This window comes from Flavobacterium sp. (genome assembly GCF_043722275.1).
Classification (GTDB): domain Bacteria; phylum Bacteroidota; class Bacteroidia; order Flavobacteriales; family Flavobacteriaceae; genus Flavobacterium.
This window is the reverse complement of record NZ_JAYSPC010000013.1, coordinates 57,672-115,342: the sequence shown is the minus strand read 5'-3', so window position 1 is coordinate 115,342 and position 57,671 is coordinate 57,672. Positions and strand designations below refer to the sequence as shown.

The following is a 57,671-nucleotide window of genomic DNA, read 5'->3' as shown; positions in this document are numbered from 1 at the left end:
TGTTGGAAAAGCAATTCGGGATCGCAGTTATTAATGAATATGGAGCTTCAGAACTTGATTTGATTGCTTTTGAAAGCCCAAATGGAGATTGGCAAATAAATGCTGAAACCCTTTTTGTTGAAATTTTAGATGAAAATAATAAAATTCTCCCATACGGGGAAGAAGGTCGAATCGTGATTACTTCTCTATTTAATAAAGCGCATCCGTTTATACGATATGATATTGGCGATATCGGGATTTTAGACGAAAAAAGTACAGCTCAAAAACCGATTCTAAAAAAATTAATTGGAAGAACAAATGACGTTGCGATCTTACCAAGTGGAAAAAAATCGCCAGGTTTGACCTTTTATTATGTTACCAAAAGCATTGTTGAAGATGATGGAAATGTAAAAGAATTTATCATCAAACAAACGCAATTAGATACTTTTGAAATTGAATATGTGAGTGAAAAAGAATTAGATAAAGTTCAAATTCAAAAAATTGACGAAGCAATCGCATTATATCTTGAACCCAATTTAAACTTTACTTTTACTAAAAAATCAGTTTTAGAAAGAAGTAAGAGCGGTAAATTAAAACAATTTACATCTTACATATAATATAAATAAAATCTTACATTTGTGTTTTTTATTTAAAAACCTATGGACGATCAATCATTACTTTCTGAAGAAACAATTTCAAACAAAATATATTTTATCCGTAATCAAAAAGTGATGCTGGATAGTGATTTGGCTTTACTTTATGAAGTTGAAACTAAAAGATTAAATGAACAAGTCAAAAGAAATTTATCTAGATTTCCAGAAGATTTTATGTTTCAACTTACTGAAATTGAGCATAATTCTCTAAGGTCGCAAATTGCGACCTTAGAGAAAGGGAGAGGTAAATATCAAAAATACCTTCCATTTGCTTTTACTGAACATGGAGTTCTAATGTTATCAAGTGTTTTAAAAAGCGATAAAGCAATTCAAACCAATATTCAAATCATGCGTATTTTCATGAAAGTGAGGCAAATGCTTTTGGATACTACAGAAATTAAAGTTGATATCTTACAGATTCAGAAGAAATTGGAAAATCACGATAAAAATATTGAATTGGTTTTCTCTTATTTAGATGAACTAACTGAGAAAAAAGAGGACGAAAGTGAAAGAGTGAAAATTGGTTATAAAAAATAATTCTCTCCTTTTCAAGGTCACAAATTGTGACCTTGAAAACTTGAAGTCGCAAATTGTAACTTCAAGATTTAAGAAAGTAATTTTCAACTTACTGAAAATGAACAACATTCTTTAAGGTCACAAATTGTGACCTCTAATTTTGAAGATCGTTTTAACCATATTCTCTAAAAATTGCTTCTAAATTTTGAAGAAAACATTTCAATTTCTCTACATTCCAATTTAAACTTTACTTTTGCCAAAAGAAAGTTTTTAGAAAGAATCCAATTAACTTATGAAAATCACTATAATCGCTGGTGCAAGACCCAATTTTATAAAAATTGCACCTATTATTAATGCCATTAAAAGCAAACAAAATGAAGGTTTTGATGTTTCATTTCGATTGGTTCATACAGGTCAGCATTATGATAAAAATCTAAGCGATACTTTTTTTGAAGAATTAAATATCCCAAAACCAAATGTCAATTTAGAAGTGAAAAGTGGTTCTCAAGCAGAACAAACCGCTGCTATTATGATTGCTTTTGAAAAAGAACTAATTCAAAATCCTTGTGATTTGGTTTTAGTTGTTGGGGATGTAAATTCAACTATGGCGTGTTCGATTGTAGCTAAAAAATGCAATACTAAAGTAGCGCATGTCGAAGCCGGAATTCGTTCCGGAGATTTGACAATGCCGGAAGAAATCAACAGAATGTTGACAGATAGTATTACTGATTACTTTTTTACAACCTCAACTTCGGCTTCAGAAAATTTACTGAAATTGGGTTCAGATCCTGAAAATGTGCATTTTGTGGGAAATGTTATGATTGATACTTTATATCAGAACATCAACAGAATCTCGGCTCCGGATTTTTGGCAAGAACATCAATTACAAGAAAAAAATTATATTATTCTAACCTTACATCGTCCTGGAAATGTTGACGAAGTTTCTTCGTTAATTGAGCTTCTACACGGAATTGATGTTCTGGTGAATGACAAAAAAATACTTTTCCCTATTCATCCACGTACTCAGGCAATTTTAGGTGAAAGTGAAATTAAATTTAAAAATATCATTTTTGTTGCGCCGCAAGGCTACTTAAATTTCATGTATTTAATCAAAAATAGTTTTGCTGTTATTACCGATAGCGGAGGAATTTCTGAAGAAACAACCGTAATGGGAATTCCGTGTTTTACAATGCGAAATAATACTGAAAGACCTGAAACAGAAACTATTGGATCTAATACTATTGTGGGAACATCATTAAAGAATTTAAAAAATGTCTTTGGACTGTTCTTGAAAAATGGTGCAAGAAAAAGCGGTATTCCTGAATTATGGGACGGAAAAGCATCTGAAAGAATTATTTCAATTTTATTGGATAAAAAATAATGAGTGACATTTTAATTATATCAAATTATTATCCTCCGGAAAAAGGTGCCGCCGCAAATAGAATCGAACAATTGGCTTTGAAATTAAATCAAAACGGATATCAAGTTTCGGTTATTTCGCCATTGCCAAATTATCCAAAAGGCGAATTGTTTCCGGAATATAAAGGTCGTTTTTCGGTTACCGAAAAAATTCAGAATATTACGCTAAAACGTCTTTGGATTTATCCAAGTAATAGTTCGAATATTTTTAAACGAATCGTTTCAACACTTTCATTCTCAACTACTTTATTTTTCTATTTACTTTTTGCTAAAACGCCTAAAAAAGTAATTGTGCAATCACCGCCTTTATTGCTTTCTTTTGTCTCGGTTTTTACACTTTGGCTTAAAAGAAAAACAATAATTTTGAATGTTTCAGATCTTTGGCCAACGGCAGCAATTGAACTTCAGGTATTAAAGAAAAACAGCTTTTCGCATAAAATGTTGCTTTTTATTGAACGTTTTATTTATAAAAAAGCAACTCACATTTTTGGTCAGTCAAATGAAATAATTACACATATTCATTCAATGTTTCCTGAAAAAAAATGCTTTTTATATCGTAATTATCCGGATCATTTTGTGGAAGATTTCCTTGTAGAAAAAGACAATCTTAACGAACCTATTAAATTGTTTTATGCCGGATTATTGGGCGTAGCGCAAGGTGTTTTTGAACTTATTCAGCAATTAGATTTAGAAAATAGCAACATAGAACTGCATATTTTTGGAGATGGTGCCGAGAAAACTCAGATTGTAAATTATCTGAATCAAAATCCGAAGAAAAAAATCTTTTTTCACGGAATGTTAGAACGAAATGTTTTGCATGAAACTTTAAAGGGTTTTGATATTGCTCTTGTTCCGCTTAAAACCAGGATTTACGGTTCTGTTCCTTCTAAAATATTTGAATATAGTGCTTTAGGATTTCCGTCTCTTTATTTTGGAGGAGGCGAAGGCGAAGATATTGTGGAAGAAAATAATTTGGGATGGGTTGTTCCTGTCGAAGATTTTCAGCAATTAAATGCGACTTTAACAGAAATTTCAGCATTAGGAAAAGATGAAATTCAAAAGATGAAAAAAAATATTTTTCTTCATGCAAAAAGTCATTTTAATCTTGATCGACAAATGAAGGAACTGATTGAAAATAATGCTTTTTAAGCAACTTGATATAAATGAAAACGGGCAAATATCTATTGAATATTTGCCCGTTTTTTTATTTTATATAACTCGAAAAATCTTTATGCTCTTCTTTTGAAAGTTCTTCTTTTGATAGTGACCTAAAATAATCATAAGTAATTTTCATTCCTTCGGCGCGATCTACTTTTGCTTCCCAACCTAATAATTCTTTTGCTTTTGTGGTGTCTGGCTGACGCTGTAACGGATCATTTATTGGTAATGGATGATAGACTACTTTTTGATTGGTTCCGGTTAATTTAATAATTTCTTCTGCAAAATCTTTAATGGTGATTTCGTCCGGATTTCCAATGTTTACAGGAAAAACATAATCTGAATGTAATAATCTAAAAATACCTTCGACCTGATCGTCAACATAACAGAAAGAACGGGTTTGCATTCCGTCTCCAAAAATGGTTAAGTCTTCTCCGCGAAGTGCTTGTCCTATAAATGCCGGAATTACACGTCCGTCGTTCAGGCGCATTCTTGGTCCGTATGTATTAAAAATACGCACAATTCTGGTTTCTACGCCGTGAAATGTGTGATATGCCATTGTAATCGATTCCTGAAAACGTTTTGCTTCGTCATAAACGCCACGCGGACCAATTGTATTTACGTTTCCGTAATATTCTTCGGTTTGTGGGTGAACCAATGGATCTCCGTAAACTTCAGAAGTTGATGCAATCAAAATTCTTGCTTTTTTTACTCTGGCTAATCCTAACAAATTATGTGTTCCTAAAGATCCAACTTTCAAAGTTTGAATTGGAATTTTCAAATAATCTATCGGACTTGCCGGTGATGCAAAATGTAAAATATAATCTAAGTCACCGGGAACGTGAACAAATTTGGTGATATCGTGATGATAAAATTCGAAATGTTCTAACTTGAATAAATGCTCTATATTTTTAAGATCTCCCGTAATCAGATTATCCATTCCAATAACATAATAGCCCTCCTTAATGAATCGGTCACATAAATGTGATCCTAAAAATCCTGCAGCTCCGGTAATAAGTATTCTTTTCATAGTATTTATTTATACATCGCAAATGTAACTGATTTAGAAAATTATAGAAACTATTCTAAAAAAACTGTCTGAAATTAATTTCTCATTCTTTAAATATCATCTGTCAAACATTTTGTGAGTAACAAAAAAACAGTCATAAAAAGAGAAAGAATAATATTTTTATTTAATTCGTTTTTTTAGGTAAATGTTATGAGATTCATGTGTAGAGATTATTCTATTGAGAAATAAAGTATCATCTAATATTTCTATAGAGAAAAAACCAAGATCATTACTAATAATTAGTTTAGAACAATCCTCCGCTAGTTTATATGAAGTTGGTTTGTTATTTATTGTCACAATTCCATTTTCAGTAAAAACCCATATATCAAGATTGTTTTTTGGAGTTATTCTATATGGTAATCGTGTATAATATGTTTCCCATTTTCCATAAATTTGTTTGCATAAATCGGTCGTTTCTGTTTGTGCAGAAAGATTAAAAGTGATAAATAGAAAAAATAAACGCGTAGATTTTAAAATAATTCTATTATACGATTTACTCCAATTATTTATCATTTACTTTTAATTCAAGGAGATGATCTCTCTTATTATTTTTAATAATATAAAGTGTTAACTTCTTTTTTTCTAGCATAGCATTAATTATTGACATGATTGTTTTTATATTCTTTTTACAAACTTATTTTACGTTGAAAATTTGTTCCAAAATTTTAATAGTAATCAAATAAGTTGGTTTTACACCTGTCGTTCCTAATCCGCCTGAAGCTAATGTACTTCCGGTTTCTAATGGATTATCTGATGCATAATACGCGTAACGAACTTTGATATCGTGAGGAACACTTTTTCTGATTTTTGATGCTGACTGAATCGCTTTTTGATAATAAGAACCTTCCATTTCCAGACCAATTACTCCCCAGGTTGATTCGTGAAAGAATTTCAATAAATCTCTGTTTTGTAATGAAGTTCCTAAAACAGTAACCATTGCACCTTCAAAAACTGCAATATCATTTCCTTCGAACATTTTGCCTGTTAATTCATTTTCGAAGAAATAATTATCGGCAGTTCCTTCGTTTATATGTGCCGTAGGAATCATAATGTCACCTTTTCCGCCTTCCAGAATTCCGGCTTTACCCATTATTGAAACCGATTTTACATTTAGTAAAGTTTCTTTTTTATATGGTTTTAAAAGTTCGTCAATTGTTTCATAAGCCTGCTCACCAAAAGCGTAATCCATTACAATAATAACAGGTTTAGTTTCGTCAAGCGCAGCTTTTGGAAATGCTGTTTTTGCCCAGTCAATTTTGGCTGTGTCAAAAATCTGAACATCGATATTTGTTCCTGAACTATCAAGTACGGAAATCATACCATTTTTTAAAGCCAATTCTTCAACATGACTTCGTGTTTCTTTAGCGCCTGATTTGCTTAATTCTTCATAAATATAAAAATCAGATTTGTCCTTGAATTTCGTTTTCAACAATGGCGTTGCAAAAATAGAATTCATCACACTGTGCATATTTGCACTTATCACGTGAATTGGACGCTTTAAAAGATCATTCGCCTTTAAAACTTCCTTGATATTTGTTGCCCAGATTTCACCGTGAATATGGTGTCCTAAACGCTCTCTTAAAACAGGACTGAAAGTTATCGTGCGTTTATTATTTTCTATTACTTCTTCAATCGCTAATTTTCCTAACCAATAAATAACATGCAGGAAACGGTCCGGATTATTTTCTGATCCAAAAGCATCATAGATGTCTAAAACTTCTTCAAATGTACGTGCCAAAATATTAGCAACATGCGAAATTGCTTTTTCTTTATCAATTTGAGAAAGCTTTTTTGTTTGTAAAACAGCTTGTTCTAATTTCATCCAATCACGTGAAACTTCACCGCCATCGTCTAATAAAACTCTGTTTTTAATTTTATGGGATTCTATGAAAATAAAAGTCAAATGCGTCAAAATATCATAAATATCTGATCGACCGCGCGTGATTTCAACATTCATTTGTTCTTCATCGATTCTATAACAATTTCTTCTTCTTTTTGGAGGAACAATTGCCTGAAAATGCGATTTAGAATATCCTTCGTCTGATGTTAAATTAATAAATCGACATTGCTCAATTCCTATTGGTAAACGCTCGATAACGTATAAAAGTCCGTTAAGTTCTACTTTTTCCTCGCCTATATTTCCGTAAATTTCCGGACGTAATGCTAATAATGATTCGCGTAAACTATCGCCCGAAACTCCCATTGGTTTATAAAAACCACGGTTGAATAAGTGACGCATTGTAATGTACATTTTTTCGATTGCCGCAGATGATTCCTGCGCTCTTGATCTTGATATATTTTTGGTTTCTTTCATGCTTGTTTATTTAAAAATCTTCTTGTTTCAGAAGATGTAATGTGTATTTTTTATTAAACGAAATTAGGAATTATAAATGGCAATTTAACTGAAATCTCTTGAAGTTCTAATTTAATAACATTTATTTTAAACCCAAATTTACAATTTGAATTATCTCGCATTCCGCAACTTTATGACGTCCTTCTACGAAATAACCTTTAAGTCCAATTTTAATTCGTTCTTTATGTAGCTTTTGTAATGTTCCATTTAGAATCCACATTTTTGCTTTTCCAGAAGTTGGAACCAATATTGATTTATCGAGAATTACATTCTCATCTCCATCTAGAAATTCTGGCCAAATCATCCATAACTGTTTTAGATTTTCATCACCAGAATATAGAAAATCAGAACGATAACCTTGAGTAGGATTTGTCCTTTCGACCGCCTTCTTCTGATGAAAAAAATCGATATTGAACTATAAAATCACATTCTCGATTTCTGATATTTTCATATGGTATATGATTATTCAATTGCTTTATACTTCATTTCTACTTATAATCCTCAAAATTAACTTCTATCTTTTGGAAATTCTCATCTTGCAGTAAAATTGAATTTATTTTATTAATGCATTCCGGATTATTTTCGGACATTATAAATGCTAGATCCCAGATGTCTTTTGAAAGGGAAAAAGAACCAATATCTGAAGTAACATCAAGTAAATAATCATTATTCAACCAAAGATCATTTATTTTATCAACTACTGGATTTATGTCCGAAATAGAATTGAAAAAATCTGTGAAAAAATCTTCATTTTCAGCACCATAAAATATTTCAATTAGTAAATCCTGAGATTTATATCCGGGTCTTAAATGATATTTATACTTCATAAAAATAAAGTTTCTCTATTTCAGATTATCTGCAATCTTCCTGTCATTTGATAATCTCGGAATTTTATTCTGTCCGCCTAACTTTCCTTGCGATTTCATATAATCCTGAAAACCATTTTTTGATACTTTGGTTACAACCACTTTTCGCAGCACATTTCCGGTGATTAAATCGTCGTAATAAATATTTTGTTTTCGCATTGAATCGTCAATTGCTTCGGCGAAAGCTTCGATATTTTCAGGCTCATTTTCAAATTCAACCAGCCATTCATGATACGGTAATCCGCTTGAAGGATTAATTTGTGGCGCAACGGTAAATTCGTTAATTACAATTGTAGTTCCTGCTGTAGCTTTTTTAATGGCGCTTTCAACTTCCTTGGCAATAACATGTTCACCAAAAGCCGAAATATAATGCTTGATTCGGCCGGAAACAATAACCCGATGCGGAAACAACGATGTAAACTGAACGGTATCGCCAATATTATAACGCCAAAGTCCGGCATTTGTAGAAACTATTAAAGCATAATTAACGCCTGTTTCGACTTCGCCAATTGTGTAGCTTTTTGGATTTTCAGTAAAAAATTCGTCGGCTTTAATGAACTCGTACAAAATTCCTGAATTCAATAACAACAACATTCCTTTTGTTTTTTGAGAATCCTGATAAGCAAAAAACCCTTCCGAAGCCGGAAACAATTCAATGCTGTCTACTTTTCGCCCAATCATTTTTTCGAATTTTGCGCGATACGGTTCATAATTGACGCCGCCGTAAATAAACAGATTGAAATTTTTAAATAAATCCCCTATTTTCTTTCCGCCGCTTTTTTCCTGTAATCGCTCAAAATACATTTGTACCCAGGACGGAATTCCGGAAATTATGGTCATATCCTGATCGATGGTTTCCTCTACAATTGCATTTACTTTTGTATCCCAATCTTCGATACAATTGGTTTCCCATGAAGGCATTCGGTTTTTTTGCAGATATTTTGGAACAAAATGCGCTCCAATTCCGGATAATCTTCCAAATTTGATTCCGTATTTTTCAACAAGAACTGGACTTCCTTGCAGGAAAATCATTTTTCCATCTACAAAATCGGCATTTCCGGTTTCATATATATAATGTAAAATCGCATTTCGTGAAGCTTCAATATGATACGGCATTGATTCTTTGGTCAGCGGAATGTATTTTGCTCCGGAAGTTGTTCCTGAAGTTTTAGCAAAATAAAGCGGTTTTCCTTTCCAAAGAATATTTTTTTCGCCCATTCGAACTTTGTCGATATAAGGTTTTAAATCTTCATAATCACGAACCGGAACGCGTTTCTTAAAATCATGAACCGTTTTTATTTTATCAAAATGATGATCTTTTCCAAACTCGGTTTCTTTGGCACTATTTATTAAACTTTTAAATACTGCTTGTTGAGTTTCGACTGGTTTATTAGCCCAAGCCTGTGTTTTATAGTATATTTTGGTGGCAAATAATTTTGCTGCTACTGATTTTATAGACATTTGCTATAGTTATTTTTTGTCACTTTTGTTTTTACTTCGCGTTTTTTCGTCTGACTCTTTCTCTGTTTTCGCTACTTCTTCTCTCAATTTAATTTCTTCTTCAGAAGCTGCCATATCCACATCAGAATGTTCTTCGGTTTCTGTTAAAATAGAATCTTTATTGAATTTTGCATACTCTAATTCACCTCTTAATACTTTTTGAATGCCGTGTATATAAGCTTCATTTTTCTTTAAAGCAGTTTCTAATGAATCTGATTTAATGGCTAATTCAGTTGCATTCTTTTTTAATTCAGAAGATGAATATCCGGGAATAAACTCGCGCAAAGGCGTAAAAGCAATTATGAAAGTAGTAATTAAAATTAAAAATATTCCGCCTAAAGTGAATGTTACAAACACATTCATCAGGGTAAGTTTGAACGAAAAAATTTCTTCAAAAGTGTCTTCATTCAAAATTACCAATCGGTTTTTGATAAATAAATTTTTTCTGAAATTGAATTTTTTCTTAGCCATTATGATTGTTTAATACGAGCAAATATAATAATTAATCATCTTGTTAATGCCTGATAACAATAAAGGAATACAGTTATTTCATCATTTTATAAAATATTTAACGCTATAAGATATGAATATTTTAAACCAAATCCTGTTGTTCTTCGTATATTCTATATACATTTGCGGTTCAATTAGAAAAACAATTTGCTTCGGCATTAAATATACAAACCATGGGAAGATTAGGTCTTACAGAAATCCTCGTAATAGTAGGTATCGTGATATTACTTTTTGGAGGTAAAAAAATTCCGGAATTAATGAAAGGTTTAGGAAGCGGAATAAAGGAATTTAAAAACGCTGCTAAAGACGATCAGACTGCACCTCCTGCACCTACTGTTAAAAAAGAAGAGGAAGAAATTAAATAAGAGTTTTCAACTTATTTGAAATCCCAAACCACAATAAAGATTGTAGTTTGGGATTTTTTTTGTGCCAAATTTTAAATCTTAATTATTTCTTGTATCCGTTTTCTTAAAAAAATTTAAAAACAACGTAATATTGTAAAAATTATTGCACGTTTTAACAAATATTTATGCTTTTTTTAATGGATAATTTATGTTTTAATTACATTTGTTCTAATTCCTTACTAAAAACATGACTATGATCGATTTAACCCGTAGAAATTTTATTAAAAATGTTGGATTCGTAGGTGTTACAACCATTTTTTGCAGTTCTCTCGTTGCTCAAAATACTTTTAATTTTTCTGATCTTGATAAGGAAGAGGAAAACGTTTTATCCAGGTTTTCTAAATTAAATTCTTCGAACACTTTTCTTTTAGATCAATCACTTCTTGATTGTTATAATAGTGCCGCTTCAAATTGGGAGAAAACAGGTTATAAACCTTCCGGTGATTTTTGTTATAGTTCAAAGGATGGTCATCTAAAAATGTTTCCAATGCATCTTGACATAGATGGTGCAGGAAAATTGGATGACGTTTTATTATGTTTTGGAAAAAACACAAATGGCGAATGGAAAACATTAAAATCACTTTCCGGATTTGATTTAGAAGCGATATCCGTAGCCATGAAGGAATTAAAACTAAATAATAGTCATGTTGATTTATCACACTATTTATTTCCTGCTCCTGCACAACAATTAACTCCTTATGGTTTTATAACAAAAAAAGGAAGTGTGTTTTTAAAAACAACTTTGTCTCATAAAAGTACCTCAACAGAAATTCTTATAAAAGAAGGTCATAATATTGTATACCAGGCAGAAGTAATTTCTAAGCATAGTCTTACTGTTAATTCTATTTTGGTCTAACAAAACGATTCAAAAAAATAAACATATAAAATAGTTTCATTATGGCAGAACCATTTTTAGCTGAAACCAGAATCATGTCTTTTAACTTTGCGCCAAAAGGCTGGGCAATGTGCAATGGACAATTATTACCTATCAACCAGAACCAGGCTTTGTTCTCCTTATTGGGAACAAATTTTGGAGGAGACGGAAGGGTAAATTTTGGTCTTCCGGATTTACGCGGAAGAACGCCCATTCATGTAGGAAATACCCATATATTGGGCGAAAAAGGTGGTGAGCAAGCTCATACATTAATTATCAGTGAATTACCAGCACATAAACATGTTTTGAATAGTGCAATCCAGGCAGTAACTACAAATATTCCTGCTACTAATACTGCATTAAGCAATACGGCTCCTAATCAGGTGTATAATAGTTCTAATAAAAACCTTACGGCAATGAATAGCGGATCTATTACAAATATCGGAGGAAGTCAGTCTCACTTAAACATGCAGCCTTTTTTGTCTTTGAATTTTTGTATTGCTCTACAAGGAGTTTTTCCTAGCCCAACTTAATTTACATAATATTAAAAAATTACATATATGGCACAACCTTACATTGGTGAAATCAGAATGTTTGCCGGAAATTTTGCTCCTGCAGGATGGTTTTTTTGTGAAGGACAGTTGATTCCAATTTCTGAATATGAAACATTGTTTAATTTAATCGGAACCACTTATGGCGGTGATGGAGAAAGTACTTTTGCAATGCCTGATTTACGCGGTCGTATTCCGATACATAATGGTAATGGCTTTCAGCTTGCCCAAACAGGTGGTGTTGAAGCAGTAACACTTGATATAAATCAGATTCCGTCGCACACTCATGCTTTAGTGGCAACAACAGATATTGCTGATAGCGGAAACCCTGCGAATGCTTATTTAAGCAGTACGGCAACTGGCAGCAAAGTATATTCTTCTGCAACCCCAAGTGTGGTTTTACAAAATAGTACTATAGTCGCAGATGGTGGTGGTCAGCCACATACTAATCTTCAACCTTATTTGTGTGTTAGCTTTATAATTTCATTATTTGGAATATTTCCATCTCAAACCTAAAATTATAGGTTATTTAATTAAATTTTAATAATAAAATATATGGATCCATTTGTGGCCGAAATACGCATATTCCCTTTTAACTTTGCTCCAAAAGGCTGGACATTTTGCAATGGTCAACTTTTACCAATAAGTCAAAACACAGCTCTTTTTTCATTATTAGGTACCAATTATGGCGGTGACGGAAAATCTAGCTTTGGACTACCGGATTTGCAAGGAAGAGCACCTATGCATCCCGGCCAGGGTCCAGGATTATCCATGCATGATTTAGGAGAAATAGGTGGTGTTGAATCCGTTGCTTTACTGGATTCAGAAATACCTCCTCATACGCATTCGATAAAGGCTGCCAGTCTTAATTCGCAATCAACGATCCCAACAAATAATAGTTTAGGCCGCGGTAATCCTGTTAAGGTTTATTCTGCCGTTGCTCCAACAACTGCAATGGGAAATGATTCAATTTCAACAACAGGTGGAGATCTGCCGCATAATAATATGATGCCATATTTAACCATGAATTTTTGTATCGCGCTTCAGGGTGTTTTCCCGCCAAGAACATAATTAAACTTTTTTTTACATTGAATTTAGAAATAAAAGATATAAGTCTTCGTGACATAAAAGAAAGCGATCTGGCTATTTTGTGCCAAATATATGGCAGCACACGAACAGAAGAATTAGAAAAAGGTACAAATTGGAGCGAAGAAGAAAAAAACATATTTATTGAGCATCAGTTTGCTGCTCAACACGAATATTATCAAAAAAATTATACAGGCGCAAAGTTTTATATAATTGAAAAAGAGAATGTTGTTATTGGACGATTATATATTGATTTCTTTTTTGAAAAAAAGGGTTTTAGGATAATTGATATTACGCTATTGCCTGATTGGCGAAAAAAAAATATTGGCAGTTCTATTCTGGAAGAAATCTTAAAAAAGGCAAAAACAGTTAATCTGAATGTTAGTATTCACGTTGAAACTTTTAATCCTGCGATGAATTTATATAAGAAATTGGGGTTTACAAAAATTAGCGAAACAAATGGAGTTTACCATTTAATGGAGTGGCGTCCTTAATAAAATTGATAACACGAAAATATAATATATGGATATAGCTTTACTCTCTTTTAATGATTTTAACTCCCTCCTGAATACAATATTCAAGATTCAAATTTCTGATGAAATTCAGCTTGACGCAGAATTAACTGAAGTAACTGAGCTAAATAATTATTCTCCTTTGGAAAGAAGTCCATTTTCATTAGTTTTTCGTACTGAACAAAAAAATGAATATTACGAACAGGGTATTTTTACCATTGTACATCCTCTTAAAGGTAATTTAGATTTGTTTCTCACTCCGATAGGTTTTGATAAAGTTGGAATGACATACGAAGCTGTATTTTCTTAATAGTGCTAAATCATTAAAGTAAAAAAAATGAAAAAAAACAAACTCTTAATTGTTATAATATTAATTGGGTTTCTGACATTTGGAATGTCATATAACAACACTATTAAGGAAAATTTTGTTGCTCCGTTTATCAGGCAGGTTACCGAAATTGAGAAAAAAATTGTTACTAAAACAGCATCGCAAAAAAGTAAAACTGTTTCTGCTGAAGAACAAACAAGTGTAAATTCTATGCCTGTTGCAGCAACTTTAAGTATTACAAATGCTGTTGCGGTTAACGGAGGTGGAAATGCTGCTCCGGGATCTCAACTTGATTTTACTATTACAATCAATAATACCGGAACAGATGCAACCGGAACAACTTTTCAGGATATTTTAGACGCTAATTTGACTTTAGTGCCTAATTCTCTTAAAGTAACTCCAATTGCGGTAAATGATGCTTATAATTCTATTGGGAATGTTGGAATTACATTAAGTGCTGTCGAAGGTGTTTTAGCTAATGATGTTAGTCCTGACGGAACTGTGGTTACTGTTGCCGTTTTGGCAAATCCAGCTCATGGAGTTGTTGTTTTAGCTTCTAATGGATCTTTTACTTATAATCCAACAGCTGGTTATTCTGGTGCTGACAGCTTTACTTATACATTAACAAATGCTATTGGAAAAACAAGTACTGCTACAGTAAATATTGTCGTTTCTAGTCCAATATTCTTTATAAACAGTTCGGCTGCTACAAACGGAACCGGTACATTACAAAGCCCATTCAAATTAGTTCAAAATGCTACTTCTGTATTAACAGGCTCAAATCCTATTTTTATTTACACTGGTGCCGCAAGTAGTGGTACTGCATTAAGTTTATCAAATAATCAAAAAGTAATTGGTCAGGGAGCAACAACTAGTTTGGTCACGTTATTGAATCTTACTGTTCCGTCTTACAGTAATGTTTTACCTGCAACCGCTGGTACAAATCCAACTTTTTCTTCTATTTCCCTAAAATCTGGTAATGAAATTCAAGGAGTTATATTATCTTCAGATATGTCTGGGGTAAGCGTTGGAAATTTAAAAGTAAGAAATGTTTCTATAACAGGCGGAAATGCCGTTGCTGTAAAATTAAATGGTGGCGGAGTTTTAGATTGTATCTTTCAATCTGTTTCTGCAAGTGGCGGTACAGGAGGAATAGCTATAAATGATGCCACGGGTAGTTTTCAGGTTACCGGAATTGGTACTACTGCAGGATCTGGAGGAACAATACAAAATATACTCTCAGGATGGGTTGGTGCAAGTTTTATTTCCTGTACTAATATTTCATTAAAAAACATGAATCTTACAAATGCAGGTGTTTTTGGTATCAAAATCGATAATGTAAATAATTTTGCATTAAGTAATAGTATTTTAAGTGGTTGCGGGAATGATATTGAAAGTTCTGAAACCGGTGGTATATATGCTCTTAATTTAAAAGGCACATCTACAATAACAAACACAAATGTTAATGATTCTTGGGGACGTGGTTTTTATGCCTATAATGATAATGGATCTTCTAATATAACTATTACAGGATCTCAGTTTAAAAATGCTTTTAATAAATCTAATGGTGGCAGTAATTTTGTTTTTGAAGGTTATGGAACATCAAATAATACCTTAGTTTTAAAAACAAATGATTTTTCTAATGCTAAAGATTATGGTTTAACACTAAATTTTGGTGGTAATTCAACAAACACTATACAAGTAGGCGGAAATACTTTGGCAGATGGGAACACTATAAATGCGGCGGCTTCAACACCCGGTAGTAATGGTTTCTCACTACAATCAAACGGATCTGCAGTAGTAAATTATAATATTTTTAATAATACTATAAAATCAAGTTTCAACGGTAGTTTTACTTGTAATGTTGGAAGCCAGGATAACGCTGTGATGAATGGCAGAATAAATTTTAATACAATTAATGGCGGCGGAGTATCTTCTGTTTCTAATGGTATTTCTGTTGCTGCGTATGGAAATTCTAAACACATTTCAGAAATTTTAAATAATACGATTACCAATGCCAATAATTATGGTATTGTTTCTGAAGCTAATGATAATAATAGTGCTACTGCAAACGCCAGAATGGATGCAACTATAAAAAATAATAACATTAGTTTAGTACCAAGTTCATATGCGCATGTTGCTGTAATTTCTATTGGAAGTGCAACAAGTAGTCTAATAAGTGCGGCTAACATTGGCGGTAATACAACTAACAATGCTGTTAATCTTGGTACGGCAACTTTTGATGTCGTAGCGTCAGGAACTGGTAATAAAGTACTTTTGCAAGGTGCAACTGCTTTTGTACCTGCTACAGGAAGCCAAACTACAGCCCTTACTACTTTTTGGAATGCCAACAACGTTGCACCGGCTACAACAGCTTTAGACGAACAAGGTGGTGGAACAATACTAGCGGGAACAGTTTTAACTCCTGCTAATGCATCTGCTTCAAAATTTGCAGTTCCTAAGACCACTGAAGAAACAACTCCGGTAGTTGCTGAAAATCAAAATACCCCAACCAGTAACAATCAAACGGCAAAAAATAGTTCGGCAAAAGCCACAGCATCAACAATTACTGTTGGATCATTTACTTTACCTGCAGGAAAAAGTGCTATAATCACTTTTAGCGCAACAATAAATGCAGCAGCCACATTACCCGCTAATACATGTGCTGTAACCAATCAGGTATCTGTAAGCGGAACTAATTTTGCAACTGTAAATTCTAATATTACAACAACATCAATAAAACCTGCAAGCGCAACGTTTACAAATTCTACTGAAAATATTCCTTGCTTAGGTAGTACAGCTGTTACGCTAAATGCTACTTGTCCTCTTGGAACAACTGCAACTTGGTATACAACTCTTGCAGGAGGTGCTAGTTTTGCTACAGGATCATCAGTAAATGCAACGCCTACAGCAAATAATACTACTTATTGTGTTGCTTGTGAAGCCGCTTATTGTGCAAGCGACAGGCTATTGGTAAAAACAGTTACAGGAACTCCATCAACTTCGTCTGCTCCAGAAACTGTTGTTGCATGTGATAATTATAAATGGACTGTAAACGGTACTACTTATGCTGCCTCTGGAACTTATACTGCAGTTGTAGGTTGTGATACTAAAACTTTAAATCTTACCATTACACCATCAACTTCATCTGCTCCTGAAACAATTACAGCATGTGATTCTTATATTTGGCCAGTAAATGGTACAACTTATAACACTTCTGGAACTAAAACAGCAGTAATTGGTTGTGATACCAAAACTTTAAATCTTACCATTACACCATCAACATCATCAACAGAAACTAAAGCTGTTTGTGATACTTATACATGGGCTGTAGATGGTAATACTTATACAACATCCGGAACTTATAATTATACTTTAGGCTGTGATACCAAAACTTTGGTTTTAACCGTGACGCCTTCAACTTCTTCAACAGAAAATAAATCTGTTTGCGATAGTTATACCTGGCCAGTTAATGGAAATACTTATACAACTTCAGGAACTTATGATTATAAAGTAGGCTGTGATACTAAAACTTTAGTATTAACCATTACGCCTTCAACATCATCAACTGAAACAAAATCAGCATGCGGTAGTTATACTTGGCCTGTCGATGGCAATACTTATACAACTTCAGGAACTTATGATTATGAAGTAGGCTGCGATACTAAAACTTTAGTATTAAATATTACTCCTTCAACATCATCAACTGAAACAAAATCAGTATGCGATAGTTATACCTGGCCAATTGATGGCAACACTTATACCACGTCTGGGACTTATGATTATAAAGTAGGATGTGATACTAAAACTTTAGTATTAACTATTACGCCTTCAACTTCTTCAACAGAAACTGTTACAGCTTGCGATAGTTATACCTGGTTAGAAAATAATAATAATTATACCACTTCCGGCACATATTCATATAGTATTGGATGCGACATTAAAACTTTGGTTTTGACAATCACTCCGTCAACATCATCTACAGAAACTAAATCTGTATGTGGCAGTTACACTTGGCCAATTGATGGCAACACTTATACAACATCTGGAACTTATGATTACGAAGTAGGCTGTGATACTAAAACTTTAGTATTAACTATTACTCCTTTAACTTCGTCTACAGAAACTATTACAGCTTGCGATAGTTATACTTGGGCAGAAGATGGAACAACGTATACAGCTTCCGGAAATTACAATTACTCGGTTGGATGTAGTACTAAAACTTTAGTATTAACAATTAACAATCCATCAGCAATTGCAAGATCAGTAAGTTTAAATTCAGGAATATTAACAGCAGATCAATCAGGTGCTGTTTATAAATGGTATCTATGTCCAAATACTTTACTTACTAATGAAACAAGTCAATCTTTTACTCCTGCGAATGTGGGTGATTATAAGGTAGAAATTATAGTGGGTGGTTGTTCAGTAACTTCAAATTGTATTACTATTACAACACTTGGCACTGACCAATTTAATGCCAATGACTTTAAAATTTATCCAAATCCTAGTAAGGGAATAATTAATATTGTTACTCCATATAAAGGAAATTACAACATTGTTGACCAAACCGGAAAAATTGTAAAATCTGTGAATTTAGAAGAAAGTATAATCAATACAATTAATCTGGAAAATGTATCTGATGGAATTTATATCATCAAAAACACAAGCAATAACAAAGTAAAAGCCAAAAAAATAATTATCAAAAAATAAATAGCTTTATACTTGGTATAAGAATACTGAAAGCCCCAAACTACAAATGTAGTTTGGGGCTTTTTATTTAATCTAAAAAATCTTACTTTTATCGTCCCTAAATCAAATAACAATAATTATGAAAAACCTACTTCTGATTACTGTTGCTTTTTTGTGCTTTAAAAGTAATGCACAAAAGCAACCCTTTCCCGCAAATACAGTATTTGCCAATGGTTTAATGGCTTCAAATAAAAATAGCCAGGATGCCCAAAACAATTACAATACCTGGAAAACCAATTTTGTTGAAGCCTGTTCTAACGGTCGATACCGAATAAAATTTGACAATCCATCTGAAACTGTTTCTGAAGGTATTGGTTACGGAATGCTCCTTGCCGTTTATGCAACTGACAAAACACTTTTTGACGGTCTTTGGTTATACTATAAAGACAATGTTAATTCTAATGGCGTTATGAATTGGAAGATCAATGGCTGCTCCGGAATTAATGGTGCAAATGGTGCAACCGATGCTGAATTAGATGCTGCTTTTGCTCTAATTGTAGCCGATTATCAATGGACAAGTGTTGGAACAATTAATTATAAAAATGATGCCAAAACTTTAATTTCTGCTATTAAATCTCATGAAGTTGAAGCCAATACTTTTGTGCTAAAACCCGGAGATCAATTCGGCGGAAGCCAGATTACGAACCCTTCTTATTTTTCACCGGCGTATTACAGAGTTTTTGGAACTTTTACTAATGATACTTCTTTTTGGAATTCTGTTGCAACAAAATCGTATGCAATTATCAACAATAATTTAACTGTAAATAATGCTGTTGGAGGTTTAGTTTCTGACTGGTGTATGGAGTCAGGAGCTTATTCTGCTCAGGCGGGCGGATATAACAGAGAAGGAAAAACGTATACTTATGATGCTGCAAGAACTCCCTGGAGAATTGCTGTTGACTATGTTTGGTTTGGAACTGCAGATGCTAAAACATATTCGAAAAAATCATCTGATTTTGTTCGCGTAAATCTTGGCGGAACTGCTAATATCAAAGATGGTTATAATCAAAACGGATCTTTAAACGGACAATGGCACAATGCAACTTTTGTTGGCGCTTTTGCCTGTGCAGCGATGGGCGGAGAAAATCAAGCGCATTTAGATGCTTCATATACAGATTTAAAAAATTTAAACGAACCAAACAGTTATTTCAATCATACGTTGAAAACATTGTATTCCTTTTTATTAACAGGAAATTTTTATCTGCCTCAAAATGTTACTTTAGCAAATGAAAATTTTGATATCGAAAAATCAACGGTTACTTTATATCCGAATCCTAGTAGTGATCGATTTACTGTTTTTGCTCCGGAAAAGTCTGTGATTTCAGTAATTTCTCCACAAGGAAAAGTTATCTCAGAACAAAAAACAACCGCTGAAAATACAGAGATAAATTTAGCCAATTATTCCACCGGTTTGTATTTGATAAAAATTACAAATGAAAATAAAAGCATTACTAAAAAGGTTATTTTAAAGTAATTCATAAAAACAGAAAATCCCAAATTACAGTTGTAGTTTGGGATTTTTTTTCTTCCAAATTAGAATTTGGATTTTTTTCTTAGAATTTGATTTTAAAGTACCATCGTCAACTGAATTCTCTTTCTATCTTCATCAACTTCTGTAACCTTCACATCAACATGTTGGTGAAGCTTAACAACTTCGTTTACGTCGCTTACAAATCCTGCTTTTAATTGTGAGATATGAACCAATCCGCTTTCTTTGATTCCGATATCAACAAAACAACCAAAATTGGTAATGTTATTAACAATTCCGGGTAAAATCATTCCGGTTCTTAAATCTTTAATTGATTTTACATTCGCATCAAATTCAAAAACCTTCGCTGATTTTCTTGGATCTAATCCGGGTTTTTCAAGCTCTTTAATAATATCTTTTAAGGTTAATAAACCAATTTGAGGCGTAATATAATTTTCGGCTTTAATTAAAGCTGTTTTCTCTTTGTTCGCAATTAAATCATTTACTGAAAGTTTCAAATCTTTTGCCATTTTCTCAACAACCGGATAAGCTTCAGGATGTACTGCCGAATTATCCAGCGGATTTTTAGCATTAGAAATTCTAATAAAAGCCGCGCCTTGCTGATAAGCTTTGTCGCCTAAGCGAGGTACTTTTTTAAGCTGTTTTCTGTCTTCAAATGGACCGTTTTCTGAGCGATATTGAACGATGTTTTCAGCCAGTTTCTCCCCTATTCCACTCACATAACTCAGTAAATGTTTACTTGCCGTGTTGATATTGATTCCAACCGAGTTCACGCAACGAATTACCGTCGCATCAAGTTCTTCTTTAAGTTTGGTTTGATCAACATCATGCTGATATTGACCAACCCCAATTGCTTTTGGATCAATCTTAACCAATTCAGCCAAAGGATCTGAAAGTCTTCGACCAATAGAAATAGATCCACGAACCGTTACATCATAATTAGGAAATTCTTCTCTCGCAATTTTTGATGCTGAATATACCGAAGCTCCAGCCTCAGAAACAATAAAAACTTGAGGCGGTTTGTCAAACGCGATTTTTTTTATGAAAAATTCGGTTTCACGAGAAGCAGTTCCGTTTCCTATGGAAATTGCATCAATTTGATATGCATTTACCATCGAACGAATTTTCTTGATCGCCATTGCTTCCTCGTTTTGAGGCGCGTGCGGATAAATAGTTTCGTTGTATAATAAATCTCCTTTTTCGTCCAGACATACCACTTTACAACCACTTCTAAATCCGGGATCAATTGCCAGAATTCGTTTTTCGCCCAAAGGCGGAGCTAATAATAACTGACCTAAATTGTTCGCAAAAACCTGAATCGAATTTGCATCGGCTTTTGCTTTTGCTTCCTGCAAACTTTCATTTCCAATAGCCGGATTCAACAACCGTTTGTAACTGTCTTCTATCGCTAATTGCAAATGTGCCGTTGTGCTATTTTGTTTTTTAATGATTAATTCATCAATAATATCATACGCTTCATCGATATCAACATCTACTTTCATTTTAACAAAACCTTCATTTTCGGCACGAAGCATTGCTAATAATCTATGCGAAGGCGCTTTTGTCAAAGGTTCTTCCCAATCAAAATACTGACTGAATTTTTGAGCTCCTTCTTCCTCGCTTTTCTTTTTTACAACTTTAGTTCCTATTGTTGCTTTTCGCTGATATAATCTTCGCAATTGTTTACGAACATAAATATTCTCATTGATCCATTCGGCAATAATATCTCTTGCACCCTGAATTGCAGCTTCTTCATTAATAACATTATCATTTAAATATTGCGTCGAAATAAAATCGACGTCAACATCATTTTGCGACATGATAATTTTTGCCAATGGTTCTAATCCGAATTCACGTGCAACATCTGCTTTTGTTTTTTTCTTCTTTTTATATGGAAGATAAAAATCTTCAATTTCTTGTAAATCAAAACTTTGTTCAATTTTCTGTTTCAATTCCGGCGTAAGCGCTTTTTGTTCTTCTATAGATTTTAGAACCGCTTCTTTACGTTTTACAATAGTTTCATATTCTTTTTGAAGTTTTGCAATATTCTCTATCTGAACTTCATCCAGATTTCCGGTTGTATCTTTTCGGTAACGGGAAATAAACGGAATCGTACAATCTTCCTCTAATAATTTTACAGTGTTTTGAATGTTGATTGCTGCTGTTTGAACAATCTTGGCAATGAATTGAATATTAGTCATAGTTTTAATGAGATAATTTCTTGATTAGAAAATGAGGTAATCTGTTCTTAAAAACCATAAACAGATCAATCTATCATCCGGCTAAAATAATATCTTTGTTTTTAATTTTTAGCCAATGGAAGTTTTATTATTATCGTTTTTTATTGTAAATACTATTGAATTTATTTTAGCCGGATACGATAAATATCTGGCTGTCAAACATAAACGCCGAATTCCTGAAAATACACTATTTATAATCGCTTTTTTTGGTGGTTCAATCGGATTATTATTAGCAATGTTATTGTTCAGGCATAAAACGAGTAAATCTTCTTTTATTATAAAGTTTGGAATAATTATATTGGTTCAGATTGTATTGGCTTATCTAATATTAACTGATAAAATCTAGTTATTAACAATGTTGATAACTTCAAAATCATTATAATCATCTGAATTAAAGATATTTAAAATAAAAAACCGGATGAATTTAAAAAATCCGCCCGGTGTGTTTATTTATTTGGTGCGAAGCACCGTGATTTTTTTTGACTTATTGACAAGCAATTTTATTCACTCTGTTTTGGTGTCTTCCACCTTCAAAAGCAGTTGCTAAAAACGTTTCAACAATTTCTACCGCTTGCGGAATAGAAGTATAGCGCGCCGGAATACTCACAATGTTTGCATCATTATGTAAACGTGTTAAATAAGCAATTTCTTTAGTCCAGCATAAACCAGCCCTTACTTTTGGATGTTTGTTAACTGTCATTGCAATTCCGTTTCCGCTTCCGCAGATGACGATTCCAAAATCAGCTTTACCTTCAGATACATCGTTTGCAACTGGATGACCAAAATCAGGATAATCAACAGAATCCTCAGAATCTGTTCCGTAATTTGTTACTTCATATCCTTTTGCTTTAAGCATCTCAACGATTGCTTTTTTGTAATCTGGTCCTGCGTGGTCGTTTCCTATCGAAATTTTCATTATAATACTATTAAGTTGTGTTCTGCAAATTTACTCAATTAATAAATGTTCGCCACGAATTTCACTAATTTATTTCATTGTAACTTTAAAAGTATAATTTAGAAAATAAAAAAATAATTCATGAAATTCGTGGCAAAAAAACTTGAACATATAACCCTCTTTATATCAAAAACTTAACGTTATTAACAATTTTAATATCTTTATAAATATCTGAATATCAGTTAGAAATAAACGTAAATTTTGTTAAAATTTTATATTGTTAATAGCGAAACCTAATTCGTTGATATTCAGTTAACTTTAAGTTAACATAATTTGTTGATAAGTTGAGATAGAAAATTAGAAGTTTTTTTTGGTTGTGTCGAAAAAAAACCTAATCCAAAACCCAGATGAAATAACCTAATAAAGTTAGCTGAATTTTTAGAAAAGTTATCAATATAAAAAATACTATTTTCAACATAAATCGGGTTATGAAGTTATCTACAAAATCAATTCATTTTTGGTTGTTAACCATTGTTAACTAAAATTGAAAAAGGCTTAGAAATTAATCCTTTAACTCTATATAAGTATGTTGATAACTCTATATAACTAAGAGAAACTTCATTTCAATACATTTAAAAATAAATTTATAGCACATATTAACAAGCTATAATAACAACCAAAAATTAATTAAATTTAAATTTTTCTTTTTGTTGTATTTAATATATGTTGACAACTTTAGAAATTTGAAAAGAAAAAAAATATTGAAATTGAAAAAATAAATGAGTTTAAACAATTTTAAGTGGGTTATTAAAATTGTCAAGAATTTGCTGAACTTCTTCAAAATCGTTTGGATGAACTTTCAATTTGATTCCGCCCAAAGCTGTTGTGTACATTGGGACGACAGATAAGGTCATTTCGTTCTCAAAATAATACGGAATCTGTTCTTGCTCTAACAAGTGCTTTAGAACGACTGTTTCGTGCTGATAATTGAATATTGCAATGGTTTTAAAGCTTTCCATAAAGTGTCTTTTTATAAAGATACGAAATGAGCACTACTTAAATTTGTAGCTGATAGTAATTTAAACAAGTGAATTAAAAATGACCTTTGAAAACCAATAAACAGCTCCTTTTGAAAGTTATATTTTTAATAATTTATTTGTTAAAATCTATAATCTGATATCTTATTTGTAATTTTAACTTTTTAAGAAAAGATATATGAGTAAGAAAATTAGAAAGCCGATAAAAAATGAGACAGATCTCTCTAGTAAAATAATAAAAATTTTATCGCAAAGTCCTAATAAAGCATTTAATTACAAACAGATAGGAGCAAAGCTTGAACTTGATGATACAAAAAGCAGAAATCAGATTATAAAAGATTTAAAAATTCTGGCTGCTTCAAAGAAAATTATAGAATCTGAACCGGGTAAATATTTAGTAAAAGCCGAAAGTCAGGATTATTACGAAGGAACAATCGATATGACGAGCAGAAAAACGGCATATTTTGTTTGTCCTGATTTTAGTGAAGATGTTTTTATCCCGACCAATAATTTGAATCGTGCTTTAGACAAAGACAAAGTAAAAGTTTATGTTTATAACCGAAGAAAAGGGAAAAGACCTGAAGGTGAAGTAATTGAAGTTGTAGAAAGAAATAAAACAGAGTTTGTTGGAGTAATTGATATTCAGGCAAATTTTGCTTTTGTATCTACTGCAAATCCTAAAATGTATACGGATATTTTTATTCCAAAGGATAAAATTGGAGAAGCAGAAAATGGTGATGTTGTTTTAGTTACCATCGAAGATTGGCCAAAAAGAGCTGATAGTCCGTTTGGATCTGTGATTAGAGTTTTAGGAAAACCCGGAGAACATAATACTGAGATTCATGCAATTTTAGCCGAATACGGTTTGCCATCAGACTTTCCGGTAGAAGTAGAGGTTTTTGCACAAAAAATAGATACATCTATTCAGGAATCTGAAATTGCAAAACGTCGTGATATGCGTGATACACTTACGTTTACGATAGATCCAAAAGATGCAAAAGATTTTGATGATGCCTTGTCTTTCAAAAAGTTAGAAAACGGAAATTACGAAATAGGAATTCACATTGCCGATGTTTCGTATTATCTTGAAGAAGGAACAATCCTGGATGATGAAGCCTATCAAAGAGCAACTTCGGTTTATTTAGTGGATAGAGTTGTACCAATGCTTCCGGAAGTTTTATCTAATTTTGCATGTTCGTTACGTCCGAATGAAGAGAAATATACATTCTCGGCTATTTTTGAAGTTTCAGAAAATGCACAGGTTATCAACCAATGGTTTGGTAGAACAGTAATTTATTCTGATCAGCGTTTTGCTTATGAAGAAGCACAATATATCATTGAAACAAAAGATAGTACGATTCCAATTGATATTTCGATTACTGGAGAATCTTATGTAGTTTCTGATGAAATAACAAATGCAACTTTAAAATTAGATGAATTAGCTAAGATTTTGAGAAAGAAAAGAATGGCAAATGGCGCTATTTCTTTTGATAAAGTAGAAGTAAAATTTGACTTAAATGCTGAAGGGGAACCAGAAGGAGTGTACTTTAAAGTTTCAAAAGATGCCAATCATCTGATAGAAGAATTCATGCTTTTAGCCAACAGAAAAGTGGCTGAATACATTGGAAAACAAAAGAAAACATTTATTTACAGGATTCACGATGAACCAAACGAAGATAAATTAATTGCGATGCAAACCGTAATTGCTAAATTTGGTTATAAAATAGATTTCCGTAATAAAGGTGATATTTCGAAATCATTGAATGCTTTGATGGAAGAAGTAAACGGTAAAAAAGAGCAAAATTTAATTGATACTCTTGCTATCAGAAGTATGAGTAAAGCCAAATATTCGACAGAAAACATTGGTCATTACGGTTTAGCTTTTGATTATTACAGTCATTTTACTTCGCCAATTCGTCGTTATCCTGACGTTATGGTACATCGTTTGCTGCAATATTATCTGGATAACGGAGCATCTGTAAACGAAGAAGTGTATGAAGCAAAATGTTTACATTGTTCAAATATGGAAAGTTTAGCCACTAATGCTGAGCGAGATAGTATTAAATACATGCAGGTTAAATACATGCAGGATCATCAGGACGAAGAATTTCTTGGAGTTATTTCCGGTGTTACTGAATGGGGAATTTATGTTGAAATTGTTTCTAACAAATGCGAAGGAATGGTAAGAATCAGAGAAATAAAAGATGATTATTATACTTTTGATGAAAAACAATATGCATTAGTTGGAGCAACTTCGAACAATATATTACAATTAGGAGATGAAATTTACGTTAAAGTAAAAAATGCAGATTTAGTTAAAAAACAATTGGATTTTCATTTTTTGCGACGAGCAGAATAGAGGTTAAATTTAAAAAATAAAAGTATGAAAAAGTTAATTATAGGTGTTGCAATTTTATTTGTTCAAATGTCTTTTGGTCAGGTTACCAAAGAATTAGGTGATTTTGACACCGTTAAAGTTTACGATAAATTAAGTGTTAAGCTAGTTCAGTCATCTGAAAATAAAGTAGTAATAAAAGGCGCAAGGGAAGCAGAATTAGAAGCTGTTAATAAAAATGGTATTTTAAAAATAAGAATGCCTTTTCCAAAACTTCTTTCAGGAAATGATCTTGAAGTTACTTTGTATTATAAACATATAGAATTGATTGATGTTAATGAAGGTGCGAATGTAACAAGCAACGAAACTATAAAAGCAACTTCATTTAAAGTAAGTGCTCAGGAAGGCGGAACAATCAATGTTGATTTAGATGTTGATAAGCTTAATGTAAGTTCAGTTTCCGGAGGTTCTATTACTTTAACAGGTAAAGCTGCTAATCAGGATGCAAGTCTTGGAGCTGGTGGATATCTTCTGGCAAGTAAATTAAGTACGTCTCAGACTAAAGTAAGCGTTTCTGCGGGAGGAAAAGCAGATGTGAATGCTTCTACCTTAGTTGATGCAAAAGTAAGCGCAGGAGGCTCTATTTATATTTATGGAAAACCGAAACAAATCAATCAGAAAACGGTTTTTGGAGGTAAAATTGAAGAAGTAAAATAAGAAATTGTATTTGAATGATAAATGATATTTTAGCTGGACTGCCATGGGGACTTTTTTTAAGTTTTATGGTAGGTCCGGTATTTTTTATACTACTGGAAACCAGTATTACAAAAGGATTCAGAGCTGCTATAGTTTTTGATCTTGGTGTGGTATTAGGTGATATTTTTTTTATAGGAATTGCCTATTTAGGCAGTTACAGATTAATTCAAAGTTTAAAAGATAAACCGGCACTTTTTATTTTTGGCGGAATCATTATGCTGGCTTATGGTATAATTTCTTTCGTAAGATTAAAAAATGAAGAGATTGATGACGAAGCAATAGATCGCGATATTATAAAAAGAAACTACGGAAGTTTGTTTATAAAAGGCTTTTTACTGAACGTTATCAACATTGGAGTATTAGGTTTTTGGTTAGCCGTAATCATTTCCGTAGGACCAAAATTAGAGATGCAAAACTCAAGAATGTTTACTTTTTTTACCGCTGTCATAATAACTTATTTACTAGTCGATTGTATTAAGATATTATTAGCCAAACAGCTAAAAACAAAAATGACACCAACCAATATTATAAAAATAAAAAAAATAATTAGTATTGTTTTAATGCTTTTCGGACTTGTGTTAATAACGCAGGGATGGTTCCCAAAAGAAAAAGAAATGGTTAAAAACGCTTTTGAAAAGATTGAAAAAAAGTAGTTTCTAATAACTCAAAAATATAATTTTAAACCTCTCAATTTGAGAGGTTTTTTTATGTTCAAACGTTAAGTTTTGTCATTTCGACGTAAGGAGAAATCACACTAATAATTCCACAAACAAGGTCGTAATCTTTATCGGGTTAAGAGTGCGATTGGAATGACAAGTTTATTGAAACGTACTTAATTCCACTAAATATAAACCCGACAGGTTTTTAAAACCTGTCGGGTTTGCGTATGTTTACAACCGAATCTTTATCTAATTTTTTCTAAAAATTAAACATAAAAAAACCTCTAAATTTCTTTAGAGGTTTTAGAGGCATCGTCCGGATTCGAACCGGAGTAGGAGCTTTTGCAGAGCCCAGCCTAGCCGCTCGGCCACGACGCCGTAGTTGAACGGATGGCAAAAGTAACTAAAATCTTTAAATTTCAAAAGTTTAAAATGAAGTATTTTAAAAAATTAGTGTTTTAATTGAAAGATTTACTTTCTAACTTCAGTCATTTTTATAGTAACTGATTCAACATCACCACCAATAGGAGGATTTATTTTAGAAACCGAAACTGTAGTTTTTTCTATGCTTTCAATCTCTGCAAGTACACGAATATTGATTCTTTTGGCTACATGTTCTAATAAATGCGAACGAATTGCCATTTCCTCGGTTACAATTTTGTTCAAATGAACGTAATCAACAGTATCTAACAAGTGATCAGTTTTTGCTGATTTTTGTAAATTAGTTTTAATTTTCAGATCAACAGTATAGTCAGATCCAATTTTTCCTTCTTCAATTAAACATCCGTGGTAAGAGAAAGTGCGAATGTTTTTTAGTTTTATAATACCCATTTTTATAATTTTATTCTTGTATTGTTTGGATCTTGGTGATTTGATGTTACAGCGTATACTGAAACTGATTTTTCGTTTTCATTTACAGTGAAATGAACTGAGTAAGGAAATTTTTTTAAAGGTAAGATGCGAACAGTATTATATTTTTCTTCGAAAAAAGGAAACGTTTTTAAAGTTTCTACATAATCTTGATATTCATTGAAGAACTTTGTACCTAAGCCATTAGATAAAGATTCATAATATTCAGCGATTTCATCTGCTTCTAAATCAGCTCTTACAAGAATAATTATTTCATACATTTATTATTCCATTTAGCATTAAGTCTTTTTTTAGATTCTTCCCAACTTATAAAATCCTCTGGTTTAGCATTTTTCATACGTTCTAAAACCATTTCTTGTTGCCATAACGGAACTTCATTCGCAGTGTTTTCGTCTATAGAAACATCAGGAATATGTTTGAAAAAACTAACAAAAGTTTCGTAAAAATCGTCTGGAATTGTAACAGTTAATTGTCTCATAACCTTGAATATTTAGGCAAAAGTAGTAATAAATTTAGTTTCAAGTTTAAAGTTTCAGGTTTAATGCCAGTTAAGTAACTTTAAACCTTAAACCTTAAACCTTTTTTTTATCTTTGCTAAAATTACTATAAAATAATGGCTTCAGAAGAAAAATCACTCAATTTTATTGAACAAATCATAGAAGAAGATCTGAAATCAGGTCTGTCTCAAACTAAACTTCATTTTCGTTTTCCACCAGAACCAAATGGTTATTTACACATTGGACATGCAAGTTCTATTGCATTAAATTTTGGTTTAGGAATTGATTATCAATCTCCTGTGAATTTACGATTTGATGATACAAATCCTGAAAAAGAAGAACAGGAATTTGTTGACGCCATTAAAAAAGACGTTGAATGGTTGGGATATAACTGGTCAGAAGAACGTTATGCATCTGATTATTTTCAACAATTGTATGATTGGGCAGTTTTATTAATTAAAAAAGATAAAGCGTATGTTGATAGCCAATCTTCTGAAGATATGGCAATTCAAAAAGGAACTCCGTCTACAATTGGAACAGATAGTCCGTATAGAAATCGTTCTGTAGAAGAGAATTTAGATTTATTCGAAAGAATGAAAAAAGGTGAATTTGAAGCTGGAACTCATATTCTTCGTGCAAAAATTGACATGAAATCAACCAATATGTTGATGCGTGATCCCATCATGTACAGGATTTTACACAGACATCATCATAGAACCGGTGATGATTGGAAAATTTATCCAATGTACGATTGGGCGCATGGACAAAGTGACTATTTAGAAGGAATTTCACATTCATTTTGTACACTTGAATTTTTGCCTCACCGTGAATTATACGATTGGTTTTTAGACCAGATTTTAGAAGATAATAAACTACGTCCGAAACAAAGAGAATTTGCCAGACGTAACCTTTCGCATACCGTTGTTAGTAAGCGTAAATTACAGCAACTAGTTAAGGAAAAGCATGTTAATGGTTGGGATGATCCAAGAATGTCAACAATTTCAGGATTAAGAAGACGTGGTTATACAGCTGCATCATTGCGTAATTTTGCCAATACAATTGGTATTGCAAAACGTGATAATTTAATAAATGTATCGGTTTTAGAGTTTTGTATTCGTGAAGATCTGAACAAAATTGCACCTCGTGTAATGGCTGTTTTAGATCCTGTAAAATTGGTAGTTACAAATTATCCTGAAGGAAAAGAGGAATGGTTGGAAGCCGAAAATAATCAGGAAGATGAGAATGCAGGTTTCAGAAAAGTACCTTTTTCCCGTGAATTATATATCGAAAGAGAAGATTTTCTTGAAGAAGCTCCGGCTAAGTTTTTCCGTTTAACTTTAGGAAAAGAAGTACGTCTAAAAAATGCGTATATCATTAAAGGAGAAAGTGTTATAAAAGATGCAGAAGGAAATATCACAGAGATTCATGTAACTTATGATACAGATTCTTTGAGCGGAAGCGGGACAGAAGCAAGCCAAAGAAAAGTATCGGGAACATTACATTGGGTTTCAATTCAACATGCAGTTGAAGCAGAAGTTCGTATGTACGATCGTTTGTTTACAGATGAAGCTCCGGACAGTTATAAAGAGAAAAATTTCTTAGATTTCGTGAATCCGAATTCGTTGGAAGTAATTACCGGATTTGTTGAACCAAGTTTAGCAACAGCACAAAACGAAGATAAATTTCAGTTTCAACGTTTGGGTTATTTTACTGTTGATAAAGATTCAACGGCTTCAAAATTAGTATTTAACAAAACTGTTGGACTAAAAGATGCCTGGGAAGAAAAAGGAAAAAAAGAAGAAAACAGCATTAATAATTCTTTAAAAGAAATCAATAAATATTTTAAAGTTGAAACAAAACCGGAACGTATTGCAATTGAAAGTGCAATAGGGGAGAGTATCAAAAATGTTTCAAGTTTTTCTTTATTGCAAAATTCATTAAAAAAGAATATCAACAATAATAAAGGTTCATTGTTGTTTGCTCAATTTATTTTGAAATATTCTAATTGGAAATCGACAGATTTTGATGAAGATGATATCAAGAAATTATATACAATGTCTCTTAGAAGTGAATCGACTTATGTTCGATCAAAAGCACTTTTAAATTTAAGAGATATTGAAGATTTAAATTTAAGAAATCAGTTTGAAGATGAAATTTTGAAATTATATTCAAATCCTCCTAAAAATGCTTCGGAGCGAGAAAATGAAATTCTTGCCGAGATGGTTAAAAAATAATATCATTATAATCTATTGAAAAGCGCTTTTTATAAGCGCTTTTTTTATTATATATATTTTCTATCAATATTATTAAAATTATAAATTTTTTAAATTAAAAGTGACTTTCATAAACTAATTTTAAGCTCATTTTTTCTTTCTTTCACCTCGTAAGTCCTCTTTTAAAAAATCATTAAACAGAAGTCTTTATTTTAAATTTGAACCTCATTTTTCGTTGTATTTCTGGTTATTAACATATAATTGTTTATAACCTCAAATATCGAATTACTGTTCAATTAATTCGAAGAAATTTTTTTAGAAGCATTTTTCTTCAAATATTACTTTTTATATAATCAATTTAAACTATGATGTTTTTAATTTTAATAGATAAATCTAATTAAAAGTGACCTTCATAAATTGATTTTAAGCTCATTTTTTACTTCTTCCAACTCATTAATCATCTTTTGAATTATTGTTTATTTTTGAGCTTTATTTAAGTTTTAGACATAGTTTTTCTTAGTTTAACGGGTTATTAACATACAATTGTTTATAAAGTTGGTATTTTTATCCAAGGTCAAATCTAAAGTGTCAAATTTTAAAAACACTTGAATCAAATCTGAATTCTTCTAAATTGTAGAAATAAAATATTTTTTGCTTTTAAATTGAAATTCTAAATCAGAGTTCTGAAAATTGATTTTATGGGTCAGTTGTAATTGTGATTGTATTTTGATAATACTAAAAATTGAGAAGTATTTTTCAGGAGCATTTCATAATTTAAAAATTTCATGAAATTAATTTTATGGGTTATTTGAAATCTTGTCGTTTGTTTTGACATCAAACAATTTAATCCTTAATTTTATTATTATGAAAATTCTATTTTTTACTATGTCTATTTTATTTGCAAACATTGCAATTTCTCAAACACACCAAATTACAAAACACAATGGGGAAGAGCTTGATGTTAATTTTATCAAACTCGAAAATGATTTAGTTTATTATTCATTCAATGGAAGTTCAGAAGAACATAAAATTAGTAAATATGCTATTTCAAAAATCACCAACAAACAATCGAATCAAACTCAAAAAGTTACTGATAAAGTTATAGTAGATTCAAAATCAGATTATAAATTAGTAACTGTTTTATCGCAGGAAAAGACAATAGGTTTAAAACAAGTGGCTAATTTTTCAGGAGTTTCAATAAAGACAAAAGGAGAACCGCCAATTGCAAATCAAAATCATACCGCATTGAGAATCAAAACACAATCAGCTTTAAGCGGATATCCATTTGTAACTATTACTGATAAAGGAAATGGAATGTATGAGGCTGTAGCTTATGTGTATTAATTTTATTGTTAATATTTATTAAATTAAGATTATTCAATAATTTGTAATTCAAAAAAAGAGTACCTTTAGTAATCATTAAATTTATATATTATGTCAAAAAACGTTAATACAGTTGCAGCAATTTTAGCTGGTGCTGCAGTAGGAGCAGCAATCGGAATTTTATTTGCTCCGGATAAAGGATCAAAAACTCGTGCTAAACTTAAAGAAGGTTTAGATGATGCTAAACATAATTTGCAAGATTCACTTTCGGCTGGTTCTGAAGTTTTACGTGAAAAATTTGCTAATGCTACACAAAATCTTGATGGAACTTTTGATGATTTACTTTCAAATGTTAGCCATAAAACCGAAGAAGTAATTTCATTCCTTGAATCTAAATTATCTGATTTAAAATCACAAAACGCAAAACTTCAAAAATAATAATACAAAAGGCACAAAACTTACTTATTTTATAGGCGAGTTTTGTGCCTTTTTTTTAATAAAAATTAAATTATGGCTTTTGAAGATTTAAAAGAAAACACTGAAAATATTCAGGATCAGGCTAAAGTTTATCTGGACAGTCATTTAGCATATTATAAACTCTGGGGTTTTAAAGTTGCAATGAAATCGACAACTTTAATTTTTAAGTTTACTTTGATTTTATTGTGCTTTAGTATGGTTATGATTTTTGGATCTTTTGCAGCAGCATATGCTTTTGGATCTTTATTTGAAAGTAATGCACTTGGATTTTTGGCAGTAGGAGGGATTTATTTATTCTTTACAATTTTACTTTTCTTTTTAAAAGACAAAGTTGTTGAAGGTCCAATCCTGGAGAAATTTTCAGAAATCTTTTTTAATGACTAATTATGGAAAGTAAAAAATACGCATCGTACGCAGAAATCGAAAGGGATTTAGAAATTTTAAAACTAGAAAAAGAAATTAATTATCACAAATTGGTTTTAAGTGTTCAGAAAACTAAGCAATCTATTACACCGCAAAATATAATTGGAGGATTTTTTTCTTCTTTTACCGAATATTTTTCTCATTCATATGGACAAATTTTAAGATCAGTTTTGCCTTATGCAATCAATTGGTTTATCAATAAAAAAAGAGGCAATTAAGCCTCTTTCTTGTTTTCTATAATTATTTTGTTTCCGGCTCAATATCATCTTCATAACCATGTTGTGGTTCAATAGGTTTTGGTTTTAATAATTTTTTATTGTTTTTTTTCATCATTTCGCCAACTTGATTTGATGCACTAAACGAAGCAACCATATTATTTAGCATATCGCTTCCGGCTTGTGGAGAATTTGGTAATAATATTAAGTTCGAATTAGCATCGGCACCAATAGCCTGCAAAGTATCATAATGTTGTGTAACAACAATTAGGGCAGAAGCTTCTTGAGAATTAATTCCAACTCGGTTTAGAACTTCAACACTTTCTACCAAACCTCTTGCAATTTCACGACGTTGATCTGCAATACCTTGACCTTGTAAACGTTTACTTTCGGCTTCAGCTTTTGCTTTTGCAACGATTCTGATTCTTGAACTTTCAGCTTCAAATTCAGCAGCGGTTTTTTCTCTGTCGGCAGCGTTGATTCTGTTCATTGCATTTTTTACCTGAATGTCCGGATCAATATCTGTTACTAAAGTATTGATAATATCATATCCGTAAGTAGTCATTGCTTCATTTAGTTCTCTTTTTACTGCAATTGCGATATCATCTTTTCTTTCAAAAACATCATCTAATTTTAGTTTTGGAACTTCGGCACGAACCACATCAAAAACATAAGCAGTGATTTGATCGTGTGGATATTCCAATTTATAAAATGCATCGTACACCTTATCCTGGATTACTTTAAACTGAACTGAAACTTTCATTTTGATAAAAACGTTGTCTTTGGTTTTGGTTTCGATGATAACATCTAGCTGTTGGATTTTAAGATTTACACGTCCGGCCAATCTGTCAACCAACGGAATTTTTAATTGTAATCCTGAATTTCTCACACTGTGAAATTTTCCAAATCGTTCTATAACTACAGAAGATTGCTGCTTGACAGTGAAGAATGAAGACATTAAAATAAATAATCCTAAGACTATAATGATAATAAATGCTGTACCCATGATGATATTGATTTAGTTTTTATTAATTTTTTAAAAATACGAATAATATAAAGACATTCATTATATATTAATTTCTTTAGAAGATTTTATTTGTTAAAATTTATTCTACATTTGGTTCAAAATTTAACCCAAAAAAACAATTTCATGAAAAGAATTCTATTTTATTTTTTGCTATTAAGTTCTTTAGCTTCAAAAGCTCAGATCAATGTTAGCTTTTATGCCGATCCTGATGAATTAAAACAATTGAAAACACGCCCATTACTTGTTGAAGTTCTTGAAGAAGATGAGGATGTTTTAAAGAAGTTAAGTAAACCAAAAATGGCCGAAGAACTTGCGGACTATAAAAAGTTTATAATAGATTTTAATAGAGACTTTAAAGTTTATGCTGAAAAATATTGGACTTTTACCGATAAAATGGAATTTAAAACAGTTACAGAAATCAAAGCTTTGCAAAAAGAAAAGAATAAATCTTATGCTGTTTTAAGATTAGTGCAGTTAAATGATAAAGGTTATTGGGGAGTTAAAACAAATCAAAATGTTCCTGCAATTGCATTTACAAGAATTGAAAGCAATATTATTAAGACTGATTCGAAAATTTATTTGCCATCACGAAATTTAAATAATGATAAATCTTTATCTGAAGCAGATTATAAATATGCTTTAGCAATTTTACAAGCTAATGTAGATTGGATTATTGCCAATAATAAAGTTTTAAATTTTGACAAGTATGCTGAAAAAATGGCTAAAGAAAATGTTTCTAGATTAAAAGGGAAAACATTATTAGTTGAGGATAATATGTTAGCGAAGGGCAGAACAAAAGAAGCTGCAATAAAAAATTATGGTGGTGATTTAAAGTTCGTCTCTGAATCTGAATTAAACGATGCGCTAGTTAGTAAATCTAAAAATACAGCTGTTATATATACAGCTCCTTACGGAATTGTTAAGTCAAATGCACCATTTGTTTCTATGTCTACAATAGTATATTTTAAAATTATTATAGATTGTGAAACAAACGAAATCCTATGGTTGTATATGCCGGGAGCTATGAATTGGGGAGCAAATATGTCAAACCAATTAACGGAAGGCGAATTTAAAGTAATGGCCGAATTAAAAATTATCTAAAAAAAAGCTCCCAAATTTGGGAGCTTTTTTATTTTTATAATTTTGCAATTGCTTTCTGAATTCTCGAAATAGTTTCTTCTTTTCCTATGATTTCAACAATGTCAAATAGGTGAGGACCTTTAAGAGCTCCAACCAGACTTAAACGGAAAGGCTGCATAACTTTTCCCATTCCAATTTCGTTTTTAGTCAACCAGTCTTTTACGATTGCTTCGATATTTGCTGAATCAAAACCATCAATATATTCAAGTGTAGAAATCAATTCCTGCATTAAAGCCGGTGTTTCTTCCTTCCAGTTTTTACTTGCTTTTTCATCATAAGATGTTGGCGCCTGGAAAAAGAAATCTGTCAAATCCCAAAATTCAGAAACAAAATGTGCTCTTTCCTTAATTAATGAAACTATTCTTGTAAGTTTTTTAAATTCCAGGCTGTCTTCCTGAGCGGAGTCGAAGGAAGAGAAGCCTTTTTCAACCAAAATAGGAGTGAAGTCCTTTGCTAAATCAGCATCATTTTGTTTGATTAAATATTGGTGATTGAACCATTTGTTTTTCTCAGGATCAAATTTTGCTCCGGATTTATGAACTCTGTTCAAGTCAAAAGACTCCACTAATTCTTCTAATGAAAATAATTCTTTGTCAGTTCCGTCATTCCAACCTAATAATGCAAGGAAGTTTATAACCGCTTCAGGGAAAAATCCTTTCTCTCTATAACCGGATGAAATCCCTTCTTCGGTTTTCCATTCTAACGGAAACACAGGGAATCCTAATTTGTCACCATCTCTTTTTGATAATTTTCCGTTTCCAACTGGTTTTAAAATCAAAGGCAAATGTGCAAATTCCGGAGCATCCCAACCAAAAGCTCTGTATAATAAAACGTGAAGTGGCATTGATGGCAGCCATTCTTCACCACGAATTACGTGTGAAGTTTCCATCAAATGATCATCAACAATATTCGCTAAATGGTACGTTGGCATTCCGTCACTTTTGAACAATACTTTATCATCAAGTAAATTCGTTTCAAATTTTACATCACCACGAATAATATCTTTTAAATGTAACGTTTCATCAACCGGAGTTTTAAAACGGATCACATAATGTTCTTCATTTGCAATTCTTTTAGCAACATCTTCAGATGAAATTACTAGAGATGTATCTAGCTTTTCGCGAATAGTATGATTGTAAATAAATGTTTTTCCTTCCGCTTCTTGTTCTTTTCTCAAAGCATCAAGAGCTTCCGGAGTATCAAAAGCATAATATGCCCAACCAGAATTGATCAGTTGATCAGCATAAGTTTGGTATAATTCCTTACGATCACTTTGTCTATATGGACCAAATTTTTCATTTTTGCCAACGGTTTCTTCAGGAGCAATTCCCAACCATTCTAATGCTTCCATAATATAAGCTTCGGCACCGGGAACAAAACGAGTTTGGTCTGTATCTTCAATTCTTAAATAAAAAACACCATTGTTTTTTTTGGCAAATAAATAATTAAATAGGGCAGTACGAACTCCGCCAATATGTAAAGGTCCTGTTGGACTTGGTGCAAAACGCACACGAACTTGCTTTGACATTTGTTTAAATTTTGATGCAAAGATACGATATTAGTCAAAAGTCAAAAGTCGAAAGTCTGAAAGGTTTTGCCTCAAGAGTATAACTTTTGACTTTCGACTTTTGACTTTCAAACTTATGCTTATAATTACTACTTTTATGGGTTATAAATAAAAGAGATTCACATTGAAAACAACATCTGCGATATATCAAAAATTAGAAGCATTTATAAAGAAATATTATACCAATGAATTGATAAAAGGAGGACTTCTTTTTATTGGTTTTGGGTTATTGTATTTCCTGTTCACGCTTTTTATAGAGTATTTCCTTTGGCTAAAGCCATTAGGAAGAACAATATTATTTTGGATATTTATAGGAGTAGAAGTTTTTCTTTTGTTCAGATTCATTTTGTTTCCGATTTTCAAGTTGTTCAAACTTCAAAAAGGAATCGATTATAATCAGGCATCGACTATTATTGGAAATCATTTTACAGAGGTAAGTGATAAACTGACCAACTTTTTGCAATTGTCAGCTTCTGAGAATTCAAAAGAAAGTTCAGAGTTGATGTTGGCTTCAATAGAACAAAAAGCAAATTCATTACAGCCAATTCCATTTGGAAATGCTATCAATTTTAAAACGAATAAGAAGTATTTGCCATTGGCAATTGTTCCGGTTTTACTTTTTGCGGTGTTTTATATTTCGGGAAACAGCAATATAATTTCTCAAAGTTTAAATAGAGTAGTGCATTTTAATGCGACATTTTTACCACCGGCACCTTTTAAATTTGTGGTTCTGAATCCTAATTTGCAAACAGAACGAAACAAAGATTTCGTTATCAAAATGGAATCTGTTGGAAATGTAGTTCCGGAGAATGTAATGATTCATATTGGTAACGAAAGTTATTTTATGGAATCATCCCAGCCAGGAAAATTCGAATTCAAGATTGAAAAACCAGTTTCAAATATTGAGTTTTCTTTTGAAGGAAATTCTGTTTCATCAGGTGAATATGAATTGAAAGTTATTACAGTTCCATCAATTGCCAACTTCGAAATGGTATTGAATTTTCCATCTTATCTAAAAAAGAAATCAGAAATTATTCAAGGAACAGGAAATGCAATTGTACCGGAAGGAACTTTAGTAACCTGGAAAATGAATACACAATCGACTCAGGAGATTGTTTGGAAGGATGAAGAGACAACTTTAAAGTTCAATAAAGCCGAAAACGAGTTTAAATTGGCTAAAAATATCAGTCAAAATACAGAATATCAAATTCTTACCTCTAACAATAAGGTTAAAAACTACGAAAAACTGGATTATCAGCTATCTGTAATTAAAGATCAGCATCCAACAATCAATGTTTCGCCTGCGCCTGATAGTTTGAAGTTAGATAAAAATTATGTTTTGGGTAGGTTAGGCGATGACTATGGTTTGTCAAAATTACAAGTTGTTTACTATGAACATAACAAACCAAATACTGCAAAGCGCGGAACTATCCCTGTTAAGTCTGGAGTATTTGATCAGTTTGTTTTTAACTTTCCAAGTAATCTTGCTGTTCAGGAAGGAGTATCTTATGAATACTATTTTGAGGTTTTTGATAATGATGCACCTCATGGATTTAAGAGTACAAAGTCTTCTGTTTTTTCTGATAGAGTTTCGACTACTGATGAAGTTCATGATTTAGAATTGCAACAACAAAATGAGAATATCAATAGTTTGCAAAAGTCTTTAAAGAATCAAACCAAGCAGTTTTCTGAAATGGATAAGATTCAGAAAGCAGGAAAAGAGAAAGATAATTTAGAGTTTAAAGACCAACAAAAAGTAAATGATTTTATCAAACGTCAGAAACAACAAGACGAATTGATGAAACAATTTGCTGAGAAAATGAATAAGAATTTAGAGAAGTTTCAGTCTGAGAAAAAAGATAAAACTGCCGATGATTTACAAAAGCGATTAGACAATGCAGAGAAAGATTTAGAAAAGAATCAGAAGTTAATGGATGAGTTGAAAAACTTAAACGACAAATTAAATAGTGAAGATTTGTTTGATAAGATGGAAAAATTCAAACAGATCAGCAAGAACCAATCTCGTAATCTGGAACAATTAGTAGAACTTACAAAACGTTTTTATGTTTCTAAAAAAGCAGAACAAGTTGCTGATAAATTAAAGAAGTTAGCAGACCAACAAGAGCAACTTTCGAATAAAGACAAAGAAAACACTCAGGATAAACAAGAAGATATTAATAAAGCTTTTGATAAAATTCAGGACGATTTAAAAGATTTGAAGGAAGAGAATAAAACATTAAAGGCTCCATTGGATATTCCGGCTGATGCTTCAAAAGAGAAAGATGTAAAGGATGATTTGAAGAAAGCATCTGAAGAATTGAGTAAAAAGAATTCTTCTTCGGCTAAGCCAAAACAAAAAAGCGCTGCTAAGAAAATGAAGAGCATGGCAGAGCAAATGGACTCAAGTATGGAAGGTGGAGAACAAGAACAATTAGAAGAAGATGTTGCAATGCTTCGTCAGGTTCTTGATAATCTTTTGGCTTATTCATTATCTCAGGAAGATGTGATGAAACAATTTAAATCTATGAAATTAGGTTCTTCGGCTTTTACAAAGAATATAAAAATCCAGCAGAATTTGAAACAACAGTTTAGATATGTTGATGATAGTTTGTTTGCATTGTCACTTCGTAATCCTAAAGTTGCTGAAGATGTAACTAAGGAAATAGGAAATGTACAATACAATATAGATAAAGCTATTGAAACTTTAGGGGATGTTCAAATTCCAAAAGGAGTTTCGCACCAACAATATGCTGTTTCGTCTGCGAATAAATTAGCTGATTTTTTAAGTGACTTATTAAACAACATGCAAATGTCAATGTCTAAACCCGGATCTGGAAAACCAAAACCGGGAGACGGACAAGGAATGCAATTGCCGGATATTATTCAAAAGCAAAAAAGTTTAGCTGATAAAATGAAAGCTGGAATGAAACCCGGAGATAAACCTGGCGACAAACCGGGGGACAAACAAGGCGAAGGTCAACAAGGAAAACCCGGAGAAGGAAAACAAGGTCAGGGAAAAGATGGTCAAGCGAAAAATGGAGAAGGTAAAGATGGTAAAGACGGACAAGGAAATAAAAATGGTGGAAAAGGAAATGAAGGCAAAGACGGAAATGATGGAGAGGGAGACGCTGAAGCAATCATGGAAATTTACAAAGAACAAGTAAAACTTCGTGAAGCATTACAAAAGGAACTAGCGAAACAAGGATTAGATTCTCAGGGTAAATCTGTAATTGATCAAATGAAAGCTTCTGAAAAACAACTTTTAAATAAAGGTTTTAAAAACGAGAACTTGCAACGTATTCTTAATATTCAGCAAGAATTATTAAAACTTAACAATGCAGTTCAGCAACAAGGTCAAGATACAAAGCGCCAATCTGAAACTAATAAGGCTGAATTCTCTAACAGAACGAATGCTTTGCCTAATTCACTTTTGGATTATTTAAACAGTGTAGAGATTTTAAATAGACAATCACTACCTTTGCGCTCGAATTTTAATCAAAAGGTTCAAGAATATTTTAATACAAAATGATCAATTTTAATTACGAAACAGAATTTACTTTAGATAACGAACAAGCCTTTGCAGATTGGTTAAGTGCTGTAATAGTTTCTGAAAGCAAAAACGAAGGAGAGATAAATTATATTTTTTGTGATGATGAATATCTTCATAAGATAAATGTAGAATATCTAAATCATGATACACTTACTGATATTATCAGTTTTGATTATACAGTTGGTAACCAACTTAACGGAGATATATTTGTTTCTGTTGAAAGAGTAGAGGATAATGCAAAAGATTTTAATGTTTCTTTTGAAGAAGAATTAAAGCGTGTTCTTGCTCACGGTATATTACATTGCTGTGGATACAAAGATAAAACTGAAGCTGACGCAGACTTAATGCGTTCTAAAGAAGACGAGAAGATTGCAATGTTTCACGTGGAACAATAGAAAAGGAAGAATTCCAAATTTTCTAAATTCCAAATTCCAATTGTTTCACGTGAAACATATAGTGTTTTAATTAGAAAGAAAAACCTAACGTTTCACGTGGAACATGTACTGAAGTTTACATGTAGATTTTAAATTTTCGTATTAACGTGTTTCAAGATGGAATACAATGATTCGATTTTTAAGTTTTGAATGTAAAACATGTTTCACGTGGAACATGACAATTACTGAAAAAGTAGTGGTTTAAATTTTAAAGCAAGTTTAGTTTTATTCTGTTCCACGTGGAACAGAATAAAAACGGCTTGAATTTTTAAACTTGAAATTGAGTATTATTGCTGTTCCACGTGAAACAGTATGAGATTTCAGATTTCAAAATTGGAATTTGGAATTTAGAAATTTTGAATATTGCGCGTTAGCGCTGTTCCACGTGGAATAAAAATGAATATAAAGTTAATTCTGAGAACTGACTTAAACGGTTTCCAGAGAATAATAAAACAAAATGTTTTTAGAAGAATACGATGTTATTGTAGTTGGTGCAGGTCATGCAGGATCTGAAGCCGCGGCAGCGGCCGCAAATTTAGGATCGAAAACTTTATTGGTTACAATGAGTTTGCAGAACATTGCACAAATGTCTTGCAACCCAGCAATGGGAGGAATTGCAAAAGGACAGATCGTGCGTGAAATTGATGCGCTTGGAGGATACTCAGGAATTGTTTCTGACAGAACTGCAATTCAATTTAAGATGTTGAATAAATCGAAGGGACCTGCAATGTGGTCTCCGAGAGTTCAAAGTGATCGAATGCGTTTTGCCGAAGAATGGAGGATGATGCTGGAGGGAACTCCAAATTTGGATTTCTATCAAGAAATGGTAAAAGGTTTGATTATCGAGAACGGAAAGATAAAAGGAATCAGAACTTCGTTGGGAGTAGAGATTCGATCTAAGTCAGTTGTTTTGACAAACGGAACTTTCCTGAATGGTTTGATTCATATTGGAGAAAAACAATTTGGTGGAGGAAGAGCCGGTGAAAGTGCCGCAACCGGAATTACCGAAGATTTAGTAAAAGTAGGATTTGAATCAGGAAGAATGAAAACAGGAACACCACCACGAGTTGATGGGCGTTCTTTGGATTATTCTAAAATGAACGAAGAAAAAGGAGATGCAAAGCCGGATAAGTTTTCTTATTCTGATTTGACAACTCCTTTAACGCATCAAAGATCTTGTCATATGACATACACGTCATTGGATGTTCATGATATTCTTAGAGAAGGTTTTGATCGGTCGCCAATGTTCAACGGAAGAATCAAAAGTCTCGGACCAAGATATTGTCCTTCGATAGAAGACAAGATAAATCGTTTTGCTGATAAAGAACGTCACCAATTATTTGTTGAACCGGAAGGTTGGAATACTTGTGAAGTTTATGTGAATGGATTTTCAACTTCACTTCCTGAAGATATTCAATTTAAAGCTTTGAGTTCTGTTGCCGGATTTGAAAAGGTGAAATTCTTTCGTCCTGGATATGCAATCGAATATGATTATTTTCCGCCAACACAATTGAAGCATACTTTGGAAACTAAGTTGGTTGAAGGTTTATATTTTGCCGGACAAATTAATGGAACAACAGGATATGAAGAAGCTGCTTCGCAAGGTTTGATGGCTGGAATAAATGCACATTTAAAAGTGCATGAAAAAGCCCCGTTGATCTTGAAACGTGATGAAGCTTATATTGGTGTTTTGATTGATGACTTGATTACGAAAGGAACGGAAGAACCTTATCGTATGTTTACATCAAGAGCAGAATATAGAACATTGTTGCGTCAGGATAATGCTGATTTTAGATTGACGCCAATGTCACATGAAATTGGTTTGGCATCTGAAGCTCGTTTACGCCGAATGGAAAAGAAATTAAACGAATCTGAAAAGGTGGTTGCTTTCTTTAAAGAAACGAGTGTTTCAGTTGCGGAAACAAATCCAATTTTGGAAGCGAAAGAAACGGCTCCAATTACACAAGGAGATAAAATGTTTAAAGTTTTCTCACGTCCACAAATTGATTTGGAGGATATGATGAAATTCGAGAAAGTAAAAGAATATATAGAATCAAATGATGTTGATCAGGAAATTTTGGAACAAGCCGAAATCCAGGTGAAATATTCCGGTTATATCGAAAAGGAAAGAAACAACGCTGATAAACTAACTCGTTTAGAAGATGTGAAGATTCCAGAAAGTTTTGATTACGAGAAAATAAAATCAATGTCGATTGAGGCAAAACAAAAACTTAGCAAGATTCGTCCTGTAACCATTTCTCAAGCTTCAAGAATAAGCGGAGTGTCACCGAGTGATATTTCGGTGTTGTTGATTTATATGGGGAGATAAAAAAAATGTTTCAGGTTTCATGTTTCAGGTTATTTTGGAACGTGATTTTGATAGTGAAAGTTGTTTTCTGTAGAGATGCACAGCAGTGCATCTAACGCAAGTTATATAAAGCGGAAAATAAAATCTGTTGGAACGAAGACGCACTGCTGTGCGCCTCTAAGATTAAAATGGGGATAAAGAACAAAATGATTAAATTGTTCCACGTGAAACTATTTTTTTATGAATTTCGAATTTACGTTTTAGTTTGAATTGTTCCACGTGAAACGAATTTGAAATATAATGCATTCTTAATTAATTAAGATTTCTGACACAGTTTTGTCATTCCGAGGAACGAGGAATCTCCGTTGCGAGATCGACAAGATTAGTTCTTTTGATTACGGAGTTAATTGTGGAGATTCCTCGTTCCTCGGAATGACAAAAATGCTAAAACCTAAAATTTCCTAAACATGAAAATTATTGAAAAAGGAATTTTATCTAAAGAAGAAAAGGAAGTTTTACATAAATTATGGAATAATGAATATCCGGCAAGATTACATTTGAAAGCTATAGAAGATTTTGATTTGTATTTAATGGACTTTCAAATACAATACATTATTTGCTGCATGATGATTCAAATAAAATTAATGGTTGGGCATTTACTTTTTTGAGAGATAATGAAAATTGGTTTGCCGTAATTTTGAACAGCGAAATTCAAGGAAAAGGAAATGGTTCAGTTTTGATTAACGAATTAAAAAAGAAAAATATTAGTTTGAACGGGTGGGTTGTAGATAATGAAAATGAGGTAAAACAAAATGAAACATTCTACAGATCGCCAATGCCATTTTATATTAAAAATGGTTTTACTGTTTGTTCAGAAATAAGAATTGAAAACGAAAAAATGTCGGGTGTAAAAATAAATTGGACACGTTAAAGAAAAAAAATATTAAAAAAATAAAACCCTAAAAGTAAAACTTTCCTTTTAGGGTTTACTATGAAATTAAACCAAAATCCCTATAATTAAAAAATGGACGTTTTAAACAAAAAACATTTTCTTACTGTAAAAGACCATTCTGTATCTAAAGAAATTTTCGAATTGTATCATGATGAAACTTTGGATATGTTGATTACATCGCCGCAACCTGATTTAGAAAATCTAGGACGATATTATGAAAGCGAAGATTATATTTCGCATACTGATAATAAACGTTCGTTATTTGAAAAAGCATATCACTTTGTGAAAAATATCGCTTTAAAGAATAAACTGAATCTGATCAACTCGCAACAAATTCATAAAGGCAGAATTTTAGACATTGGCGCCGGAACTGGAGATTTTTTACTGACGGCAAAAAATGATGGTTGGGAAACTGTTGGAGTAGAACCAAGCGACAAAGCAAAAAATATTGCGATCCAAAAAGGAATTTCTTTTGTGAACGAAATTAGTGATCTTGGAAATAATTCGTTTGACGTAATTACAATGTGGCACGTTTTAGAACACGTTCCAAATTTAGAATTACAAATTCAGGAATTGAAGCGTTTGTTAAAACCAACTGGAACATTAATTGTTGCGGTTCCAAATTTTAAATCGTACGATGCAAAACATTACGATAAATTTTGGGCCGCTTATGATGTGCCAATTCACTTTTGGCATTTCTCAAAAAAAGCTATTCAATCGCTTTTTGAAAAAGTAGATATGAAGTTGGAAAAAGTACTTCCGATGAAATTTGATTCTTTTTATGTGAGCTTATTATCGGAAAAATATAAAACCGGAAAAATGAATTACATCAGTGCTTTTTTTGTTGGTTTAAAATCAAATTTAAAAGCAAGCAGCACAAAAGAGTATTCGTCGCACATTTACGTGTTAAAAAACAAGTAAAACGCAATTTAAGCGCGTTTAAGGCGTTTTCTCTATATAAGCGAAGACTTATTATATCTATTTTGAGATAGTGTCTCTAATAAAAGCTATGAAAGTCAGTTTTGATAGCGTTGAATTATTGACATTTTTCTTTCCATAAATAAAAACAATATCATAAAATTATAGCATTTTTTAAACTTTATGTTGATGCTATTTATTTTTTTATATTTTTGTCTTCTATACATTAAAAAATTAGAAATTTAAAAAATGAAAAAAGCATTAGTAATTATCGCACTTTCAATTTTGGTTGTTTCATGTGGTAAAACAGCAGAAGTTAAGGAAGTAAAAACAGCTTACGTAGATACTTCAGTTTTAATGAAAGAGTATACTGAAGCAAAAGATCTTGAAGCAAAATACAAAGGACAGGCAGAAGAAAAGGGAAGACAATTACAAGCTGAAATTGCGCGCTTTAAACAAGACGCTGCTAGTTTTCAAAGTCAGGCACAAGCAAACGGACAAGCCTGGGCGCAACAAAGAGGTGCTGAGTTACAAAAAAGAGAACAACAGTTGGGTTATGCTCAACAAGCTTTGTCTCAACAATTGCAACAGGAAAGTGGTGTTGAAATGGATTCTCTGGTAAGCGGAGTTAAAAAATTCATCAAGGATTACGGTAAGAAAAACGGATATTCTTATATCTATGGTACTGGAGATGCTGCCTCAATTTTATACGCAGAAGATAAATATGATATCACAAAAGATATTATTAAAGCTTTGAACGATAAATATAAAGCTGAGCCTAAAACAGACAAACCCGCTGTAAAAGAAGGAGAAGCTGTTAAAAAATAATACCAAAACAAACGAAATAAATTAAAAACCTAAATCTGTAAGATTTAGGTTTTTTCTTTTATAAAAATGCGATACTTTTAGTTTTTCAATACACGCACAATGCAAAACGTTACAGAAGCAGCTGCTTACACCTTACAATTCATCAATCAAACGCAAAAATCAATATTCCTGACCGGTAAAGCAGGAACAGGAAAAACTACGCTTTTGCGCGAAATCATTGCTACAACGCATAAAAGCACGGTAGTTGTGGCTCCAACAGGAATCGCGGCCTTAAATGCCGGCGGAGTTACGATACATTCGATGTTTCAATTGCCGTTTTCCGCTTTTATTCCATCGTATGAAGAAGCTTCTCAGTTTACTGAAACCGTGAAGTTTGAGAATAAGGAAACCTTGCGAAGACACTTTAAAATGAACAATGTCAAGCGTAATGTGATCAAAAACATGGAACTTTTGATTATTGATGAAGTCAGTATGTTACGCGCTGATTTACTGGATGCTATCGATTTTATGATGCAGACGGTTCGTAGAAATTCCAAACCTTTTGGAGGAGTTCAGGTGCTTTTTATTGGTGATTTATTGCAGCTTCCGCCTGTAATCAGGGACGAAGAATGGAGAACTTTGCGTAATTATTACAAAGGAAAATTCTTTTTTCATTCGCATGTAATGCAGCAATATCCGCCTTTATACATTGAATTATCTAAGATTTATCGCCAAACAGACGATTCATTTATCTCGGTTTTAAACAATCTTCGAAACAATCAGATTACAACGGAAGATATTCAGATATTAAACCAATATGTTAAGCCTGATTTTGATTTAAAAAATAATCCGGGATATATAACATTAACTACGCATAATGCTAAAGCTGATTCGATTAACGAACAGGCAATTGGTGATTTAGCAGGAAATGAATTCTCATATCAGCCATTTATTGTGGGTGATTTTCCAGAAAAAATATTTCCTGTAGAAGAAAATCTAAAATTAAAAATTGGCGCTCAGGTAATGTTTGTTAAAAACGATGCATCGTTTGAAAAGCGTTATTTTAACGGAAAAATGGGCGTTGTAAAATCCCTTTCTCCAGAGGAAATTTTTATACATTTCGCCGAAGAGAATAAAACTATTGAAGTTGAAAAATACGAATGGAAAAATATTCGCTACAAAGTAAACGAGCTTACAAAAGAGATTGAAGAAGAGGTTTTAGGCACATTTGCACATTATCCGCTTAAATTGGCTTGGGCAATTACCGTGCATAAAAGTCAGGGATTAACTTTTGAGAAAGCTGCGCTCGATGTATCCCAAGTTTTTTTGCCGGGACAAGCATATGTTGCGTTATCACGTTTAACTTCCTTAAACGGGCTTATTTTGCTTTCTCCGTTGCAAATGAATGGTATTTCGAACGATCAGGATGTAATGGATTATGCTTTGAATAAAGCGACCGAAGAAGTTCTAAAACATTCATTACATTTTGAAACAAAGAATTTTATTCATAACTATTTGATTAACAGTTTTAATTGGACAGATTTAGCTCAGGAATGGCGCAATCATCGTTTTAGTTATAATGAAAATGCGGTGGCATCAGAAAAATCAAAACATTCTGTTTGGGCGCATAAACGATTAGAAACAATAGACGCTTTGATAGATCCTTCGCAGAAATTCGTTAATCAGCTTAATAAAATTTTTAATAAGGAAACCGTCGATTTATTCTTTGTTCAGGAAAGGGTAGCGGCGGCTTATGATTATTTTTTCAAGCCAATGGACAAATTGGTGACCGACCTTTTAAATAAAATGGCTGAAATTCAGAAGTTTAAAAAAGTAAAAGAATTCTATGAAGAATTAGCTTTTCTCGACGATTTGCAAACCAAAGCAGTTTTGCGTTTAATGAAGGCCAAATTGCTTATAGAAATTGTTGTGGCAGGCGAAACCATCTGTAAAGAGAAATTGACGTCTATAGCGATTAAAAACTATAAATTAGACAAGGTTGCTAAGATTCGTGAGGATTTTAATTTGACCAATACGGATATTTTTAAATCAGATGAACCGGTAGTGCGTTACACTGCGAGAAAACTGGATAAAAACGAACCTAAAACGGCTAAGAAAACAACAGTCGAAGAAACGCATGATTTATGGCTCGAAAAAAATTCGATTCAGGATATTGCGAGAATCAGAAAACTTACGGTTCCCACTATTGAAATGCATTTTGTTAAACTAATTCAGGCTAAGAAAGTAGAAATTTCGGATATCCTGCCATATGATAAAATTCTGGCACTTCGCGATGCTTTTGAGTTCTATCAGGAGGAATCTTTGAACGGTTTAAAGGAAAAACACGGCGATACTTTTACCTGGGATGAACTTAAAATGTTCAAAGCCAGCATTAATTAATTAGATTTTGTAATTTAGAAATATTCAATTTAAAATTACTCATTAAAAACACTTTGTAAAATAGAATTATGAGAAAACTAATTTATATCACATTCATATTTTTTTCGCTTCATAACAATGCTTTTAGTCAGGACTTAAAGCCAGAGTATCAAAAGTTTATTAAAAGTTTTATTGACAATGTAAAAAACGGAAAAAGAGAGGCTGTTGCAGGGATTATTAAATATCCTCTTGAAAGAGAGTATCCAATTCCGACAATTAAAAACAAAGCCGAATTTATCAAAAGATACGATCAGATTTTTGATGCAACGCTAAAGAATAAAATAATAAAATCGAATCCTGCAAAAGATTGGTCTGAAATGGGTTGGCGCGGAATAATGCTGAATCAGGGAGATATTTGGATTGATACTGACGGGAGATTAGTCGCTATAAATTATCAATCTCAGTTTGAAATGAATTTAATAGATAAATTAATTGCGGAGGAAAAAGGGAAATTAAATCCTGTTTTAGCTAATTTTAAAGAACCTGTCACCATTTTAGAAACTTCGAAATTCAAAATTAGAATTGATGATCTTGGAAATGATAATTACAGATATGCTTCATGGTCTCTTAAACAATCCATGAGTGAAAAGCCTGATCTTATTATAACTAACGGAAAATTTATACAAGATGGAACCGGCGGAAATCATAGTTATGAATTCAAAAAAGGAAATTATATTTATACTTGTGATATTATAGTTTTGGGCGAAAAAGATTCGCCTCCGGCAAGATTAATTATTACTCAAAACGGAAAAGAAATTCTCAATCAGGACGCTGAAATTGTTCCACGTTAAACAAAAAAAAATCCTATTCGAAAGAATAGGATTTTTTGTTTATTCAGATTTAACTTTGTCCAGTTTCTTCTGTTGTTCTATTTTTTTGAGTTTAAGTTTTTGAATTTCAAGATCTTTCTCTTTGAGTTTAATTTGTTGTTTTTGCAAGTCTTCCGGAGAAATAGAACTTGAATTTATTTTTGATCCAAGTTTTTGATTATCAGTTTCTAACCTATCAATTTTTTTGTTTGTAGCATCAAGATCATTCTGTGAATTTTTAAGATCGCGTTGATGTTTATCTACTTTCTTTTGTTCTTTTTTTAATTGAGATTGATCATCTTCCAGTTTTCTACGATAATCATCTGTTGATTTTTGAGCTTCCTTGTCGGCTTTTTTCTGTAATATTTGTTGAGAAGTTTCGCTTGTTGCTGATTGTTGAGCGAAAAACGAATTTGAATTCAGAATAAGTAATAAGGCAAAAAATAATTTTAGTGTGTTCTTCATCGTGTTTTGTTCTTTAAAATTGAGAAACAAAAATAGATTTGAAGGAGAATAAGAAAGACATGTTAAAGTCTTTTTAAAGATAAAATAAGGCATAAAAAACCTATTCAATTGAATAGGTTTTTATTAATACTTAGCGCATTATTATAATTTTTCGATCAGAATCCAGGCATCTGGATTTTCACCTTTTTGTATTTCTTTTTGAGCAAGTTCGGCTTCACGCATTGTAGCATAACTTCCGTATAAAACAGGAAATAAACCATGTTTGTTTTCGTTAAGCATTCTTGCCTTATAACCATCTTTAATTAATTGATTATAAGCTTTTCGTGCATTTTGTTCACTTCTAAAAGCTCCAGCCATAATATGATACGGCATGACTTTTTCTTCAACAGTTTCTACTTTTGCAGAATCAACTGAAAGTGTTACAGCCGGCAATGGGTTTTGGATCAAAAATGTAGCTTCTTGTATTTTGTTTTGTACTTTTTTCTGTACTTCACTTTCTACAATAAGCGTTTTTGTTGCAATTTGATTTTGGTACAAAGGATATCCAATACTTCCTGTAATTCCCAATCCAAGAACAAAAATTGCTGCATATTTTAAGAATGAATTAGATGATCTTCCATCTTCTTCAAATAGTGCAATAGGTGCTTTTTCCTCAATATTTTGGATTTTTTTCTCAAAAAGTTCTTTTTTCACAAGAGGCGAAACAAAAGGACTTAATCCGTAAGAACTAGTCAGGAAATTTGTTTGGTCGTTTGGTGTAAAGATTATATTTTGCTCAGAATTGTAACGTATTTCTCCAATATTCTTAAGACTTATAACGCCATTTTCTTCTAATGTTTTTTTCCAGCTTAAAACTTCAAAAGCAATAGAACTTACAGCAAAACCGTAAGATGTTTTTTCTGCATTTGCAATATGATTTGCTAATAATCCGTCATTATTTTTCAAATGGCTGTTAAAAGAAATCATTTTTTTGGGTGGAAAAAACGAATTAGTGCTTTCATTTAGCTGAGCCGATTGAATTTCGGTTAAAAATGCTCCAAATCCTGGAACCGTTACACACTGATAACGATACAATAATTGTGCTATGTAAGTTTCGATTTTCATAGTAACAAAGTTAGGCAAGGAATATAGTTATCAAAATTTTATTCACAATTTTTATTAACAATCCGAATAAATTTACAGACTGTTTATATTCAATTAGTTACAAATATATTCCTTTTTAGTTAAATTGAACCAACATATTTATTAATATTTTTTTAAGAAGAATTTACTTCTAATTTATATCTTTACCAATCTTAATTCTGCTTAAGATCTATTTTTTTTAACTTATTTTCCACGCCATTTAATTTTATTTACATTCATGTCAGATCAAGATTTATTTTATTTATTAGCCTTATTAAAAGTGGATGGAGTAGGAGATATAATGGCAAAAAAGCTCCTGACGCATTGCGGAAATGCTGAAGCAATTTTCAAAACAAAAATGAATCAAATCGCTGCAATTGATGGAGTTGGAAGTGTTTTATTAAGGAATTTTAAAGATAAATCTATTTTCGAAAAAGCTAATAATGAACTTGAATTTATTAAAGCCAATAATATAAATGTATCCTTTTTTCAGGACGAAAATTACCCCGAACGATTGAAACATTGTATAGATTCCCCAGTCCTGATTTTTTCTATCGGAAATATAAATTTAAAAAGCAAAAAAATAATAAGTATTGTGGGAACACGTCAGATTACATCTTACGGGATGGAATTTTGCAAAAAACTTATAGAAGATTTAGCGCCGCTTGATCCTGTAATAGTTAGTGGTTTTGCTTACGGAGTTGATATTGTGGCACATCAATTAGCGGTGGATTATAATCTTCAAACCATCGGAGTTTTAGCGCATGGTTTAAACCAAATTTATCCAAAAACGCACAAAAAATATGTTGCCAAAATGGAGGAAAACGGTGGGTTTATTACTGAATTTTGGAGCACATCTAATCCGGATAAGGAAAATTTTGTACGCCGAAATCGTATCGTTGCCGGCATGACCGAAGCTACAATTGTCATAGAATCTGCTGAAAAAGGAGGTTCATTGATTACTGCAAATCTTGCAAATGATTATAACAGGGATGTTTTTGCCGTTCCAGGCAGAGTTACGGATAAATACAGTCAGGGTTGTAACAATTTGATTAAAACGCAAAAAGCAAATGTCTTGACCAGCGCTGCGGATTTAGTTTATATTCTGAATTGGGATATCGAAAATAAAGTAAAACCCATTCAGAAACTGTTGTTTGTTGAATTGGATACGGAAGAACAAAAAGTGTATGATTTTCTTTTAAAAAATGGCAAAGAATTACTGGATACTATTGCGCTCAAATGTGATTTTCCTATTTATAAAATCTCTGGATTGTTATTGAATATGGAACTTAAAGGTTTAATAAGACCTTTGCCTGGGAAATTATTTGAGGCGATTTAAATTCAAATTTAAACCCGACAGGTTTTAAAAACCTGTCGGGTTTGAAATGTTATTTTCCGAAGCCAAGTACTTCGCGAACTTTTGCTAAAACACCGTCAGCAACAACTGAAGCTTTTGCTGCGCCTTTTTTCAATAAAGCGTCAACTTCTTCAAGGTTATTTATGTAGTAATTGTATTTTTCTCTTTCGGTTTTAAATTTTTCGGTAATCAATTCAAACAAAGCTTGTTTCGCATGACCATAACCGTAGTTTCCACCTAAATAATTGGCTCTCATTTCGGCGATTTGGATCTCGGTTCCTAACAATGAATAGATTGCAAAAGCATTACAAGTATCCGGATTTTTAGGATCTTCAAGTGGTGTACTATCTGTTTCAATGCTCATTACCTGCTTACGAAGCGTTTTATCGTCAAGGAAAATATTGATGATATTATTCGCAGATTTACTCATTTTTCCGCCGTTTGTTCCGGGAATCAACTTACTGTCTTCTTGAATTTTAGCTTCAGGAATTACAAAAGTTTCGCCCATTTGGTGGTTAAATCGAGAAGCGACATCACGTGTAATTTCTACATGCTGCAATTGATCTTTTCCAACAGGAACAAATTCAGCATCATACAATAAAATATCTGCCGCCATTAACATCGGATAAGTAAAAAGACCGGCGTTAACATCATCTAAACGATCTGCTTTATCTTTGAAAGAATGCGCTAAAGTCAAACGTTGGAACGGAAAAAAGCAACTTAAATACCACGTTAATTCAGCAGTTTGAGTCACATCAGATTGTCTGTAAAAAGTAACTTTATCAGGATTTAAACCACAAGCAAGCCAAGCCGCTGCGGTGCTATATGTATTTTCTCTTAATGTTTTACCATCTTTAATTTGTGTAATCGAATGTAAATCAGCGATAAACAAAAATGATTCATTTACAGGATTATTTGATAATTCGATCGCGGGAATAATTGCTCCCAATAAATTGCCTAAGTGTGGCGTTCCAGTACTCTGAACACCAGTAAGTATTTTTGCCATTCCAGTTTTTTTCTTAATTGCAAATTTCGTTTTTTTACCGCAAAGTGCACAAAGTTTTTTGCGCAAAGTTTATGAAGGTTATTTTGAAACGAAAAAAGGTAGAAAGTTTTTCTTTGCAATGGTATTATTTACCGCAGAGTTCACAAAGTTTTTTGCAAAGTTTGCTAAGTTTTTTAAGAAGTTTTTGAAGTTCACTAAGCTTAATTTTATAAATTATTAACAACTCTTCTAATCCCATTCTTTAAAAGAACTTCATTGAAGTTTATAAGTAAGCCAAGTTTGTAATTTCCAAGTTTTAAATAGGTTAATGTTTGCGCTAACTGTTTTACAGTAAGTGATTCTACACTTTTTATTTCGATAATGAATTTATTTTCCACGAGCAGATCAATCCGATAACCACAATCTAAGTGCACTTCTTCAAAAATCAGCGGCATAGCTTTTTCTTTTTCTACAAGAAATCCACGTTGTTTGATTTTATAAAATAAGCACTCTTGATATGCATTTTCTAATAAACCAGGTCCTAGAACTTTATGAATTTCAATTGCCAGTCCAATTACTATATTTGATATTTCGTTTTCTGTCATAAATTTAAAATGATCAAATTTAATAATTATTTTCTTATAATAAATATTATTTAGTAATATAGTTTTCAAAACTTTATCTATCCATACAACTTTGTGAACTTATGCCTGCAATTATACATTTAAATATTTTCTTCTTGCCTTTGCGAAAAAACTTTGTGTTCTCTGCAGTAAAAAACATTTCATAATTTTGAACAATAAATTATTTTGTAAAATTCACTTCTGTTTTCTTACATTTGAAACCATGAAAGGATTAAAGATTATTTTTTGGGTTTTATGGCGAATTTGGTTTTATATTTTAATGGCCATTCCGATATTGATTATGCTGCCGTTTTTACTGGTTTCTATTATATCGGAAAGCGGATATCCCTATTTCTTTAAAATGGCCCGCATTTGGGCTAAATTTATCCTTTTCGGGATGGGTTTCTATTATAAAGTAGAACGCGAACAAAAGCTAATCAAAAATACCAGCTACATGATCGTGGCAAATCATACGTCAATGACAGATATTATGCTGATGCTGGCCGTGGTTCGCAATCCTTTTGTTTTTGTTGGAAAAAAAGAACTCTCTAAGATTCCGTTGTTCGGATTTTTTTACAAAAGAACTTGTATTTTAGTCGACAGAAATTCTTCAAGAAGTAAAAATGAAGTTTTTAAGATGGCGCAAGACAGATTACATCAAGGACTTAGTATTTGTATTTTTCCTGAAGGCGGAGTTCCGGATGATGAAACAATTTTGCTGGATGAGTTTAAAGATGGTGCCTTTCGTTTAGCGATCGATCATCAAATTCCAATTGTTCCAATAGTTTTTGCAGATAATAAAGAACGATTTTCATATACTTTTTTAAGCGGAAGTCCCGGTAAAATGCGAATTAAGATCCTGCCTTTTATAGAAACAAAAGGATTAACAATTGAAAATAGAAAATCTCTTCGTGATGAAGTAAGACAATTGATTTATAAAGGATTACTTGAATTTAAAAAGAAGAAGAATCAAAATTTATAAAATTAGAAAACCCGACAACTCATTAAAGTTGTCGGGTTTTCTTTTGAATTAAATTCCCCAGTTTATATTCAAATAATACTATCGATGTATGATTTTTTCTGAAATAAAACGTAATACTTTTTTAAATCTCAATTTGGTTTTTCTACGGTTTTTACTGTACAACACTTCTATCTTCTCTTTCATGGTTAAAAATATTTATGGTTGATAATAAAGAGTTTATATTAAAACTCAAGTTAATGTCATAATAGTATAGAGAGTAAAAAATGAAAAAGGTTGCGTGGATAGTAAAAAATTCTTTTGAATAAAGAATAAAAAACCCGTTAGCACCAAAAAACTAACGGATTTTTATCGAACAAACAACCAAATTTATTCTAAAAAAAACCTTCGAAATGCCGTATTAATATACCATCAAATCTCATGTCTTCTTAGTAGATGGTGATATATTAGAATGGTTGCGTCATTTTTATAATTATTTTTAAATAAAAAAACCCGACAAATATTAATATCTGTCGGGTTTGAAATAAATCAGTAGTAAGTTACTGGCTGTTATTGTTTTAATAGTTTTCCAATTGTTTTATTTTTTAATAAATGTATTGTTTGAAGTACCTTTTTCTGTAAATAATATTAATAATCCGAAACTATCTAAAAATACTATTATTAAAATAGATAATTTTTTTAAAATCGAATAGCTATCATAGTTTGAAAAAATTATCATAAGGATACTATTATCAAATGAAAGGCTTAATGAAGCCATTAATAGAATAGCAAAGCAGAGATACTTTTGATTTTGATTAAATTTAATATCACTTTTTGAATCTTTATAATAATTATACATAGTTTGATTATTATTTTTTATTGCGTGCTCTAGTAGTTCATGGTAAGTATGGTATTCTGTAGGTGTATCATATTCCTCATTATTGGGTAAAATTTTAGATAAAAAGAATCTAAGAAGTATTATTGCTTTGAAAATAACTACAGAGGTAAGGATAAATATAATTTGAGATATAAAAATAATTAATAAGTCACTAATATTTATTTTTATGAAAATATCATTTATTGATTTATTTAAAAATAAATTTCCAACTATATCTGCTGTTAATAACCAGCTTGTTAATATTGATAACCAATAAAAAAGCTTATTGAAATCATCAAAAAATTTGTGAATATTATTCATTAGTTTTATTTAATATTAATTAGTAATTTGAATTGAAATAAAAAACCCGACAGATTTTAAAATCGGTCGGGTTTGAAATAAATCAGCAAGTAAGTTACTGAATGTTATTGTTTTAAGCGTTTGCCAATTCCTTGATATGCGCTTTAATTTTAACTTCTAATTCATCAGCTAATTCCGGATTATCTTTAATTAGCGATTTTACGGCATCACGACCTTGTCCTAATTTTGTATCTCCGTAGCTAAACCAAGATCCTGCTTTTTTAACGATCTCAAATTCAACCGCTAGATCAAGAATTTCTCCTGTTTTAGAAACTCCTTCTCCGTACATAATGTCGAATTCGGCAGTTTTAAACGGCGGAGCCACTTTGTTTTTCACTACTTTAACTTTAGTTCTGTTTCCAATAACATTGTCACCGTCTTTAATTTGAGAAGAACGACGAATATCTAAACGAACAGAAGCGTAAAATTTCAAGGCGTTACCACCGGTTGTAGTTTCAGGATTCCCGAACATTACACCAATTTTCTCTCTCAACTGGTTGATGAAGAAAACAGTACAATTTGTTTTACTAATAGTTCCGGTTAATTTTCTTAACGCCTGAGACATCAAACGTGCGTGAAGACCCATTTTAGAATCTCCCATTTCACCTTCGATTTCACTTTTTGGAGTCAATGCAGCAACAGAGTCAATTACAACGATATCAATTGCACCTGAACGAATTAAATTCTCAGCAATTTCTAAAGCTTGTTCCCCATTATCTGGTTGAGAGATGATCAGGTTTTCGATATCTACGCCTAATTTTTCAGCATAATTTCTATCAAAAGCATGTTCAGCATCTATAAATGCAGCAATTCCACCAGCTTTTTGAGCCTCGGCAATTGCATGTAATGTTAATGTCGTTTTACCAGAAGATTCCGGACCGTATATTTCGATAATTCTTCCTCTTGGATATCCATTTACTCCAAGGGCTAAATCTATACCAAGAGAACCTGAAGAAATAGTTTCAACTTCTACAATGGCTTTGTCGCCCATTTTCATTACAGTTCCTTTTCCGTAAG

The 57,671-nt window shown here is 32.0% G+C and carries 55 protein-coding genes and 1 tRNA gene (2 of these 56 cut by a window edge); 34 read left to right on the top strand and 22 right to left on the bottom strand.

Annotated features, from left to right (window positions below; all coding sequences use genetic code 11):
- The 4 genes from ACHZDT_RS02140 to ACHZDT_RS02125 form a co-directional block, all read left to right on the top strand.
- A protein-coding gene (locus ACHZDT_RS02140; RefSeq protein ID WP_394773017.1) for a phenylacetate--CoA ligase family protein crosses the window boundary here: on the top strand, positions 1-596 show its end. 715 nt of this gene lie to the left of the window's left edge; only the last 596 of its 1,311 coding nucleotides appear in the window; the start codon falls outside the window, past its left edge; the stop codon is at positions 594-596.
- A 42-nt stretch (positions 597-638) separates the two neighbouring features.
- On the top strand, positions 639-1,169 hold the full coding sequence (locus tag ACHZDT_RS02135; RefSeq protein ID WP_394773016.1) for an ORF6N domain-containing protein: 531 nt from the start codon (positions 639-641) through the stop codon (positions 1,167-1,169).
- Between the two features lie 271 nt (positions 1,170-1,440).
- A complete protein-coding gene (gene wecB / locus ACHZDT_RS02130) occupies positions 1,441-2,529 on the top strand; it encodes a non-hydrolyzing UDP-N-acetylglucosamine 2-epimerase (protein ID WP_394773015.1) in 1,089 nt (362 codons plus the stop codon).
- Complete coding sequence (locus ACHZDT_RS02125) at positions 2,529-3,716, top strand: glycosyltransferase family 4 protein (protein WP_394773014.1); 1,188 nt, start codon at positions 2,529-2,531, stop codon at positions 3,714-3,716. The genes wecB and ACHZDT_RS02125 overlap by 1 nt, the downstream gene beginning before the upstream one ends.
- A 55-nt stretch (positions 3,717-3,771) precedes the next feature.
- Here ACHZDT_RS02125 and ACHZDT_RS02120 read toward each other — a convergent pair whose 3' ends face one another.
- From ACHZDT_RS02120 to ACHZDT_RS02090, 7 genes are all read right to left on the bottom strand, one after another.
- Entirely contained in the window at positions 3,772-4,755 is a 984-nt protein-coding gene (locus ACHZDT_RS02120; protein ID WP_213296158.1) for a UDP-glucuronic acid decarboxylase family protein, read from the bottom strand.
- A 159-nt stretch (positions 4,756-4,914) separates the two neighbouring features.
- Entirely contained in the window at positions 4,915-5,307 is a 393-nt protein-coding gene (locus ACHZDT_RS02115) for a hypothetical protein (protein WP_394773013.1), read from the bottom strand.
- A gap of 121 nt (positions 5,308-5,428) precedes the next feature.
- Entirely contained in the window at positions 5,429-7,108 is a 1,680-nt protein-coding gene (locus tag ACHZDT_RS02110) for a DUF6909 family protein (RefSeq protein WP_394773012.1), read from the bottom strand.
- A 121-nt stretch (positions 7,109-7,229) separates the two neighbouring features.
- Positions 7,230-7,451 carry a hypothetical protein gene (locus ACHZDT_RS02105; protein WP_394773011.1) on the bottom strand — a complete coding sequence of 74 codons (222 nt, stop codon included), beginning with the start codon at positions 7,449-7,451 and terminating at the stop codon, positions 7,230-7,232.
- Between the two features lie 184 nt (positions 7,452-7,635).
- The gene (locus tag ACHZDT_RS02100) at positions 7,636-7,974 is read right to left on the bottom strand and encodes a hypothetical protein (protein WP_394773010.1); all 339 of its coding nucleotides are present in this window, start codon (positions 7,972-7,974) and stop codon (positions 7,636-7,638) included.
- 15 nt (positions 7,975-7,989) lie between these two features.
- Positions 7,990-9,474, bottom strand: a complete 1,485-nt coding sequence (locus ACHZDT_RS02095) for a GH3 auxin-responsive promoter family protein (protein ID WP_394773009.1) — start codon at positions 9,472-9,474, stop codon at positions 7,990-7,992.
- 9 nt (positions 9,475-9,483) lie between these two features.
- Entirely contained in the window at positions 9,484-9,984 is a 501-nt protein-coding gene (locus ACHZDT_RS02090; protein ID WP_394773008.1) for a peptidase, read from the bottom strand.
- Between the two features lie 212 nt (positions 9,985-10,196).
- Between ACHZDT_RS02090 and ACHZDT_RS02085 the strand changes: the two genes are divergently transcribed.
- The 9 genes from ACHZDT_RS02085 (at position 10,197) to ACHZDT_RS02045 (ending at position 20,001) form a co-directional block, all read left to right on the top strand.
- On the top strand, positions 10,197-10,388 hold the full coding sequence (locus ACHZDT_RS02085) for a twin-arginine translocase TatA/TatE family subunit (RefSeq protein ID WP_394773007.1): 192 nt from the start codon (positions 10,197-10,199) through the stop codon (positions 10,386-10,388).
- A 232-nt stretch (positions 10,389-10,620) separates the two neighbouring features.
- The gene (locus ACHZDT_RS02080) at positions 10,621-11,283 is read left to right on the top strand and encodes a hypothetical protein (RefSeq protein ID WP_394773006.1); all 663 of its coding nucleotides are present in this window, start codon (positions 10,621-10,623) and stop codon (positions 11,281-11,283) included.
- A gap of 41 nt (positions 11,284-11,324) precedes the next feature.
- The gene (locus tag ACHZDT_RS02075) at positions 11,325-11,834 is read left to right on the top strand and encodes a phage tail protein (protein WP_394773005.1); all 510 of its coding nucleotides are present in this window, start codon (positions 11,325-11,327) and stop codon (positions 11,832-11,834) included.
- Positions 11,835-11,861: 27 nt separating this feature from the next.
- Positions 11,862-12,368: a phage tail protein gene (locus tag ACHZDT_RS02070; RefSeq protein WP_394773004.1), complete on the top strand. Its 507-nt coding sequence runs from the start codon at positions 11,862-11,864 to the stop codon at positions 12,366-12,368.
- A 39-nt stretch (positions 12,369-12,407) separates the two neighbouring features.
- On the top strand, positions 12,408-12,923 hold the full coding sequence (locus ACHZDT_RS02065; RefSeq protein WP_394773003.1) for a phage tail protein: 516 nt from the start codon (positions 12,408-12,410) through the stop codon (positions 12,921-12,923).
- A 17-nt stretch (positions 12,924-12,940) separates the two neighbouring features.
- Positions 12,941-13,432, top strand: a complete 492-nt coding sequence (locus ACHZDT_RS02060; protein ID WP_394773002.1) for a GNAT family N-acetyltransferase — start codon at positions 12,941-12,943, stop codon at positions 13,430-13,432.
- Positions 13,433-13,460: 28 nt separating this feature from the next.
- Positions 13,461-13,760, top strand: coding sequence for a DUF6916 family protein (locus ACHZDT_RS02055; protein WP_394773001.1), 300 nt, complete (start codon positions 13,461-13,463; stop codon positions 13,758-13,760).
- A gap of 27 nt (positions 13,761-13,787) precedes the next feature.
- Complete coding sequence (locus tag ACHZDT_RS02050) at positions 13,788-18,488, top strand: Ig-like domain-containing protein (RefSeq protein ID WP_394773000.1); 4,701 nt, start codon at positions 13,788-13,790, stop codon at positions 18,486-18,488.
- A 118-nt stretch (positions 18,489-18,606) separates the two neighbouring features.
- A complete protein-coding gene (locus ACHZDT_RS02045; RefSeq protein ID WP_394772999.1) occupies positions 18,607-20,001 on the top strand; it encodes a glycosyl hydrolase family 8 in 1,395 nt (464 codons plus the stop codon).
- A 92-nt stretch (positions 20,002-20,093) separates the two neighbouring features.
- On the opposite strand, the gene ACHZDT_RS02040 is transcribed toward ACHZDT_RS02045, so the two are convergent.
- The gene (locus tag ACHZDT_RS02040; protein ID WP_394772998.1) at positions 20,094-22,217 is read right to left on the bottom strand and encodes a Tex family protein; all 2,124 of its coding nucleotides are present in this window, start codon (positions 22,215-22,217) and stop codon (positions 20,094-20,096) included.
- A 115-nt stretch (positions 22,218-22,332) separates the two neighbouring features.
- Here ACHZDT_RS02040 and ACHZDT_RS02035 point away from each other — a divergent pair, with 115 nt between their 5' ends.
- The gene (locus ACHZDT_RS02035; RefSeq protein ID WP_394772997.1) at positions 22,333-22,602 is read left to right on the top strand and encodes a DUF1294 domain-containing protein; all 270 of its coding nucleotides are present in this window, start codon (positions 22,333-22,335) and stop codon (positions 22,600-22,602) included.
- Positions 22,603-22,740: 138 nt separating this feature from the next.
- Here ACHZDT_RS02035 and rpiB read toward each other — a convergent pair whose 3' ends face one another.
- Both rpiB and ACHZDT_RS02025 read right to left on the bottom strand, forming a co-directional pair.
- Positions 22,741-23,172 (bottom strand): ribose 5-phosphate isomerase B, encoded by a 432-nt coding sequence (rpiB, locus tag ACHZDT_RS02030; protein ID WP_394772996.1) that lies wholly within the window; start codon positions 23,170-23,172, stop codon positions 22,741-22,743.
- A 764-nt stretch (positions 23,173-23,936) separates the two neighbouring features.
- Entirely contained in the window at positions 23,937-24,170 is a 234-nt protein-coding gene (locus ACHZDT_RS02025) for a DUF2007 domain-containing protein (protein ID WP_394772995.1), read from the bottom strand.
- A 196-nt stretch (positions 24,171-24,366) separates the two neighbouring features.
- Here ACHZDT_RS02025 and rnr point away from each other — a divergent pair, with 196 nt between their 5' ends.
- From rnr to ACHZDT_RS02010, 3 genes are read left to right on the top strand one after another with little or no spacing between them, the layout of a single operon-like run.
- Positions 24,367-26,547, top strand: a complete 2,181-nt coding sequence (rnr, locus tag ACHZDT_RS02020; RefSeq protein WP_394772994.1) for a ribonuclease R — start codon at positions 24,367-24,369, stop codon at positions 26,545-26,547.
- 24 nt (positions 26,548-26,571) lie between these two features.
- Positions 26,572-27,240, top strand: a complete 669-nt coding sequence (locus ACHZDT_RS02015; protein ID WP_394772993.1) for a head GIN domain-containing protein — start codon at positions 26,572-26,574, stop codon at positions 27,238-27,240.
- A 14-nt stretch (positions 27,241-27,254) separates the two neighbouring features.
- Entirely contained in the window at positions 27,255-27,932 is a 678-nt protein-coding gene (locus ACHZDT_RS02010; protein ID WP_394772992.1) for a LysE family translocator, read from the top strand.
- A gap of 313 nt (positions 27,933-28,245) precedes the next feature.
- Here ACHZDT_RS02010 and ACHZDT_RS02005 read toward each other — a convergent pair.
- The 4 genes from ACHZDT_RS02005 to ACHZDT_RS01990 all read right to left on the bottom strand — a co-directional run bounded on the left by ACHZDT_RS02005 (position 28,246) and on the right by ACHZDT_RS01990 (position 29,286).
- Positions 28,246-28,316, bottom strand: a tRNA-Cys gene (locus tag ACHZDT_RS02005).
- Between the two features lie 93 nt (positions 28,317-28,409).
- Positions 28,410-28,769: a dihydroneopterin aldolase gene (gene folB, locus ACHZDT_RS02000; RefSeq protein WP_394772991.1), complete on the bottom strand. Its 360-nt coding sequence runs from the start codon at positions 28,767-28,769 to the stop codon at positions 28,410-28,412.
- Positions 28,770-28,771: 2 nt separating this feature from the next.
- Complete coding sequence (locus ACHZDT_RS01995; protein ID WP_140504082.1) at positions 28,772-29,068, bottom strand: hypothetical protein; 297 nt, start codon at positions 29,066-29,068, stop codon at positions 28,772-28,774.
- Entirely contained in the window at positions 29,056-29,286 is a 231-nt protein-coding gene (locus ACHZDT_RS01990; protein ID WP_394772990.1) for a hypothetical protein, read from the bottom strand. The genes ACHZDT_RS01995 and ACHZDT_RS01990 overlap by 13 nt, the downstream gene beginning before the upstream one ends.
- A gap of 135 nt (positions 29,287-29,421) precedes the next feature.
- Here ACHZDT_RS01990 and ACHZDT_RS01985 point away from each other — a divergent pair, with 135 nt between their 5' ends.
- The 5 genes from ACHZDT_RS01985 to ACHZDT_RS01965 all read left to right on the top strand — a co-directional run bounded on the left by ACHZDT_RS01985 (position 29,422) and on the right by ACHZDT_RS01965 (position 33,959).
- On the top strand, positions 29,422-31,539 hold the full coding sequence (locus tag ACHZDT_RS01985; protein ID WP_394772989.1) for a glutamine--tRNA ligase/YqeY domain fusion protein: 2,118 nt from the start codon (positions 29,422-29,424) through the stop codon (positions 31,537-31,539).
- An 843-nt stretch (positions 31,540-32,382) separates the two neighbouring features.
- Complete coding sequence (locus tag ACHZDT_RS01980) at positions 32,383-32,862, top strand: hypothetical protein (protein ID WP_394772988.1); 480 nt, start codon at positions 32,383-32,385, stop codon at positions 32,860-32,862.
- 90 nt (positions 32,863-32,952) lie between these two features.
- Positions 32,953-33,279, top strand: a complete 327-nt coding sequence (locus tag ACHZDT_RS01975; protein WP_394772987.1) for a YtxH domain-containing protein — start codon at positions 32,953-32,955, stop codon at positions 33,277-33,279.
- A gap of 72 nt (positions 33,280-33,351) precedes the next feature.
- Entirely contained in the window at positions 33,352-33,702 is a 351-nt protein-coding gene (locus tag ACHZDT_RS01970) for a competence protein (RefSeq protein ID WP_213296190.1), read from the top strand.
- Positions 33,703-33,704: 2 nt separating this feature from the next.
- Positions 33,705-33,959 (top strand): DUF6327 family protein, encoded by a 255-nt coding sequence (locus ACHZDT_RS01965; RefSeq protein ID WP_394772986.1) that lies wholly within the window; start codon positions 33,705-33,707, stop codon positions 33,957-33,959.
- A 22-nt stretch (positions 33,960-33,981) separates the two neighbouring features.
- Here the strand turns inward: ACHZDT_RS01965 and ACHZDT_RS01960 are convergent, their stop codons facing one another.
- On the bottom strand, positions 33,982-34,962 hold the full coding sequence (locus ACHZDT_RS01960) for an SPFH domain-containing protein (protein WP_394772985.1): 981 nt from the start codon (positions 34,960-34,962) through the stop codon (positions 33,982-33,984).
- 144 nt (positions 34,963-35,106) lie between these two features.
- Between ACHZDT_RS01960 and ACHZDT_RS01955 the strand changes: the two genes are divergently transcribed.
- The gene (locus ACHZDT_RS01955) at positions 35,107-36,084 is read left to right on the top strand and encodes a hypothetical protein (RefSeq protein ID WP_394772984.1); all 978 of its coding nucleotides are present in this window, start codon (positions 35,107-35,109) and stop codon (positions 36,082-36,084) included.
- A 34-nt stretch (positions 36,085-36,118) separates the two neighbouring features.
- Here the strand turns inward: ACHZDT_RS01955 and gltX are convergent, their stop codons facing one another.
- Positions 36,119-37,651: a glutamate--tRNA ligase gene (gene gltX / locus ACHZDT_RS01950; RefSeq protein ID WP_394772983.1), complete on the bottom strand. Its 1,533-nt coding sequence runs from the start codon at positions 37,649-37,651 to the stop codon at positions 36,119-36,121.
- Between the two features lie 163 nt (positions 37,652-37,814).
- Here gltX and ACHZDT_RS01945 point away from each other — a divergent pair, with 163 nt between their 5' ends.
- The 9 genes from ACHZDT_RS01945 to ACHZDT_RS01905 all read left to right on the top strand — a co-directional run bounded on the left by ACHZDT_RS01945 (position 37,815) and on the right by ACHZDT_RS01905 (position 49,889).
- Positions 37,815-41,219, top strand: a complete 3,405-nt coding sequence (locus tag ACHZDT_RS01945; protein ID WP_394772982.1) for a hypothetical protein — start codon at positions 37,815-37,817, stop codon at positions 41,217-41,219.
- Positions 41,216-41,635: an rRNA maturation RNase YbeY gene (gene ybeY / locus ACHZDT_RS01940; RefSeq protein ID WP_394772981.1), complete on the top strand. Its 420-nt coding sequence runs from the start codon at positions 41,216-41,218 to the stop codon at positions 41,633-41,635. The genes ACHZDT_RS01945 and ybeY overlap by 4 nt, the downstream gene beginning before the upstream one ends.
- A gap of 496 nt (positions 41,636-42,131) precedes the next feature.
- Positions 42,132-44,003: a tRNA uridine-5-carboxymethylaminomethyl(34) synthesis enzyme MnmG gene (gene mnmG / locus ACHZDT_RS01935; RefSeq protein ID WP_394772980.1), complete on the top strand. Its 1,872-nt coding sequence runs from the start codon at positions 42,132-42,134 to the stop codon at positions 44,001-44,003.
- A 446-nt stretch (positions 44,004-44,449) separates the two neighbouring features.
- Complete coding sequence (locus ACHZDT_RS01930) at positions 44,450-44,650, top strand: hypothetical protein (protein ID WP_394772979.1); 201 nt, start codon at positions 44,450-44,452, stop codon at positions 44,648-44,650.
- Positions 44,647-44,913: a hypothetical protein gene (locus ACHZDT_RS01925; RefSeq protein ID WP_394772978.1), complete on the top strand. Its 267-nt coding sequence runs from the start codon at positions 44,647-44,649 to the stop codon at positions 44,911-44,913. The genes ACHZDT_RS01930 and ACHZDT_RS01925 overlap by 4 nt, the downstream gene beginning before the upstream one ends.
- 93 nt (positions 44,914-45,006) lie before the next feature.
- Positions 45,007-45,855 (top strand): class I SAM-dependent methyltransferase, encoded by an 849-nt coding sequence (locus ACHZDT_RS01920; protein WP_394772977.1) that lies wholly within the window; start codon positions 45,007-45,009, stop codon positions 45,853-45,855.
- Between the two features lie 246 nt (positions 45,856-46,101).
- Positions 46,102-46,680 (top strand): OmpH family outer membrane protein, encoded by a 579-nt coding sequence (locus ACHZDT_RS01915; RefSeq protein ID WP_394772976.1) that lies wholly within the window; start codon positions 46,102-46,104, stop codon positions 46,678-46,680.
- Positions 46,681-46,779: 99 nt separating this feature from the next.
- Positions 46,780-49,059, top strand: coding sequence for a helix-turn-helix domain-containing protein (locus ACHZDT_RS01910; protein WP_394772975.1), 2,280 nt, complete (start codon positions 46,780-46,782; stop codon positions 49,057-49,059).
- A 68-nt stretch (positions 49,060-49,127) separates the two neighbouring features.
- Positions 49,128-49,889 (top strand): hypothetical protein, encoded by a 762-nt coding sequence (locus tag ACHZDT_RS01905; RefSeq protein WP_394772974.1) that lies wholly within the window; start codon positions 49,128-49,130, stop codon positions 49,887-49,889.
- 39 nt (positions 49,890-49,928) lie between these two features.
- On the opposite strand, the gene ACHZDT_RS01900 is transcribed toward ACHZDT_RS01905, so the two are convergent.
- The gene (locus ACHZDT_RS01900) at positions 49,929-50,372 is read right to left on the bottom strand and encodes a hypothetical protein (RefSeq protein WP_394772973.1); all 444 of its coding nucleotides are present in this window, start codon (positions 50,370-50,372) and stop codon (positions 49,929-49,931) included.
- Between the two features lie 141 nt (positions 50,373-50,513).
- Positions 50,514-51,476, bottom strand: a complete 963-nt coding sequence (locus tag ACHZDT_RS01895) for an SPOR domain-containing protein (protein WP_394772972.1) — start codon at positions 51,474-51,476, stop codon at positions 50,514-50,516.
- 256 nt (positions 51,477-51,732) lie between these two features.
- On the opposite strand from ACHZDT_RS01895, the gene dprA reads away from it, so the two are divergent.
- Positions 51,733-52,833, top strand: a complete 1,101-nt coding sequence (gene dprA, locus ACHZDT_RS01890) for a DNA-processing protein DprA (RefSeq protein WP_394772971.1) — start codon at positions 51,733-51,735, stop codon at positions 52,831-52,833.
- Between the two features lie 49 nt (positions 52,834-52,882).
- Here dprA and trpS read toward each other — a convergent pair whose 3' ends face one another.
- Positions 52,883-53,857 (bottom strand): tryptophan--tRNA ligase, encoded by a 975-nt coding sequence (trpS, locus tag ACHZDT_RS01885; RefSeq protein WP_394772970.1) that lies wholly within the window; start codon positions 53,855-53,857, stop codon positions 52,883-52,885.
- A gap of 206 nt (positions 53,858-54,063) precedes the next feature.
- Positions 54,064-54,441 carry a GxxExxY protein gene (locus tag ACHZDT_RS01880; RefSeq protein ID WP_394772969.1) on the bottom strand — a complete coding sequence of 126 codons (378 nt, stop codon included), beginning with the start codon at positions 54,439-54,441 and terminating at the stop codon, positions 54,064-54,066.
- Positions 54,442-54,682: 241 nt separating this feature from the next.
- Here ACHZDT_RS01880 and ACHZDT_RS01875 point away from each other — a divergent pair, with 241 nt between their 5' ends.
- Positions 54,683-55,441 carry a lysophospholipid acyltransferase family protein gene (locus tag ACHZDT_RS01875; protein WP_394772968.1) on the top strand — a complete coding sequence of 253 codons (759 nt, stop codon included), beginning with the start codon at positions 54,683-54,685 and terminating at the stop codon, positions 55,439-55,441.
- A gap of 574 nt (positions 55,442-56,015) precedes the next feature.
- Here ACHZDT_RS01875 and ACHZDT_RS01870 read toward each other — a convergent pair.
- Both ACHZDT_RS01870 and recA read right to left on the bottom strand, forming a co-directional pair.
- Positions 56,016-56,615 carry a hypothetical protein gene (locus ACHZDT_RS01870; protein WP_394772967.1) on the bottom strand — a complete coding sequence of 200 codons (600 nt, stop codon included), beginning with the start codon at positions 56,613-56,615 and terminating at the stop codon, positions 56,016-56,018.
- A gap of 112 nt (positions 56,616-56,727) precedes the next feature.
- A protein-coding gene (gene recA / locus ACHZDT_RS01865; RefSeq protein WP_394773037.1) for a recombinase RecA crosses the window boundary here: on the bottom strand, positions 56,728-57,671 show its 3' portion. It continues 64 nt past the right edge of the window; 944 of the gene's 1,008 nt are visible here — the last part of the coding sequence; its start codon lies beyond the right edge, outside the window; the stop codon is at positions 56,728-56,730.

Bases quoted from the DNA above. Each gene is read 5' to 3' on its own strand.
- ACHZDT_RS01915 (WP_394772976.1), top strand. From the start codon at position 46,102: ATGAAAAAAGCATTAGTAATTATCGCACTTTCAATTTTGGTTGTTTCA.
- ACHZDT_RS02035 (WP_394772997.1), top strand. From the start codon at position 22,333: ATGGAAGTTTTATTATTATCGTTTTTTATTGTAAATACTATTGAATTT.
- ACHZDT_RS02010 (WP_394772992.1), top strand. From the start codon at position 27,255: ATGATAAATGATATTTTAGCTGGACTGCCATGGGGACTTTTTTTAAGT.
- ACHZDT_RS01880 (WP_394772969.1), bottom strand. From the start codon at position 54,441: ATGACAGAAAACGAAATATCAAATATAGTAATTGGACTGGCAATTGAA.
- ACHZDT_RS01930 (WP_394772979.1), top strand. From the start codon at position 44,450: ATGAAAATTATTGAAAAAGGAATTTTATCTAAAGAAGAAAAGGAAGTT.
- ACHZDT_RS01910 (WP_394772975.1), top strand. From the start codon at position 46,780: ATGCAAAACGTTACAGAAGCAGCTGCTTACACCTTACAATTCATCAAT.
- rnr (WP_394772994.1), top strand. From the start codon at position 24,367: ATGAGTAAGAAAATTAGAAAGCCGATAAAAAATGAGACAGATCTCTCT.
- ACHZDT_RS02015 (WP_394772993.1), top strand. From the start codon at position 26,572: ATGAAAAAGTTAATTATAGGTGTTGCAATTTTATTTGTTCAAATGTCT.
- ACHZDT_RS02095 (WP_394773009.1), bottom strand. From the start codon at position 9,474: ATGTCTATAAAATCAGTAGCAGCAAAATTATTTGCCACCAAAATATAC.
- ACHZDT_RS02110 (WP_394773012.1), bottom strand. From the start codon at position 7,108: ATGAAAGAAACCAAAAATATATCAAGATCAAGAGCGCAGGAATCATCT.
- wecB (WP_394773015.1), top strand. From the start codon at position 1,441: ATGAAAATCACTATAATCGCTGGTGCAAGACCCAATTTTATAAAAATT.
- ACHZDT_RS01985 (WP_394772989.1), top strand. From the start codon at position 29,422: ATGGCTTCAGAAGAAAAATCACTCAATTTTATTGAACAAATCATAGAA.
- ACHZDT_RS02120 (WP_213296158.1), bottom strand. From the start codon at position 4,755: ATGAAAAGAATACTTATTACCGGAGCTGCAGGATTTTTAGGATCACAT.
- ACHZDT_RS01960 (WP_394772985.1), bottom strand. From the start codon at position 34,962: ATGGGTACAGCATTTATTATCATTATAGTCTTAGGATTATTTATTTTA.
- ACHZDT_RS01920 (WP_394772977.1), top strand. From the start codon at position 45,007: ATGGACGTTTTAAACAAAAAACATTTTCTTACTGTAAAAGACCATTCT.
- ACHZDT_RS01955 (WP_394772984.1), top strand. From the start codon at position 35,107: ATGAAAAGAATTCTATTTTATTTTTTGCTATTAAGTTCTTTAGCTTCA.
- ACHZDT_RS01900 (WP_394772973.1), bottom strand. From the start codon at position 50,372: ATGAAGAACACACTAAAATTATTTTTTGCCTTATTACTTATTCTGAAT.
- folB (WP_394772991.1), bottom strand. From the start codon at position 28,769: ATGGGTATTATAAAACTAAAAAACATTCGCACTTTCTCTTACCACGGA.
- ACHZDT_RS01980 (WP_394772988.1), top strand. From the start codon at position 32,383: ATGAAAATTCTATTTTTTACTATGTCTATTTTATTTGCAAACATTGCA.
- ACHZDT_RS02100 (WP_394773010.1), bottom strand. From the start codon at position 7,974: ATGAAGTATAAATATCATTTAAGACCCGGATATAAATCTCAGGATTTA.
- ACHZDT_RS01990 (WP_394772990.1), bottom strand. From the start codon at position 29,286: ATGAGACAATTAACTGTTACAATTCCAGACGATTTTTACGAAACTTTT.
- ACHZDT_RS02090 (WP_394773008.1), bottom strand. From the start codon at position 9,984: ATGGCTAAGAAAAAATTCAATTTCAGAAAAAATTTATTTATCAAAAAC.
- mnmG (WP_394772980.1), top strand. From the start codon at position 42,132: ATGTTTTTAGAAGAATACGATGTTATTGTAGTTGGTGCAGGTCATGCA.
- ACHZDT_RS02055 (WP_394773001.1), top strand. From the start codon at position 13,461: ATGGATATAGCTTTACTCTCTTTTAATGATTTTAACTCCCTCCTGAAT.
- ACHZDT_RS01970 (WP_213296190.1), top strand. From the start codon at position 33,352: ATGGCTTTTGAAGATTTAAAAGAAAACACTGAAAATATTCAGGATCAG.
- ACHZDT_RS02025 (WP_394772995.1), bottom strand. From the start codon at position 24,170: ATGGAAAGCTTTAAAACCATTGCAATATTCAATTATCAGCACGAAACA.
- dprA (WP_394772971.1), top strand. From the start codon at position 51,733: ATGTCAGATCAAGATTTATTTTATTTATTAGCCTTATTAAAAGTGGAT.
- ACHZDT_RS01895 (WP_394772972.1), bottom strand. From the start codon at position 51,476: ATGAAAATCGAAACTTACATAGCACAATTATTGTATCGTTATCAGTGT.
- ACHZDT_RS02080 (WP_394773006.1), top strand. From the start codon at position 10,621: ATGATCGATTTAACCCGTAGAAATTTTATTAAAAATGTTGGATTCGTA.
- ACHZDT_RS02085 (WP_394773007.1), top strand. From the start codon at position 10,197: ATGGGAAGATTAGGTCTTACAGAAATCCTCGTAATAGTAGGTATCGTG.
- ACHZDT_RS02045 (WP_394772999.1), top strand. From the start codon at position 18,607: ATGAAAAACCTACTTCTGATTACTGTTGCTTTTTTGTGCTTTAAAAGT.
- ACHZDT_RS02040 (WP_394772998.1), bottom strand. From the start codon at position 22,217: ATGACTAATATTCAATTCATTGCCAAGATTGTTCAAACAGCAGCAATC.
- ACHZDT_RS01995 (WP_140504082.1), bottom strand. From the start codon at position 29,068: ATGTATGAAATAATTATTCTTGTAAGAGCTGATTTAGAAGCAGATGAA.
- ACHZDT_RS02105 (WP_394773011.1), bottom strand. From the start codon at position 7,451: ATGATTTGGCCAGAATTTCTAGATGGAGATGAGAATGTAATTCTCGAT.
- trpS (WP_394772970.1), bottom strand. From the start codon at position 53,857: ATGGCAAAAATACTTACTGGTGTTCAGAGTACTGGAACGCCACACTTA.
- ACHZDT_RS01965 (WP_394772986.1), top strand. From the start codon at position 33,705: ATGGAAAGTAAAAAATACGCATCGTACGCAGAAATCGAAAGGGATTTA.
- ACHZDT_RS02135 (WP_394773016.1), top strand. From the start codon at position 639: ATGGACGATCAATCATTACTTTCTGAAGAAACAATTTCAAACAAAATA.
- ACHZDT_RS01905 (WP_394772974.1), top strand. From the start codon at position 49,128: ATGAGAAAACTAATTTATATCACATTCATATTTTTTTCGCTTCATAAC.
- rpiB (WP_394772996.1), bottom strand. From the start codon at position 23,172: ATGAAAATTTCGATAGGAAACGACCACGCAGGACCAGATTACAAAAAA.
- ACHZDT_RS02125 (WP_394773014.1), top strand. From the start codon at position 2,529: ATGAGTGACATTTTAATTATATCAAATTATTATCCTCCGGAAAAAGGT.
- ACHZDT_RS02075 (WP_394773005.1), top strand. From the start codon at position 11,325: ATGGCAGAACCATTTTTAGCTGAAACCAGAATCATGTCTTTTAACTTT.
- ACHZDT_RS02065 (WP_394773003.1), top strand. From the start codon at position 12,408: ATGGATCCATTTGTGGCCGAAATACGCATATTCCCTTTTAACTTTGCT.
- ACHZDT_RS01870 (WP_394772967.1), bottom strand. From the start codon at position 56,615: ATGAATAATATTCACAAATTTTTTGATGATTTCAATAAGCTTTTTTAT.
- ACHZDT_RS02115 (WP_394773013.1), bottom strand. From the start codon at position 5,307: ATGATAAATAATTGGAGTAAATCGTATAATAGAATTATTTTAAAATCT.
- ACHZDT_RS01975 (WP_394772987.1), top strand. From the start codon at position 32,953: ATGTCAAAAAACGTTAATACAGTTGCAGCAATTTTAGCTGGTGCTGCA.
- gltX (WP_394772983.1), bottom strand. From the start codon at position 37,651: ATGTCAAAGCAAGTTCGTGTGCGTTTTGCACCAAGTCCAACAGGACCT.
- ACHZDT_RS01875 (WP_394772968.1), top strand. From the start codon at position 54,683: ATGAAAGGATTAAAGATTATTTTTTGGGTTTTATGGCGAATTTGGTTT.
- ybeY (WP_394772981.1), top strand. From the start codon at position 41,216: ATGATCAATTTTAATTACGAAACAGAATTTACTTTAGATAACGAACAA.
- ACHZDT_RS02070 (WP_394773004.1), top strand. From the start codon at position 11,862: ATGGCACAACCTTACATTGGTGAAATCAGAATGTTTGCCGGAAATTTT.
- ACHZDT_RS02050 (WP_394773000.1), top strand. From the start codon at position 13,788: ATGAAAAAAAACAAACTCTTAATTGTTATAATATTAATTGGGTTTCTG.